Below are 57,076 nucleotides of genomic sequence, written 5' to 3' on the forward strand. Positions count from 1 at the left end.
CCCGCCCTGCTCCCGGCATCCGCGCTGCGCTGGAGCCGTTGCCCACCGCGCCTGGCCGCTTTCGGCGCCATCGCAGACACGCCATGACACCAGACGCAACCTTGCCCGATACGATCGTCACGGTGCGCGACCTCGAGAAAACGTTCGCGCTCAAGCGGCAGGCGGGAACGCCGGCGCGCACGCTTCGCGCCGTACGCCAGGTGAGTTTCGACATCGCGCGCGGCGAAACGCTGGGACTGGTGGGTGAATCGGGATCGGGCAAATCGACCACCGGCCGCATGCTGGTCGGACTCATCCCGGCGACATCGGGGCGCGTCCGTTTGTTCGATGAAGAGATCACCGGCACTAACGCGCAGCAGGCTCTGGCGCGCGTTCGCAAGCGCGTGCAGTTCGTCTTTCAAGACCCGCAGGGTTCGCTGAATCCGCGCATGCGCATCGGCGATGCGATCGCCGAGCCGATCGACGTGGCCGGCGGCCGCACACGTCACGATCGGCAGCTTCGCATTCAGGAACTGCTCGACACCGTCGGCCTGCCGCGCTCGTGTGGCGATCGGTTTCCGCACGAATTTTCCGGCGGGCAGCGGCAGCGCATCGGCATCGCTCGTGCGCTGGCGCTCAAGCCGGAGTTCATCGTCTGCGACGAGCCGGTGTCCGCCCTCGACGTCTCGCTGCAAGCGCAGGTGGTCAACCTCCTGATCGACTTGCAAGAGGCCTTCGGGCTGAGCTACCTCTTCATAGCGCACGACCTGGCTGTCGTGCGCAACATCTCGCACCGCGTCGCCGTGATGTACGCCGGCGCCATCGTCGAAGTCGCGCCGCGCGCCGCGCTCTACGCCACGCCCAAGCATCCGTACACGCAGACGCTGCTCGAAGCCATTCCGCGTCCCGATCCTCGCCATCGACTGGCAGCCAACGTACGAGGCGAATTGCCGAGTCTGTTGAGCCCGCCGACCGGGTGCACTTTTCATACGCGATGTCCGCATGCATTCGAGCGCTGCCGAAATGAAGTGCCGCAACTCAAGGCCTTGGCGCCGGGACACGAGGCCGCTTGCCACTTGAACGAACCGATGACTGCACCACCCGCAACGGCCTCGTTCATGACTGCCGCGCCCATTGCGGCTTCACTGGAAGACCGACTGCGCGACTGACCGCACGCCGGTCTGAAGACCGACATGCGACACCACCACAAGTCAGACCTCAGACCAGAATTTTTCGCCGCTGTGATATATCATATATACGCTGTGGTGCAGCAAGGAGCTACGACATGAATCAACGACATGACGGTGAGATCGATCTCGCTCTGCGCGCTCGCGCCAAACAGGTCATCCCCGGTGGCATGTACGGCCACCAGAACGCCGCTCCATTGCCGGAGGGGTACCCGCAGTTTTTCGCCCGCGCCACAGGGTGCCATGTGTGGGATGTCGATGGCCGCGAATACGTCGACCTGATGTGCAGCTGGGGCCCGGTGCTGCTCGGCCATCACCATGCGGGCGTCGACGCTGCTTACCAAAAGCAGGCCGCATTGGGGGTCAGCATGAACGGCCCTGCCCCTGCGCTGGTCGAGCTGGCCGAAACGCTGGTCGATCGCATCGCCCACGCCGACTGGGCCTTGTTCCAGAAGAACGGCACCGATGCGACCACCACTTGCGTAACGATCGCACGCGCCGGCACCGGCCGCCGCAAGATCCTCGTGGCGCAGGGCTCGTACCACGGGGCAGTGCCCTGGTGCTCGCCCTCGCTGGTGGGCGTCACGACCGAAGACCGAGCCCATGTCATCCAGTACCAGTACAACGACATCGCCAGCCTGAACGCAGCGGTGCAAGAAGCGGGAACGGATCTCGCCGCGATCCTGGTCACCGCCTTCCGCCACGACATCGGCCGCGACCAGGAGATGCCGACGATCGAGTTCGCAAAGGCCCTGCGCGCCGCAGCGACCGCCGCCGATGCCGCGTTGATCCTCGACGACGTACGTGCAGGTTTCCGGCTGCACGCGGCCGGCAGCTGGGAAGCGTTGGGCGTGCGCCCCGACCTCAGCGCATTCAGCAAGGGCATCGCCAACGGCTACCCGCTCGCGGCCGTGACCGGCAACGAGCGTTTCCGCGAAGGCGCGGGACGCATCTACGTCACCGGCTCCTTCTGGTGCGAGGCACCGCCCATGGCCGCGGCCATCGCCACGCTGCAGGAGACGAAGGCATCGAACACCATCGCGCACCTCGTCGCGATGGGCCAGCGGCTGCGCGACGGCCTTGCCAAGCTGTCCGATCAAGCCGGCATCGGCGTCCGCCAGACCGGTCCGGTGCAGATGCCGATGGTCCTGTTCGACGACGACGCCGACAATGCGAAGGGCCGCAGGTTCTGCGCTGCGACGTTGCGCGCCGGTGCGTATTTCCACCCACGACACAACATGTTCTTGTCGGCCGCGCACCAACCGGAGGACATCGACAAGGCGTTGTCGGCTGCGGCGGCCGGCTTCGAAGCCCTCGCCGGCTAGACACCGAGCCTTTCCAGCCGGGGACATGGCGACCCCGTGAAACCCTCGATGGAAATGAAAGTCGATCGACGTCAAAGTCGAGGCCGCTCACATCAACCATCGAGAGGCGCGACATTGTCGAATGCATGTTCACCGCGGTCCGACGCCGTCGCGTCGCCATCGGCCATCTGGCGGGTCGAAGACGGTGTCGCGCCCGTTTTCAACGACCCGCGCCATCTCTGAAGACCTGAAGAAATATCCAATGAACGCCGTGAATTTGCCGCTGACCGGCCTGAAGGTCGTTGAGTTCGAGGGCATCGGTCCGGGCCCCGTCGCAGGGCGCATCCTCGCGTCTTTCGGCGCCGACGTGACCGTCGTTGCCCGACCGATCGCGGGCGCAGTCCAGCGTATGGGCGGCGACGCGGAGAACCCCTTGCGCGCGAACAAGAAGGTCGTCGTGCTCGACCTCAAAAAGCCGGAGGCGGTTGCAGCAGCGCTGGACCTCGTGGCCACTGCCGACGCGTTGATCGAAGGCAACCGCCCCGGCGTGATGGAGCGCCTGGGCCTCGGACCCGATGCGTGCAAGGTGCGCAATCCGAAGCTGGTGTACGGCCGCATGACGGGCTGGGGCCAGACCGGCCCGCTGGCGCCGGTCGCGGGGCATGACCTCAACTATGTCGCGCTGAGTGGCTTGCTGTCGCTGGTGGCTCGGCCAGGTCAGCCGCCGATCGTGCCGCCCACCGTGGTCGGCGATTCGGCAGGTGCGCTCGGGCTCGCGTTTGGCATCGTGAGCGGCGTGTTCGCCGCACGCACCACCGGCCGCGGCTGCGTGGTCGATGCCGCGATCCTGGACATGGTTGCGATGCTAGGCACGCTGGTGCACTGGCTGCATGGCAACAATCAGATCGGCGGCACGCAACCCAGCGCCTTTCATGATTCGCCGCAGTACGACACTTATGAATGTGCCGACGGAAAATTCGTCACCATCGGCGCACTTGAACCGCAGTTCTATTCGCTGCTGCTCGACAAGCTGGAGATGAAAGACGTTGACCCGGCCGAGCAGTTGTCCCGCGACAAATGGCCTGCCCTCAAGGCACGCTTCGCTGCAAAGTTCAGGACCCGAACGCGCGATGCATGGAGTGAACTGCTGGAAGGCACCGATGTCTGTTTTGCGCCGGTGCTGAGCATCGAAGAGGCTGCCGCCCATCCTCATAATGTTTCGCGAAACCTGTTTCCGCGCACCGCCTCAGGCAGGGTCGATACACAGGCGGCACCACGCTTCAGCGCGCTGTAAAGCGTCGAAACAACCCGCAATCCGCGAGATCGTTTACACCAGCTTTGCACAGCCGCAGTGCACGACCCGCGCGCTCGTCGCGTTGGATCAACAGGCGTCTTTGCCTGTTGGAGATCTCGATGACTCGTTCAAGCTCGATGTGGTTCAAGGTGGTTGCCGTGGGCTCGCTCGCGGTGGCCGGTGTCATGGCTTCCTCCCTGGCCAATGCAGGGACGCAGTGGTCTGTGGGCATCAATTTGCCGGGCGTTGTCGTCGGCGAACCGGCCTATGGTCCGTCGCCGGTTTATGAGCCCAATTACTACGAACCAGCGCCCGTGTATGCACGGCCTGCGCCGGTCGCTGCTCCGATCTACTACGACGCACAGCCCATGCGCGTTCGTCCCCCTGAAACCGTCTACTACGCGCCGCCGGCACCGTTCTACAACCGCCCGCCTCCGCCGCGTTTCTATGGCCCGTCGCCAGTGGACTTCGAGCCCCGCTACCGTGATGGTTATTACCGCGAGCATCACGAGCATCGCGACTACGAGGGTTACTACCGAGGTGATCGCGGCGACCGTGGTTATCGTGGAGATTGGGATGGTTACCGTCGCTGAATATCGACAGCGTGGGCGCTGCAGCGGGCCCGATCCCCTCCGCAGCGCGCGCTTTCTGTAAGCCGAAAGAATTCACTGTTAACAGTCTAGACACACATGTGACTCGACCGTGATTTAAATCATGGACCGGATCGCATGTGCCCGCGATGATTGGTGCATGTACAGACGAATCGCACTCCTCCTCAGCCCCCTCGCGATGGCCGGTTTGGTCTACAGCTTCGGGTTCGCGGCCATTGCTGTTTGCATGGGCCTTGTGTTCGCAACCCTGCTGTTGTCGACCGGCGATAACAACCAGCCGGTCGCATTCGATTCGTCAGTCGACCTCGGTTGCCCGACGACGCTGATGGGTGGCTTCTGAGCCTCGGCTTCCAGGCATCTGCCATCGGTTCGTCGCCTGAGCGCTTCGCGCAGCGAGCGCGACTTGCAGGACCGGTGACCGACGACGCCGAGCACGATCAGCGCTGCCAGCAACACGACAACCACGATCGTCCACGCTAACGGCGATTCACAGTCGGTCGCGCAACCGTGCGGCAGGTCATGGCTCGCCGTGACGGCACGGGTCGGCGATGGAGGCGCGAAAACGCCAGAGGGATAACCCATAGGAACTCTCTTTCTGCCATCTTTTCAGTACGGCAGATTTAATACGCGATCCGCAAGGTAGCGGATGTCGCCGACCCTTCTGCTCACGTTGTCGCGTTGTCCTCGTACCACCGGTCCTTGCTCAACATCACTTTGTGATGCCCGTGCCCCGACGGCATCATGGGAAAACAGTTCTCCTGCGCCGCGACCTGCACGTCGAGAAAGAACGGCCCATCCCAGGCTAGGCACTCGGCCAGCGCATCCGATAGCTCAGCCGGATCGGACACACGGCGCGCACCCCAGCCAAAGGCTTTGGCCAGCGCCACGCAATCCGGCAACGCCTCGTTCCAGCTGTGACTCAGGCGATTGCCGTGGTTCAGCTCCTGCCACTGCCGCACCATCCCCATGTAGCCGTTGTTCGACAGCACGACCTTGACGGGCGTGCCGTGCTGAATGGCGGTCGAGAGCTCCTGGATGTTCATCAACACGGACGCATCGCCGCTCACGCACACGACCAGCGCTCCGGGGTGCGCCACTTGCGCGCCGATGGCAGCAGGCACGCCGTAGCCCATGGTGCCGGCACCGCCCGATGTCAGCCAGCGGCCAGGGCGCTCGAACTTGAGGTACTGCGCGGCCCACATCTGGTGCTGGCCGACGTCGGTCGAGACGATGGCATCGCGCCCTTCCAGCGCGGTCTGCAAAGTCGCCATCAGTTGCTGCGGAAGGATGACGCCGGGGCGTTCCGCAAAGTCGAAACAGCGCTCCGCGCGCCAGCGTTCGATGCGTCGCCACCATGGCGCGAGCCGCTCGGGCGCCAGGCTGTCGAGACTCGGCATCGAGAGCAGTGCATCGAGCACCGCGCCGCAATCCCCAACGATCGGCACGTCGACCTTCACCACCTTGTTGATGCTGCCGGGGTCGATGTCGATGTGGATCTTGCGAGCGTGCGGGCAGAACTCGTCTAGCTTGCCGGTGACGCGGTCGTCGAACCGCGCACCGACGCAAACCACCAGATCGGCCTCGTGCATCGCCAGATTGGCCTCCAACGCGCCGTGCATGCCGAGCATGCCGATGAAGTGTGCGTCGGATGCGGGGAAGGCGCCAAGTCCCATCAAGGTGAGCGTGCATGGCGCGTCGAGCTGGCGGACCAGACGGGTGAACGCCGCACACGCTTCAGGACCCGCGTTGATCAGCCCGCCGCCGCCATAGATGACGGGTCGGCGAGCCGTAGAAAGAAGATCGGCTGCTCGGTCCAGCGTGCCGTGCGGCGGCAAGGCGACGGCTGAAGCGATCGGCGCCCTGAACCGTTCGGTGGGCGCGTGGCCGAGCGGCATCAACTGCACATCTTTCGGTACATCGATCAGCACGGGCCCCGGCCGACCCGACGACGCGATCTCGAGCGCCCGCCGCACGACTTCAGGGATTTCGTGCGGCGTGCGCGGCTGGTGGTTCCACTTGGTCACCGGCCGCGACATGCCCAGCGCATCGCTCTCCTGAAACGCATTGGTGCCGATGACGGTACTTGCGACCTGCCCGCTGATGCAAAGCACCGGGATCGAATCGCTGATGGCGTCGAGCAGCCCGCTGATGGTGTTGGCAATGCCCGGCCCCGAAGTGACCAGCACCACGCCGACCTTGCCCGTCGTGCGTGCATAGCCTTCTGCTGCGTGAACAGCAGCTTGCTCATGGCGGACCAAAATATGGCGCAGGCGTGGCTCGCCGTGCAGCGCGTCGTAGAGCGGCAGCGCGGCGCCGCCGGGGTAGCCGAAGATCGTATCGACGCCGCACTCGATCAGCGTGTCGAGCAGCGCTACAGCGCCGTTGCGCACGCGGTAAGGCGCCTTGGATGGCGACGTGGATGGCGATGTGGGTTCGACGACCAATGTTTTCATTGCCCCATTGTTCGGCAATCCGGGCAGAATTTGCTTCTTTTCTACGCCGCATTGCCACGTTTATATGAAGCCTGTTCGTATCAAAGACGATCCATCCGAAAATCCTTCCGACAAGATCGATTTCGCCATTCTGCGGGTGTTGCAGCAGGACTCGCGCAAGACGCTGCAGGAAATCGGCGCCGAGGTCGGCCTGTCACCCACCAGTTGCTGGACACGCATCAAAAAATTGGAGGCGCAGGGCGTCATCAAGCGCTACACCGTCGACATCGACGCGTCGAAGATCGGCTATCACGACTCGGTCATCGTGCAGCTCACGCTGGAGAGTCACACCGACGAGACGCTCTACGAGTTCGGCAAGGTGCTGGCGACCATTCCGGAAATCCAGGAGGCTTACCTGGTCTCCGGGGATTACGACTACTACATCCGTATCCGCGTGCGCGACACCCGCGACTACGAGCGGTTGCTGCGCGAAAAGCTCTACAAGATTCCCGGCATCCGGCACAGCAAGTCGCACTTCGTGCTGCGGGTGCTCAAGGAGTCGAGCTTGCCGCTGACAGGGGAGTGAACATTTACAAAGATGTCTGCATGTCCATCAGACCGCCGCCATCTCCACCCAATCAATACCGTGTTCAGACCAGCGCCTCGCACAACATGACGCGAACGAGTCTTCTAATTCGAAGACTAGGGAAATCCCGGAGTTTGAAATAGAGAGCAACAGACTTGCCGAAAATGAGCTTTTCGAGGTGGGTCGCTGACCCTAGGATCACTTTGCCAAAGCCAAGCTAATTCAGAAGGGCAGGCTTTTTTCACTCACCGTCTGAGGCTAAAGAGCGGATGCGTTCCAAACACAATAACGGAGACTTCATGAGTTCCACCCTGTCGAGTGACAACGCATTGCGAGCGCCGAAAAAGGGAGTTACTGCCGCGGAGATACTCGTCGTCGTCGCCTCGTCGGCAGGGACAGTCTTCGAATTTTACGACTTCTTCCTAATCGGCCTGCTCGCCACTGAAATGGCCACAGCGTTCTTCTCGGGTCTGAGCCCCACAGCGGCCTATATTTTCACGCTGCTCGGCTTTGCCGCAGGCTTCATACTCCGGCCTTTTGGTGCCATCGTATTCGGTCGAATCGGCGATCTCGTCGGTCGCAAATACACATTCCTGGTGACCATTGTGATCATGGGTCTGGGCACTTTCGCAGTGGGCCTGCTACCGACCTATGCGACCGCGGGACTGATTGCCCCCGTTCTCTTCATCACGATGCGATTGCTGCAAGGGTTGGCTCTGGGTGGTGAATTCAGTGGTGCGGTGATCTACGTCGCAGAGCACTCGCCCAACAAAACCCGTGGTGCGTGGACCTCCTGGATCATGATGACCGCGGCACTGGGTTTGATTCTGGCCGTTGCGGTGATCGTGCCCCTTAGATTGCTCATGGGAACCCAATCGTTTATGGAATGGGGATGGCGGGTTCCGTATCTCCTGTCGATCATCTTGCTTGGCCTGTCGGTATGGATCCGGATGTCGCTCAGCGAATCACCCGAGTTCAAGAAGATGAAGGCACAGGGCAAGCTCTCGAAAGCGCCACTTTCTGAAGCCTTCGGCCAATGGAAGTATCTCCGCCTCGTCCTGGTCGCACTCCTCGGCATCGTTCCAGGCCAAGCGGTAGTTTGGTACACCGGCCAGTTCTATACGATATTCTTTCTTGGAAAAATACTGAAGGTCGATGATCTGACGGTCAATAGTCTGGTCGTCGTTGCGACGCTACTGAGCGTGCCTCTTTATTATTTCTTTGGCTGGCTGTCAGACCGAATCGGACGTAAGCCAGTCTATTTGTCGGGGCTCTTCCTCGCAGCCTTGTTTTTTATTCCTCTGTTCCAACAACTGGCACATCACTCCAACCCGGCCTTGGAACATGCCATGGCCAGCGCGCCCATCGTCGTTGTAGCCGATTCAGCTGAATGCGCGGTTCAATTCAACCCGACAGGCACTACGAAATACACGAGTTCGTGCGATATCGTTAAATCGACTCTTGCAAGGGCCGGCCTCAGTTACGAGACGAAAGACGGATCCACGGGCGCTGCTGCGGAGCTTCGAATCGGGAACGATGTCATACCCGGTTACGACGGCAAAGACGCCAATGCGGCGAACAAATCAAAAGCCTTCAACAGCGCACTGGTTTCAACGCTGTCCAAGTACGGTTACCCGACGGGAAATGCGAATCCGGCGGACATCGACAAGCCGATGGTTGTTGTCATACTTTTGTTGCTTCTGACCTTTGGCACGATGACATTCGCGCCCATGTCCGCAATGCTCGTGGAGCTTTTCCCATCGCGAATCAGATTCACCGCCATGTCGTTTCCGTACCATATGGGAGTCGCTATTTTCGGTGGCTTCCTTCCGGCTGCAGCCTTTGCAATCGTGGCGGCGACTGGCAGGATTTATTCCGGTCTGTGGTACCCCGTGGCCGTCGCTGCGTTCTCATTCGTGGTCGTCTTGCTGTTTGCCAAGGAGAAAAGCGGCTCCGACATTTACCAGGAAGGGTGAGAGTTTTTTGAACGGCGACTGACCATGCAACTTTTCTACAGCACCACATCTCCTTTCGCGCGCATTGCGCGAATAGCGCTTGCCGAAAAAGGATGCCGCGAACTGAGCCACCGATTGACCGATCCCTGGAAGGACTCCCCTGAACTCCTCCTTGCAAACCCGAGTGCGCGCGTGCCGACAGTCGTGCTCGACAGCGGCTTGCCACTGACGGAGAGCCTGCTGATCGTTCTGTGGCTCGAAGCCAAGTACCCGAATCCCTCGTTGCTGGGAGACGACCCGGGGACGGTCATCTCTATGGCGGGCATTGCGATGGGAGCGATCGAAGCGGCTGCCGCAGTGATCATCGGAAGGAAGATGACCGACGCGGCTTTCGACGAATCTCCCGTGGGGTTGCGCCGGCGCAGATCGATCATCCTGGCGATGGCGCGGCTGGAGGCCAACCCACCCGACAGCCACGTTCCGATTCCCAGCCTCGCCTTGATCACGACCGTGGTCGCTTTGGATTACCTTCGATTTCGCTTCGCCGGGTCGCCCTGGCTTCCCCCGTTGCCAAAGCTCGACGCACTTGCGCTCGCCGCTCGTTCTCGCAGCGCCTTCGCGGAGACGCTCCCGCACGACATGCCGGGCTCTTGAGGCAGAGGGTTTTTATCGACTCTGCGAATTCGACGGGGGGACTTGCGCAGATTCAGCTTCACCGGCGCGACTGCGCTCACTAATATTTCGTCACCCGAGGAAAGCTGCAGCCCTATTGAGAGGGGCCCTCCGCAGCCAAGTCGCATCAAGGAGATGGAATTGGAATCGAACTCTCACGCGTCATCGACGCCAGGCCCTCACGACCTGCTGGACGGTCGCACCATCATCATTACCGGCGCCGCTACCGGCATCGGCCAGGCCTTTGCGGTGGCGTGCGCAGCGCAGGGTGCAAACGTGGTGGTGGCCGACCTGAACGCCGCCGATGAAACCGTCGCTGCCGTCGAACAGGCCGGTGGCCGCGCATTGGCGGTGCGTGTCGACGTTGCGGACGATGCATCGGTGAAGGCCATGGCCGCGGCAGCGCTGGAGCGCTTCGGCCGCATCGATGGCCTGGTCAACAACGCCGCGTACTTTCGCGAAGTCAAGCTCACGCCATTCGAGGAGCTGGATCCCGCGCAATGGGACCGTATCTTCGCGGTCAATGTCAAGGGTGTGTGGCAATGCTGCAAGGCCGTCATGCCGGCGATGCGCGAGCACGGCAGCGGCAGCATCATCAACATCTCCTCCGTGGTCGCGGTGGCCGGGCAGCCCGGCTATCTGCACTATGTCGCGACCAAGGGAGCCGTGCTGTCGATGACCAAAGGGCTCGCGAAAGAAGTGGGTCCGTACGGTGTGCGAGTCAACGTCATCGCACCCGGTTTCGTGATCACCGACGCCACGCGTAACCGCCCTGTCGAGTGGCAGCAATCGTTCCTGAAAGCGCGCGCGATCTCGCGCGAGCAGCGGCCCGACGATCTGGTCGGGACCGCGCTCTACCTGCTGTCCGACCTCGCTGGTTTTGTCTCCGGACAGACCATCGTGGTCGACGGCGGGCACATCATGTATTGATCGATTCGTGCCGCCGGCACAGAAAAAAAGGAAACGAGACATGCCTGAGACCATCCTTCACCACTATTCGCTGTCCACCTTTTCCGAAAAAGTGCGCGTTGCACTCGGGTTGAAAGGCTTGGCCTGGCGATCGGTGGACATCCCCGCAGCCCCGCCGCGACCGCTGCTCGCACCGCTGACCGGCGGCTACCGCCGCGTGCCGGTGCTGCAGGTCGGTGCCGACATCTATTGCGACACCAACCTCATCTTGCCGACGCTCGAGCGGCTGTTCCCACCGCCGCAAGCGCCGAGCTTCTATCCCTCGGGCAGCGAAGGCATTGCGCGCGGCCTGTCGTTCGCCTGGGATAGGGCGATGTGGATTCCAACCATCGGCGTGCTTGCGCACTTCATCGGCGACAACTTCCCGCCCGAGTTCGTCAAGGATCGGAAGGAAGGCTATCTCGGCATCGACATCAGCAAGAGCGCGATGGCACCCGAGTTACCGATGCACCTGCAGCAGTTGCACGCCCAAAACGCGTGGCTCAAAACGGCATTGGCAGATGGCCGGCGCTTTCTGTTCGGCGATGCGCCGAGCGCGCTGGACCTGACCTGCTACCAGACGCTGTGCCTGCTGCGCAAGAACTGTCCACCCGAGGTCGACGCGCTGGCCGGTCTGGTACCGCTGTTGCCCTGGTACGACCGCGTGACCGCCTTGGGCCACGGCAAACCGGAGGCGATGACCGAGCAAGCCGCTTTCGACGCAGCTTGCGAAGCACAACCCGTGGCGCCCACGCATCTGCAAGCCGACGGAGATCCCGACGGACTGCGCGCCGGGACTTCGGTGACGATCACCCCCGACGACAACGCCCGCGTGCCGGTGAGCGGCACGCTGGTCGCAGCGAGTGACAGCGAGATCGTGATTCATAGCCGCGACAGCCGCGCCGGCGACCTGCATATCCATTTTCCGCGGCTTGGCTTTGCCGTAGTGGCGGCCTGATCCCGCTTCAAAACCAAAGTGACGACCATGAACCTGGAATCCAACAAACAACTCTGCCGCGATTACTTCAAGGCCTTTCTCGTCAACGACACCGCATGGATGAAGGAGCACATCCATGCCGATTTTGTCCGTCATGACCCGGGCCTGCCCTTCGAGGTTCGCGGACCCGAGGGTGTGTCCAAGCTGCACGATGCGCTATTGCCCGCGTTCCCGGACATGCAGTTGCCGCTGCAGGACTTCGTCGCCGAGGGCGAGAAAGTGTTGGTCCGTTTGCGGGTGCAAGGCACTCACACTGGCGCCTTTGGAGATTTGGCCGCGACCGGGCGAAAGATCGACATCGGCGTGCTCGATTTGTTCCAGTTCCACGACGGTGTGTTGATCGAACACTGGGCGCTGCTCGACAACCTGGGCATGCTCAAGCAGCTGGGCGTGATGCCCGCCTGATCTGCACTGAGAGGTCACGTACTGGCGGCCGGAACGCCTCGCGTGAGCGCCGCGTCGAAGCGAGCCGCCACGTCAGCATCGACGGCACCGCTCTCACGCGCGATCCGCACCGTCACGCCGCACAGCACCCGGTAGAACGCCGCCATGTCGTCGCCCAGGTCGGTCAGCGCGGCCACATGCTTTTCGACCGAGACGACATCGCTGCGTGACACCGGACCGGGCATGCCACGCGCAATGCCGACCGATTCGATGGCGGCAAGAGTGCCGTGCGCCATCGGCAGCATCGCACGCATCGCATCGGCCTCCTCCGCGCCCCAGGATTTCCAGACGCGGGCGCTCTCATAGAAAAGCGCATTAATGAATTGCGTGGTGAAGCCGGCCGCTGCGTGATAGCGCCCGCGCATGCCGGGCGGCAGACGATTCACATGGCAATGCAGACGCTCTACCAGCTGGACCAGCAGGCGGTCCAGTTCGTCGTCGCGGGCCTCGATGGTGATGGTCGATCCAGGCAGGGACGCCACCGCCGCGTCCGGGTCGGCGAAAGTCTGCATCGGATGAAAGCCGCCGATGGCTGCACCCTGCACCTGGACCGAGGCCAGTGCGTCGACTTCTGTCGCACCGCTGCAGTGGATGACACCCGTGCCCGCGCGAAACCGCAGTGGCGCCACAGCTTGCGCGATGATCGAATCGGGAGTGGTAATAAAAACCAGGTCGCAACGATCGACGACGGCTTGCGCCGCCATCACCTCGCACGCTTCGATCCGGTTCGCGAGATCCACCGCCTCCTGTTCGATGCTGCTCGCGACGCCACGTACCGCGAGGCCGGCAGTCGCTAGGCTCCACGCCAGTGCCTTGCCCAACCGGCCCGCGCCGATGAAGCCGATCGACACCGTTTCAATACTGCGTATCGGCATCAGACCCGCCCGGTCCAGGTCTGGTGTCGCCGGAGCGCGTCGAGGTTGGGCTCGGCACCGAGCCCTGGTCCGGTCGGCACCGGAACGCGTCCGTCTTCCACGGGCAGCAGATCTCCGACGACAGCCTCACGGCCGACGTTTGGATGGCAATCGAATTCGAGCAGGCCTTCGCCACCGGCCGCAGCCAGCAACTGCAGCGACGCCAACAGCGAAACGCCACCGCCGAAAAAATGCGGGCAATAGCGTTTTCCGGCTTCCACGGTACGCCGAGCAACATCCCAATTGCTGGTGATACCACCCCACTTGGTGACGTCGGGCTGAATGACCTGCAGCACCTGGGCACCGATCGCTTCGGAAAACTGGTGGTCATGAAAGTTCTCACCGCCAGCCAACGGCGTCGACGAGAACTGCGCAAGCTGTTCCCATTGCGATGCCGGCGCATCGACGCGCATGGGCTCTTCGAACCAGCTCAGCCGCAGAGGATCGATCGCACGGCAGAACGCCTTGGCAGATTCCAGGTCGTGCGATTGATTGGAGTCGCAGGTGATCACCGCATCGGTCCCCAGCACTTCGCGCATGGCGGTGAGGTTGCGCACATCCAGTTCGAGACCGAAGCCCGTCTTGAGCTTGAATGCGCGATGGCCTTCGGCCTGGCGTGCTGCTGCAAAGCGCTCGGGCTCATCGGGGTTGATGCCGGTGGCATAGACGCGCACCGACTCGGGCCTGCGCTCCGACAACATCCGGTGCAAGGGCTGCCCGCACTTGCGCGCCGCGAGGTCCCACATTGCGATGTCCAGGCCCGCCACGACCTGCGCGATCGGACCGACCTCCAGCGTTTGCAGAACCAGCACTTCGAGCGATGCGGTCAACTGGCGAAAGAAGGCCGCCGGTGATTCGAAGCTTTGGCCGACCAGTCGTTCGCCAAAGTCGATCGCCAGCCGCGCGCGATGCTCGGCGCCGACGGCCGGCCAGTTAGCCCAGATCTCGCCCCACCCCTGCACACCCTCGTCATCGGTGATGCGCACCAGCACGAAAGGCCGGTCACGGAATGTGCCGAAGGCTACCTTGATCGGCATCTGAACGGGGACGCGAAAACTGAAGGCCTCGATCGATGCGATGCGGATGGGTGTGCTTGTCATTTCAGTGTCTTCCTAAGTGAGGGGCAGTCGATTTTTCGGTCGAGCAAGAATCGCGGCTCAGGCAAGCCGGCTACGCCGACGTCCAGCGCCAGCAGAGCCCCGGCCAGCGGCTCGGCAGCGAGTTGCTCGGGCGTCATCTTCTGGCTGGTGGTGGTGACGTAGAGCGTGCGCAGGTCCGGCCCGCCGAAGGCACAGCACGTCGGGCGCTGTACCGGCATGGCGATGGTGCGGTCGATGCGACCGTCAGGCGCATAGCGCACGAGCCTGGCACCGTTGAATTCGGCGTTCCAGAGGAAGCCCTCCTCGTCGACGGTGGAGCCGTCGGGAAAAGCCGGCTCGGCAGTCGTCGCAAGCACGCGCTCGGTGCCGGTGCGACCGGTCTCGGGGTCGTAGTCGTAGGCGTAGAGCGAGTAGCGCAACGAATCCGCGAAGTACATGGTGCAACCATCGGGACTGAAGGCCAGGCTGTTGGGGATGCAGATGCCGTCGCGCATCGGAGCGAGCTCACCGCGCCCCTCGAGCCGGTACAAAACCCCTTCAGGTGCGCGCGTCAGGTTGTGCATGGTGCCGACCCAGAAGCGGCCTTGCCGGTCACAGCGTCCGTCGTTGAAGCGGTGTCCGGGCACCGATTGACGCGGACGCGCCAGCGCTTCGAGGCTGCCGCTCACCACGTCGAACAACGCGATGAACTGCGACAGCGCCACCAGCAGGCGCCCCTCGTCGGTCAGGGCGATGCAACCGACCAGTTCGGGCATCTCCCAAGTGTCGACCTGACCGGTGGAAGGCAGCAAGCGCCGGATCGCCGGGCGCCGAATATCGACCCAGTAGAGGCATTGGCCGCGATCGTCCCAGAGAGGGCTCTCGCCCAGGATGTCGGTCTGGCTGCCGACTCGTCGCACGGCGCCGGCAGCGCTCGAGTGTTCGTGATGCATGGGGCGAATGCTAGGAGCGACTCCAGTGCAACGCCATCTGCTTTGCGGCAACCATGGCTTCGAATCATGGCAAGCCCGGATTAGGGGAAGCCCCAGGCTTCGTTTTGTGCGTAGAGCGTGTTGCCCAACTTCCAATTCCGGCACAAGACGGCGCCCCCTAGCATCCCATCCATTCCAACGGAGACGACCGATAGAAAGCGCGCCCCCATGAGCATTGCTACACCCATTCCCGGCGCGGCCTCGGCCGGCACCCACCTCTACAACGGCCTTGCGCCCGCGTCGCTCTTTTCACTTAAAGACAAGGTAGCGCTCATCACCGGCGGTGCTGGCGGTATCGCGCTCGGCCTGGCCAGCGGCTTCGCTGCAGCCGGCGCACGGCTGATCCTGGCCGACGCCAGCGACACAGTGCACGAGCGTGTGCGTGAATTCCGCGAGGCCGGTTGCGATGCACACGGCCTGGTGTTCGACGTGACCCGCCCGCAGGCGGTGACCCAGGCTTTCGAGCAGGCGATCGCGCTGTGCGGTCGCATCGACATCGCGGTCAACAATGCCGGCGTGATCGTGCGCACGCACTTCCTGGACCTGACGCCCGAGGAGTGGCAGAAGGTCATCGATACCGATCTCACCGCTTGCTTTCTGGTGGCGCAACAAGCCGCGCGCCTGATGGTGAAACAGGGCTCGGGACGCATCATCAACATGGGCTCGATCATGAATCAGGTGGCACGACCCAACCTGGTCCCCTACGTCGCGGCAAAGGCAGGCGTCTCGGGTTTCACGCGTGCGCTGGCAGCCGATTTGGCCGGGACCGGCATCACGGTCAACGCGCTGGCACCCGGCTACACCATCACGCCCTTCAGCCAGGCCAACGACAAGGAATTCAATGCCTTCGTGAGCGACTGGACGCCCACCAAGCGCTGGGGCCGCCCCGAGGACATCTGCGGCGCAGCGCTGCTGCTGGCATCGGACGCCGGCGCTTACATCAACGGTCACACGCTCTACATCGACGGTGGGTTCCTGGCCGTCACGCGTTGAAGCCGGGCCTCGTATGAAGACCTCCGTGAACCCACAGAAAATGCCTGCCGCAACGCCCCTGCCGCTTATGCCTTTCGGCGCACCGTCGGGCGGCGTGTTGCGCCTGCTGGGTCGACAGCGCTGGTTTGTCGTGATGCGCGCCTTCGCAGTGTTCGTGCTGCTGTGGTGGATCGCGGCGGCATGGAACGGCAATCCGCTGCAACTGCCCACGCCCGGCGCAGTGCTGCAGGCGCTGATCGAGCTGGGCAGCGACGGCGAGCTCTTCGACCATGCACTCGTCAGCACCTCTCGGCTGGTGATCGCGCTCTGCGTGTCGATGGCGCTGGCCATTCCGCTCGGATTCTGGATGGGCCGCAGCCCTGCCGCGGAAGCCTACGTCGACCCGCTGGTCGAGATGCTGCGTCCGATTTCTGGCATCGCCTGGCTGCCGCTGGCGCTTTTCATCTTTGGCGTGGGCAACACACTGCCCGTGTTCATCATGGTGTATGTCGGTTTCTTCCCGATCCTGTTGAACACGGTGGCCGGTGTGCAGCAAATAGATCGCAAGCTCATTGCTGCGGCCGACACGATGGGCATCAACCGCCGCGCCCTGCTCACGAAGGTGCTGGTGCCAGCGGCGCTGCCCAGCGTGGTGGTCGGCGTGCGGCTGGCCTTCGCCGCGTCGTGGGCTGCGATCGTCGCGGCCGAGCTCATTGGCTCGCCCAGCGGACTCGGCTTCGCCATCGATTGGTACCGCCAGTTGCTCATGACGCCCAAGGTCTTCGCTTTCATCATGGTGATCGGCTTGGTGGGCTACCTCTGCGACCTGGGTCTGCGCCGGTTGCAGCGCGTGTTGACCCCCTGGACCGAAGGGACCGAACTGAAATGACCACTGCCACCCTTGTTTCCAGGGACCGCCTGGCGCGCGTGCTGCGCGCTGGCGCCCTGCCGCTGGCGCTGCTAATTGCATGGCAACTCTGGACTCTCAATTTGCCTTCCAATAGCCCGGCTCCCATGCCATTGCGAGTGGTGCGTACCGCTGTCGAACTGGTCACCCACGGCGGCTTGCTCGATGCCTTGGTGCAAAGCCTCGGCCGAGTGCTGGCAGGATTTTCAGTTGCGCTGGTGCTCGGCGTGGCGATCGGTCTTCTGATGGGATCCAACCGATCGGTCCGCGAAAACCTCGACCCGATTTTCGAAAGCTTCCGACCGATCGCCCCCATGGCCATCCTGCCGATCGCCATTCTCTGGTTCGGCACGGGGACGCCCTCTGCGCTTGCCATCGTCGCGTATGCGTCGTTCTTTCCAGTCCTGGTCAACACAGTGCACGGAGTCAACCGGATCGACCGCAAGCTGGTGCTTGCAGCGCAGACGATGGGGGTATCGCGCTTGTCCACGTTGCTCCGGGTGATCCTGCCCGGTGCGCTGCCCAGCGTGTTGCTGGGATCGCGCCTGGCGATGGGCGTTGCGTGGACCGCAATCATCGCGGCTGAACTGGCGGTCGGCGCCAAGTCGGGCGGTGGCGGCTCCGGCGGCATCGGCCAGATGATGTTCGTCTTCTATGCCTACAGCATCGACCTCAACGCGATCGTCGTTTGCATGATCGCGGTGGGCTTGGTGGCGCTACTGATCGATCGAATCTTTCGTGCCGCCGAGTCGCGACTCATTCCCTGGAAACACTGACATGAACACCCCACTTCCCGCCACCAGCAAGCTGCGGCTCGCAGGCGTCAGCAAAAGCTTTTTCGCACCGCGCACCCAGCAGACGACATTGGCCGTGGCCGACGTGACGCTGGACATCCAGACGGGTGAATTCATCTGCATCGTCGGGCCCTCGGGATGCGGCAAATCGACCGTGCTCAACATGATCGCGGGTCTGGACAAAGCGACGGCGGGCGTTATTGAAAAGGACGGCGTGCCCATCACCGGCCCAGGTGCGGACCGTGGTGTGATGTTCCAGGACTACGCGCTGATGCCCTGGCAGACGGTGCAACAGAATGTCGGGTTCGGCCTCCACCACGGCACGCCGGGCGCCGGGCTCAACGCGGCGGCGCGTGCCGAGCGCGTCCGCCACTTCATCGAGCTGGTCGGTCTGAACGGATCAGAGAAGAAGTATCCGCACCAGCTCTCGGGCGGCATGCGACAGCGCGTCGCGCTCGCCCGCTTGCTGGCCAACGGTCCCGACGTGCTTTTAATGGACGAGCCGTTGGGCGCCCTCGATGCGCAGACTCGACTGATCTTGCAGATCGAGCTGCTGCGTATCTGGGGCCAGACCGCGCCGCGCGAACAGCGCAAGACAGCGGTCTTCATTACCCACGACATCGAGGAAGCGGTATTCCTGGCAGACCGGGTTGTGGTGATGAGCAGCCATCCCGGCCGCGTACGGGCCGTGCTCGATGTTCCGTTGCCGCGCCCGCGTGACGAACACGTACGGGGCGACCCCGACTACGGCCGGCTGGTCGAGAAGATCTGGGCACTGATTCGCGAAGAGGCCTACCGCGCCATCGGCGGCGTGGACACCACCGTGCAGAACATGACCCCGGCCGCGGTCTGAGCGGCACAACAATTCAAACCCCTACGAGACACGCCATGAACGACACCAAACTTTTCGCTTCTCGTCGCCAGCTGATCCTTGGCGGCGCCGCCGTCGCCGCCGGAGCGTCGCTGGCCATGCCGGCCTTCGTGCGCGCACAAGGCTCGCGCAGGCCGCTGAAGGTATCGGTCGGGCGCATCCCCTGGGCAGCGGGCAATTCGCCGATGACGCAGTACATGATCAACAACAAGCTGCTTGAGAAGCGCGGCGCCGAGCAGGGCTACGACCTGACGGTGGACTGGCGCGAGTACCCCACGGCATTGCCGATGGTCGAGGCGATGGTCGGCAACAACCTCGACATTGGCATGTGGGGCAACACGCCGATCACCCGCGGCCTGGCCAGTGGCCTGCCGATCAGCCTGCTGGTGCTGGGTGAGGGCCACCTGCGTTTCCTGATCACCACCCGCAAGGGTTCGCCGGTTCGCAACCTGCAGGATCTCAAGGGCAAGACAGTGGGCGTGTCGCTGGGCGGCGACCCGCAAAGCGCCCTCTTCCAGATGCTGCGCATCGAGCTGGGCGCAGACGACATCAAGGAAACAGGCATCCGCTTCGTGAACATGCCGACGCACGCGCAGGCAGCCTCGGTTCCTACCGGCGTGGATGCCACCTGCACCATCTACCCGGCGTTCCTGGCCGCGCAGGCTGGCGGAACGGTGGCGATCGCCAATTCCTTCGGCTACACCGAGGACTACTACGACGGTCCGGCCGGCAAAGGAGCTGGCCTGCAGCTCGCGAGCGTAAAGAAGTCGCCGTTTTTCCCGGACGGCTACTATCTGCATCGCTCATTCTGGATCGGGCGCAACGGCTTGATCGAGCAGCACCCGCAGGCTGTCGTGGCCTTCCTTTTGGCTCAGCAGGATGCGGTCACGGCGCTGAGCGCGATGGACGCCGGCGCCGTGTCCCAGCTGGTCAAGGAGTACTGGAAGCTGGACGCCACCGACGGCGCGAAGGTGGTCAAGGACGACGTTCTCTTCTCACGCGGCTGGGCCTGGCCGACCGAGAACGATGCCCGCGCCGTGCTGGAGACCTCCAAATTCATGGCCGACAACAAGGTCATCCAGAAGCCCCTGCAGTGGGCCCAGGTCAAGGATGCCTTCGCACGCACCGCGCCGCTCATCAAACAGGCCTACGACAAGCTGGGCGCGAAGCCTGGCGAGAGCGAGTTCAGCCGCACCGATACGGCCGATCTGCGCGGCAAACCGGTGTGGCAGATCAACCAATGGGCCGAGCGGACTTGAACCGGCACGGCTATTCCATTTTTTACTCCAGGAGCATTGCAATGAAAGTTGGATTCATCGGACTGGGCGTCATGGGCGCCCCAATGGCCGAGAACATCATCAAAGGCGGTCACGAGCTGACCGTGTACGACCGCAGCCCCGACGCCATTGCGCGCCTGGTGAAGGCCGGCGCCAAGGCTGCAGCCAATCCGCGTGAAGTCGGCGCAGCCAGCGACATCGTCATCACCATGCTGCCCGAGCCACAGCATGTCGAAGAGTGCGTCACCGGCAAGGACGGCGTGGCCGAGGGTCTGCGCGAAGGCGGCATCGTCATCGAGATGAGCACCATCGACCCGGCCACCTCGCGTCGCGTGGGTGATGCATTGCGCGCGAGCGGACGCGAACTGGTCGACTCGCCGGTTGGCAAGACCAGCGAACATGCCGCCACCGGCACGCTGACGCTGATGATTGGCGGTAACCAGGCGGCCATCGACCACGCCATGCCCGTGCTCAAGTGCATGGGCACCGACACCTACTTCTGCGGCGGTCCCGGCACCGGTCACGCCATGAAGATCACCAACAATTTGCTGGCCACAACGATCATGATCGCCAACACCGAGGCGCTGGCCATCGGCATCAAGGCCGGCCTGACTCTCGAGCTGATGCAAGAAGTCATGCGCACCACGATGGCATGGAACCAGCAGTTCGCAATTGCGATGCCCAAGAAGGCGTTCCTCGGCGATGACAGTCCCGGCTTCGCGGTGCGCCTTGCCTGCAAGGATGTGCGGCTCGCCTGCGATCTGGCCGAGCAGCAAGGCTTCAGAGCGGAAGTCGGCCGCGCCGCACAGCGCACCATGGAACAGGCCATCGAACGCAAGCTCGGTGACCGCGACACCGCGGTGCTCATGAAAATCCGCGAGGAACAGCTCGGTATCGAGGTCCGCCAGAGCAGCGCGGTCAAGCAGGTCGCATCGGTCTCCGCCTGAGCACCGCACGCCAATGGTTGCCTACGTCATCAACGACATGATCGTCACCGATCCCGCGCTATTCGAGGAGTACAAGAAGCTCTCGCCTGCGACGGTGGCACTGTATGGCGGCCGCTTTCTCGCGCGCGGCGGCCATGTCGACCCACTGGAAGGAGACTGGTCGCCCAAGCGCCTGGTGATCATCGAGTTCCCCAGCGTTGACCAGGCTCGTGCGTGGTCGGACTCGCCGGAGTACGCAGCGGCGAAACAGCTGCGCCACCGCTCGGCGCTATCGAAACTGATCGTCGTCGAGGGCGCTTCCACCGGAGCGCTTGCGGAGGGACTTCAAGCCGAGCGGCTTTGGGCCAGATAGTCGAGCAGTTTGGTAATTGAACTGTTCGCCCCGCGATCGCTCTTGACGCAGATCAGCATGCGTCGCTCCGCCCATTCTTCGACAAGGGGGCGCACCGTGAGGCCGAGGCCTCCCGCCAGCACACTCGCTGCCTGATAGGGCAGCAGGCCGATGCCCAGTCCCGCCTGCACCATGCGGCAGACTGCCTCGAAACTGCGGACCTCGACGCGCAACTGGAGCGTGCGTTCTGCGATCACCGCCTGCTCAGCCAGCAAGTGCATCATCGATGAGCTGCTCTCGAGCGCGATCAGATCTTCGTCAAGCAAGTCGACAAATTTCATGTCAGCCAAACGTGCGAGCGGATGACCGGCAGGCATGACGACCGCAATGCGATCGGAGCTGTACGCGAAGGTTTCCAAACCATCGGTTCGGGTACCTTCGACGATGATCCCCACATCGCCCTCAGCAGCCAGCAGCGCCCTCACGATCTCACTACTCCAGCGTTCTTCAAGGACGAGGCGAACATCGGGGTTTTCGAGGGCGAAGCCGGCGAGGTCTTCAGGCAACGACTCGGTGATCACCGAGGTGTTTGCCAGGATTCGGAGCACGCCCCTGCGACCGACAGCGTGGTCGCTCATCTCGGACTGCATCTGGTTGATCTCTATCAACATTCGCTTGGCATAGGGCAAGAGGGCTGCACCCGCTGGCGTGAGCTCCACACCGCGGGATGAACGCTCGAGCAACGGTGTCTTGAATCGATGCTCCAGCAGCGCGATGCGACGGCTGGCTGCGGCCAGTCCGATATGGGAAGCTTCTGCAGCCTTGGTCAGACTGCGAAGCTCGGCCGCACGAACGAACAGGGCCAGAGAGTCAATATCGGGAAGCATGCGATCTCCTCGCGTCCGGTCTTATTGAAGGTGAAAGACAGGGGTCAAAACGCGCGGACGTCAGGCCAGGATTATCGCTTGAACGCATGCTCCGAAGCACTCGGAATCACGAGCCGGGCAACGGCAAATGCAGGCAAGTGACATACACAGTCTTCGGTCGACGCGACGGCCCGCCAAGGGTCGGGGTGGCGTCCTTCGTGGTGTTCGATCCATGCATGCGCGTCGAGCAAATGCAGTACACCGGCCGACAGCGATTCCGTTCGAATCCAAAGTGCTGTCTCGGAAAGGTTCGCCATCAGGACGATCGAAGCTCCGGGGCGCACGAAGGCGAAAGCAGCGCTGGAAGCGGGGTGGGTAACATGCACACGCAGTACGCTGGAGGCGCCACGGATCTCGCGTAGCACCCATCCCGCCGGAGTCAGTTGCACCGACGAAGCGTCGTCGCCAAAGAACAGACCTTCCCCGGGGCCGAAGCCCCACACGCTCACCGCCTGCAGGGCGCACTGCGCCAGAGTCCCGATGTGCCCGATCATCCAGGCCGCCCCGTAAAGTGCGCCGCTGCGTGGGTCTCGACGGGCCAATGCGATACGTCGTGTGCCATCCGACGCAGGCTGATCTCCAAGTGGGCTGCGTGGTGCCGCGATGCCGCTCGGCCCGACCCTCACGGCGACTTCAGGATGACGCGTGCGCGCTGTGTCGATGAGCGAGGGCAGGCTTTGCAGACCATCCATCGGAGACTGATCGTCTGCTCCGTGCACGATCGCGCTGACGGTAAAGCTCAGGAAGTTCACTGGCCCAAGATTTTCAACTCGATTGAATTGAGCAAAGAAATACGGGGTGCCGCCGCCAATCGCAGCGCCCGGAAACGCATCGCGCAGAACCGCGACCATTGAATGTGTCGCCGGAAACCCAGCAACGGCTTCGGCATGGATTCCGCGTTCCTGCAGCAAGCGACCGAGCGACATGATCCGCGCAGCACTCGAAACCGTTACCACTCGGATGTCGAGTCGCAAGGGTCTGCCGCTTGCGACGACACATTTTTCAAGCACGTCGAAATCGACCACATCATGGGGACTGTCGAGCACGAGGTGAATCTGTATCGGCGACAGTGCTTTGACTTTGGCAAGTAGTTGACCATCCTCGACTAATTGCTCGGGCGCCAGACCGATGCCAATTGCAGGGCAGCGATCCAGCGCAGTGCCCACAGCGAATGCCGGACCTTCGACAGCCTGTGCGGGGAACGGAACACGGCCAACTTCGAGTTCCACCCGCTGCGTCAACGGGACTCCAGCGCGCAAGCAATAGGGGCGAGGCATGGAATTGGAGCGGCCGTAGACCTTGAACGACGCGTCCGCATTGTTGCGCTGGTCCTCGAATTCGAAGCTCTCTCCGAACAGTCGGCAGCTTGCCCATGCACCGTCTGCAAACTCATGCCGTAAGGATTTCACCAGCATGAACGGAGGCCAGGGCGGCACCAGTCGTGGAAACGTCGAAAAGCTGGTGCGTCCATCGTCGTGGCCAATCTCTACAGCGCGCCCCATCGCCGACATCGGATGCATCACGCATAGGCCGGTACGCTGCGTCGCGATGTCCTCCTGCGCGACAGCGGTGCCTTCATAGCGAACTCGACCCGAGACATCTCCTTCAATGCGGATGTGCAGGTCGATCCTGGGCGCGACGGCGAAGTGGGCTTGTATGTCGACCGAAAAATCGCTGACGCCAATGCGCGTTTTGCAGACATCCACGATGGATTCGGGCGTACCCCATCCGGCGCTCCGATACACAAACGCAACGCCATGCCAGACCTCGTGCCCACCGGCACGCAGAGCTAGCAGTTTTGTTCCCTGCAATCGCAGTGAGAGTGGCCCGGCCTGCAGCGCAATAGCGTCCGCGGGAATCTCTTTCGTCCCGAACAGCGCAACGCGTGTGCAAACATCCATCGCAACGGTCAAAGTCGACCGCCTAGATCGTTCGTCCGCCGTCGACCGGCAATTCCACGCCTGTGATGAATGCAGAAGCGTCGCTCGCGAGCCAGAGCGCCGCGTTGGCCACATCTTCGGGAGTCGACATCCGACCCAGTGGAATGCTCGCGACAATTCTTGCGCGGTTTTCAGGCGTGTCCGGCATACCAAGGAACTGCTCGATGAGGCCGGTCGCACCCATCACCGGGCAAATTGCGTTGACTCGAATGTTGTCGGGTCCAAGCTCGGCTGCCATGGACTTCGAGAGCAGATTTACGGCGCCCTTCGACGCGTTGTACCAAGTCAATCCTGGCCGCGGTCGCAAACCAGCAGTTGAGCCGATGTTGATGATCGAGCCACTGCGACGCTGGCGCATCAGCGGCACCACTGCGCGCGTCATATGAAAAATGGATTTGACGTTGACGTTGAAAACGCGATCAAAAGTTGCTTCGTCGACTTCCAGCATCGGCTGGTTGCGATGCGTAGTTCCGGCATTGTTGACGACGATGTCCGGCACGCCGAACGCCCTCGTGCACGCGTCAACAGCTGCATTGATATCATCTGCAATTGACACGTCGCACCGGACAGCCAGCGCACACGGGCCGATCGACTCTGCAACGTGCCTTGCTCGGTCGCCGTCAAGATCGGCAATGAGTACGCGGGCGCCCTCCGCCGCGAAGAGGCGGGCAATGCCTTCACCAAAGCCGCCCGCGGCACCTGTGATGAGCGCGATCTTGTTTTGAATCTGTGCCACGGTGTAGTCCCTTCTGAAAACTTTACGGCCAGAGGATCTGCGTTTCGACCGAAATGATCGGATCAATGTCGCCCGCAAAATTAGGCAAGTCAGCCAGCAGCGTCACACCCTCGGGACTCGCGAACGCAGCAACCATGGCCTCCTCCGAATCAAACCAGAGCTCAGAGAATCCGTCGTAGCCAAACTTGGGAAAACGTTCGCGATCCACCAGATTGACCGAGTAACGGCGCAGCCCGGGCAATATCTTGCAGAGTGCAGCGTGCTTGTTCATCCAATGATTGACGAACTCGTCGTGCGAGAGGCTTTCCTTCTTGCGAAGAATGCCGAGGCGTTTGGTGAAAGTTTTTTGCATTTAGGTGGTCCTTGGTTTTAGATAAAAAAGACGCTCCGCCGGTCAGACGCAAGCCTGGCATGCTGGAGCAGTTGGACGCCATGACCCCCTGATCAAGTCCTGTCGAACCAGACGGTCTGTGCGTTCATGAATTCGTGAACGCCATAGTGGGACAGCTCACGCCCGTAGCCGCTTTTCTTGACGCCGCCGATCGGCACGCGCGGGTCCGACGCTGAAAAGCCGTTCACGAAAATTCCACCGGTGTCGACCCGACGGGCGAGTTGCCGGGCCAGGTCCTTGTTTTGGGTCCAGAGAGCGCCGCTCAGACCGAACTCGCTATTGTTGGCCAGGTCGATCGCATCGTCGACGCTCTCGGCTACGGTCAGCGCCGCGACCGGCCCAAAGGTCTCCTGATCGAATGCGACCATGCCGGGTCTCACGCCCGCAAGCACGGTGGGCTCGTAGTAATTCCCTTTGCCCGCCATCTTGCTGGCACCCAGCAGCACCTCGGCGCCAGCCTCGACGGTGCGCTGGACTTGCGTGTCGAGCTCGTCGCGCAAGTCGTACCGCGCCATCGGGCCAATGTAGGTTGTCTCGTCTGCCGGATCGCCGATCTGCAAGGCCGACACCGCTTGGACGAATCGTTCGGTAAACGCCGCCGCAATCGGCGCTTCAAGAATGATGCGCTTGGCTGCGATACAAATTTGTCCGGTGTTCTGAAAGCGGCCGACGACAGCGGCTTTGACCGCCGACTCGAGGTCGGCGTCGGCCAACACGATGAAAGGGTCCGAGCCACCGAGCTCCAGCACGGTTTTCTTAAGGGCGGCACCGGCTTGGGCAGCAATGGCCGAGCCGGCCCGGACGCTGCCGGTGACGGCGACCGCGGCGATCCGCGGGTCGACAATGGCCTTGGCCACGAGCTCCGGCGTGATGTTGAGCACGCTGAAAGCGCCTGGCGGCACGCCAGCCTCCAGCCACGCGGCTTCGACGAGATAGGCGCACCCCATGACATTGGGCGCGTGCTTGAGCACGTACGCGTTGCCGCCGAGCAGGATCGGCACAGCGCCTCGAAGAACCTGCCAGTACGGAAAGTTCCAGGGCATGACCGCAAGTACCGGCCCCAGCGGCAGGTAGGACACATAGGCCTGCTCACCGATGGCGGTGGACTGGTCGCCCAGAATCGCGGCGCCATTCTGGGCATACCAGTCGCACAGCACGGCGCATTTCTCGACTTCCGCACGCGCCTGCACGATCGGCTTGCCCATTTCGCGGGTGGCCATCCGGGCCAGCGCTTCGATGTCGCGACGCAGGACCGCGGCCATGCGCGCCAGCATGTCGAGCCGGGTCTGTACCGTCGTGCCAGACCAGGCCTTGAACCCTTGCATGGACAGACCAACGGATCGGTTGAGGTGCTCGATCGACTCGTAGGGATAGCGGCCGATCACGTCGCCGTTGGACGGATTGGTCGACAGTGCAGCGTCTATCGAATGGAATGAGGAATTCATAAATATTCAGGCGGTCAGCGGCTAATGGGTGGGAAGTTCAGATCGCCACGGCGGCGCGCAGTGCCGCAATGTCGTCCGGGCTGCGGCCGATCGAGCGGAGGATGGCGTCTGTGTGTTCGCCGACTGCAGGCACCGCATCCATCCGATAGGCGAAGGCACTCTGCCTTCCAGGCGGCAGCAGCGCCGGAATCGGGCCGGCAGGCGAGCCCACGCTGCGCCAGCGATCGCGCGCTTTAAGTTGCGGGTGTTCCCAGAGTTGCGACATGTCGTTCATTCGTGCATTGGCGATCTGCGCAGCATCGAGGCGCTCCAACACTTGTTCTGTACTCAGCGAATTAAAGGTCGCGTGGATGATGTCGCGCAGCACCTCCCGGTTCGAATTGCGTTTGGCGTTCGCATCGAAGCGTGGATCATCAGCCAGGGACGACGTCAACAGAACCTTCTCGCAAAAGAGGCGCCACTCACGCTCGTTCTGCAGTCCCAGCATCACCGTGCCGCCGTCGCCCGCCGGAAACGGCCCGTACGGGTAGATGGTGGCGTGCGCTGCCGCGCTGCGTGGCGGCGGTGGCGCGCCATCGTAGGCGTAGTACATCGGGAATCCCATCCACTCGGCTAGGGACTCGAGCATCGACACGTCGATGTGCGAACCCCGGCCCGTCTTGCCGCGCTGGATCAGCGCGGCGAGGATGCCGGTGTAGGCATACATACCGGCTGCAATGTCGGCAATCGAATTGCCGGACTTGCAGGGCTCGTCCGTTGTACCGGTCACCGACAGGAAACCGGCCTCACTTTGAATCAGCAGGTCGTACGCCTTCTTGTCGCGGTAGGGTCCGTCCTCCCCATAGCCAGAGATATCGCACACGATGAGCTTCGGATGCAGCGCCTGCAGCGTTCGGGCATCCAGACCCATGCGCGCCGCCGCGCCCGGCGCGAGGTTCTGCACCAACACGTCAGCGCCGCTTAGCAGTTCCCTCAACACGGCCAGCGCAGACGGCTGCTTGAGGTCCAGCGTCAGACTCTCCTTGGAGCGGTTGACCCAGACGAAATGCGAGGCCTCGCCATCGACACGCTGGTCGTAGGCCCGTGCAAAGTCGCCGGCGCCCGGACGCTCGACCTTGACGACCCGCGCGCCGAGGTCTGCCAGTTGGCGTGTGCAGAACGGCGCGGCAATGGCGTGTTCCAGAGAGATCACCGTAATGCCGTCGAGTGGTCGTGTCATCGTGCAGTCCTTTCCAGACTAATTTTGCGAAGACAGTGCCGGTCCGGCCATCGGGATTTGATCAAGCGGGACTTGTCCAGATTCGACATTAGGGAAATTACTGAGCCAATGCGTCGAAGCCCCCCTTCGACAATGTCGAATTCCAAATGCGCGCAGGCCATGAAAAGATCGGCGGCATGACGACTCCGCCCGCGGATCGCGCCGCGTCGCGTTCCTATCTCTTCGTGCCCGGTGACCGGCCAGACCGTTTCGACAAGGCCTGGACCAGTGCAGCCGACGCCGTGATCCTTGACCTGGAAGATGCAGTCGACGCCACCCGCAAGATGCAGGCTCGCGCGGCCGTGCTGGCGTGGCTGTCGCCCGAGCACCCCGTTCTGGTCCGCATCAACAGTGTCGACACCTCCTGGTACGAAGACGACCTCTGCTTGCTGCAACACCCCGGTGTCCTGGGGCTGATGGTGCCGAAGGCAGAGCAACTCGACGCCGCGCTGGTGCACGCTTGCACGCTGCATGAAAAATGTCTGCTTCCTATCGTCGAGAGCGCGCGCGCCTTTCAGCATCTCGCTGAGTTGGCAAGTACTCCGAGGGTGGAAAGACTGGCCTTCGGCACCATCGATTTCCAGGTCGACACGGGCATATCCGGCGATGACGACGCCCTGCACTACTTCCGGTCCCGACTGGTCCTGGAATCACGGCTCGCCGGCCTCCAGCCGCCGCTCGATGGCGTCACCGCAGACATCGGCAACATGGACGTCCTGCGAGCCGACGCGGAACGTTCAAGGCGCTTTGGCTTTGCCGGCAAGCTCTGCATTCATCCGCTGCAGGTGGCGATCGTGAACGAGGCCTTCTCGCCCAGCGCCGCCGAAATTGCCTGGGCGGTGCAGGTGATGGAAGCGATAGCGCGATCGGCCGGCGCCGCTGTCGCAGTGGAAGGCAAGATGGTCGACCGCCCTGTGATCATGAAAGCGCAACGCGTTTTGCAAAACCGGCAGACCACGAGCCGTCGAGACAGCAGCAGCTAGCCGGACGAGGTCAGCACCTCGAGCATGCAACTCAGCGAGGCGCTTCGCGGCCTGCCCTTCTTGACGCAGGCCAGCATTTGCCGCACGGCCCACGCGTCGCTCAACGGCCGTACGCTGAGTCCCATGCTCTGCCCGATCACACTGGCGGCGTCAAAGGGAAGCAGACCCACGCCAAGGCTGGACTGCACGACACGGCACACGACCTCGAAGCTCCGCACCTGCACGCTCAGTCGCAGTCCCTTCTCCGCGCTGATTGCGTGTTCTGACAGCAGTCGCATCATCGACGAGTCGCTTTCGAGCGCGACCAGGTCGTAGTCCAGCACGTCGCTGAACGACGCTGTATCCGCAGCAGCCAGCGGATGGCCCTGCGGCACGACGATGGCGAGTCGGTCCGACCGGTACTTGAAGACTTCGAGTCCATCCGTCGGGGCGCCTTCCATGATGATGCCGACATCCGCTTCGCCGGCCAGCAGCGCCAGAACGATCAGGGCGCTCCAGCGCTCCTCGACGATAAGCCTCACGTCAGGGTTGGCCCGGGTGAAGCGCGCCAAGTCATCCGGTACGTATTGCGCCATGGCCGAAGTGTTGGCCAGAATTCGCAGCTGCCCGCGACGGCCGGCACCGTGGTCGTCCATGTCGGCCTGCATCTGGTTGAGCCGCAGCAGGATCGCCTTGGCATGGACCAGCAGTGTTTCGCCGGCCGGGGTGAGTTCGACACCCTTGGGCGAACGTGCAAGAAGCGTGGTCTTGAGGCGGTGCTCCAGCAAGACGATTCTGCGGCTGGCGGCCGCCAGGCCCATGTGCGAGGAACCGGCTGCGCGCGTCAGGCTGCGCAGTTCGGCCGCCTTGACGAAAAGCGCGAGTGAATCAATGTCGGGCAACATGCAAGGCGACTCCGTGTGGGGGCGGCAGTATGACATCGCCAGGTTGCATCTTTGCGGTTGCACGAAGGGTTTCCCCGGACTCTGAATATTCGATAAGGCCGGTTGTCGAGATTCAGCTTCTTGCGGCCAGCCTCCGAAACCTACAGTGCGCGGACAACCGTGGGACCCAACATGCACCTACTTCTCAACACCACGTCGCCGTATGCGCGCATCGCTCGCATTGCGCTGGCGGAAAAGGAAATTGGCGACTTGTCTGCCGATATCGTCGACCCATGGGCGGATGCGCCTCAGTTGCTCGAGGTCAACACCGCAGCCAGAGTGCCCGCGCTCATCACCAGTGAAGGCAGGTCGTTGACCGAGTCCCTTCTCATTGTCATGTGGCTTGAACACCGACAACCAGAACCGTCGTTACTGGGTCACGACATCACAGCAGTGTTGTCGCGCGCCGGCATTGCGATGGGCGTCATCGACGCTGCAGTACACACCCTGATCGGTCGCAAGATTACCGATGCGGACTTCGACAACGCCCCTGTGGGACTGCGGCGGCGGCGTTCGATTGTCGATGGATTGCAACGCCTGGAAGCAGACCCGCCCGAATACACGAATGGTGTGCCAGATCTTTCCGTGATCACCAGCGTGACGGCACTCGAATATGTCCAGTTCAGATTTGGGACAGCCACCTGGACTCCTGAGCTTCCAAGACTCGACGCTCTGGCCGGGCGAGTTCGACAAAGGCAGTCGTTCGAAATGAGTTACCCGCGTCCATAGTGGCGTGTTGCAAACCACTACCCCCTAACGACTGCGCCGCTGCTCAGCATTCATCAGCGCCGACAGCATCGCATCGCGTACCGCCGCCATCGGCCGGCTGTCGTCGTCGGCCTGGCGCGTGACGAGGGACAGTTGCAGCACCGGCGCGTTGCGCCCGAGCCGGACGATCCGCACCGGGTACATGTTCAACAGGCCGGGGGCGGCGATCTGAACGACAGAGATGCCGAGGCCGGCGCTGACCATGGCGACGATGGCGGGCGTGCTGTCGATTTCGAGATGGCCGCGCTCCTCTCGCACATGGGTGTTCACGAAGCGGGCGGCCAGCGTGCCTGTCACCGCATCGAGCTCCCCAGCCTTGACCGCTGCCGTCAGGGCTGAACTGCGACCGCGCGACGGTCGCAGCTCCAGTCCCGGATAGCGTTCCAGCAAGGTCTGCATGGTGTTCGACAAGACGACCGGCTGCATCGATTCGATGACACCCAGCTGCACCACGCCTTGGAGCGTCGCAGTCGGACACTTTTCGCAGCGACTCCAGTTGCTGCAGCGCATCGCGCATCACGCATCACAGTAGCGACTTCTTGCGCCAGCTTCATCGGACGCGCCTGCAGACCCGAGCGATCGAACAGCGGTTGGCCGAGGTCGCACTGGGCCAGAGGGGACGCGGACTGAACTGCGCCGGGGAATCAGGGCTGCTGCAAGCGCCCCAACAACTCCATGGTCGGATACCCGTCCGCCGGCAGCCCGATGCTCCGCTGGTAGCGCCGCAAGCTATCCCGCGTGGCCGGTCCCATCATCCCGTCGGGCGTGCCGCTGGCAAAGGCGCGCTGGTTCAACGCGGTCTGCATCGCGACCAACTGGCTGCGCGAGAGCGACTGCAGATCGCGCGGCCATGTCGCCTGCACGCCCGCACCGCCTGCGAGGCGCTGCGACAGCAGGCCAACTGCGAGCGCGTAGCTGGTCGAGTTGTTGTAGCGAAGGATGGCGCGAAAGTTGGGCCCCACCAGGAACGCCGGACCGCGCGCACCGGCAGGCAGCAAGACCATGCTGTCGTCGATGGCCGGCAAGGGCTGGCCGTCCATCGACCGCACACCTTCCGCGGCCCATTGCGTACTCGACTGGCGGACCGACGTGTCGGCGCGCCCGTAGTCGAAGCCTGTCGGCAGCTGTACTTCGACGCCCCATGGGTTGCCGGCTTGCCAGCCCGAACGCGACAGGAAGTTGGCGGTCGACGACATCACGTCCGCCATGCTGCCCCAGATGTCGCGGCGGCCATCACCGTCGGCATCCACCGCATAGGCCAGGAAGTTGGAGGGCAAGAACTGCGTTTGACCCATGGCGCCAGCCCACGAGCCGATCATGTGATCGCGGTCGATGTCGCCGTTGTCGAGGATCTTCAGCGCCGCCATCAATTCACGGCGCGCCCAGTCTTCGCGGCGACCTTCGAAGCCGAGCGTCGCCAGCGCATCGATGGTCGGGGTGCTGCCGTAGTTGCTGCCGAAATTACTTTCCATGCCCCAGATCGCGACCACGATGGCGGGCGGCACGCCATAGCGAGCGGCCGCTGCATCGGCTTCGCGACGAAGCTGCGTCAGCTTGTCCAGCCCTGTCGCAATGCGTTGTGCCGTCACGGTGTTGTCGAGGTAGTCCCACACCGCGCGCGTGAATTCGGGCTGTGCGCCATCGAGCTCGACGACGCGCGGCAAGTAGTGCACGTTGTCGAAGGCAAGGCGCAGCGTGGCATCGCTGATGCCGGCGGAACGGGCGCTGGCGCGGAAGTCAGCAATCCAACGTGCGAAGCCTTGTTCGAGCGTGGTGTCGTCCGGCGAAGGCTTTGGTGTCGGCGTCAGTGCAATCGTTGCCGGTGCTGGAGAAGACGACGGCGCCGGAGGAGCAGAGGCGCAGCCTGCGAAGACACCGATGACCGATGCCATCGCGGCGAAGCGCACGGCGCGCATTGTCTGAAAACTGAATGAATGCATCCCTCGATTCTGTCCCCTCAGCGGACCTCATCCCCGTCCGCGCCAGCGCCCAGATAGGCCCGCCGGATTTCGGGTCGACCCGCCAACTCCGTCGGCGTTCCGCTGGCCACGATGCGTCCTTCTTCCAGTACGGCGCCGCGATCGGCCACCGCCAGCGCCATACCGACGTTCTGTTCGACCAGCAGCACGGCCATGCCCTCGGCGTGGATGGTTCGGATGGCCTCGAACATGTCGTGCACCACGCTTGGCGCCAACCCGAGCGACGGCTCGTCGAGCAGCAGCAACCGGGGCCGCGCCATCAGCGCGCGGCCGATCGCCACCATCTGCTGCTGTCCGCCCGACAGCGAACCCGCGGGCTGCGCGAGCCGCGACACCAGCATCGGAAACAACGCGCAGACGCGCTCCATCGTCTGCGCCCGATACGGCTTCGCATGCGCTGCATAGCTGCCGAGTTCGAGGTTCTCGCGCACGGTCATCTGCCCGAACAGACGACGGCTCTCCGGCACCAGCGCGATGCCTTCCGAGCAGAAGCGATGCGACGGCATGCGCGACAGATCCTTTCCATCCAGAAAGTACGAACCGGCGGACAACCGGTTGAGCCCGGCGATGGTGTTGATGAGCGTGCTCTTGCCGGCGCTGTTGGGGCCGACCACGCAAAGCAGCTCACCGGCCGCGACCGAGAGCAACACATACCACAGCGCGGTCGCCGCACCGTAGGCGACCCGGATCGAATTCATCTCAAGCAGCATGAAGCACCCCCCGTGGCGCGTCGGGTTTGTCATCGCGCGTTGCGCCGCCGGCGTCGATGCCTTTGCCCAGGTACGCCACCACGACATCGGGTTGCGCCATGACATCGGCGAACGCGCCACTCGCCAGCACCGCGCCGCGATCGAACACGACGATGCGGTCGCAAAGCGCAGCCACCGCACGCATCACATGCTCGACGAAGACGATCGTCGTGCCCTCGGCGCGAATGCGTTCGATGAGTGCCACAGCACCGTCGATCTCGGATGGCGTGAGGCCAGACAACACCTCGTCGAGCATCAGTAACTGAGGCCGTGCCGCCAATGCCCGTGCGAACTCCAGGAACTTGCGCTGGTGCAGGTTGAGCTCGTCGGGCAAGGCACCGGCGCGCTCCGACAAGCCGGTGAACGCAAGCCATTGCCAGGCTTGCGCTTCGGCGGCGTGTCGGCCCAATCCTTCGGCACCGAACATGGAGGTGAGCGCGACGTTTTCGAGCACGGTCAGGTTCGAGAACGGTCGCGGTATCTGGTACGTGCGTGCGATGCCGCTGCGTGCCACGCGATGCGCTGCGATGCCGGTGACCTCACGATTGTCGAACTTCACCTGCCCCGCAGTGGCGAGGTAATGCCCGCTCACCACGTTGATGAAGGTCGATTTACCGGAACCGTTCGGCCCCAGCAAACCAAGGATCTCTCCGCGCCGGACGTCGACATCGACGCCGCGCAGTGCCTGCACGCCGTTGAACGATTTGGCGAGGCCGCGCGTGCTGAGCAACAAGTCGCTTGCCGTATCCGTCGACGCTATGTTCACAGCGAAGCTCGACCGCGGTTTTGCGGTGGCGATGACCGCCGGCCGCAACGGCGCCTTGCGCTTCGTCCAGCGACCCAGCACGCCGTGCGGCATGAACAGGATCACCAGGATCAGCACCAGCCCCAGCACCACCTTGCCGGCAATCGCGTTGTCGGCCGAGGTAAAGCCGAAGAGCAACGCGGTGATCGCCACCGCGCCGACCGCAGGGCCGGCCCAATGCCGCGATCCACCGAGCACCGCCATCAACACGACCGTGAGCGGCAGCGTGATGCCGAAGGTGTCGGCGGTGGTCACGTAGGAAACGAACAGCGCATGGATGCCGCCGACCAGCCCAGCAAGCCCGCTCGACAGCGCCAACGCCAGCAGCTTGTAGCGATAGGTCGGCACGCCCATGACCTCGGCCACGTCTTCGTCGTCGCGGATCGCGAAGAGGCCGGTGCCGAAACGCGAGTAGAAAACCACGATGCTCGCAAGCACCGCCAAGGCCGCCGCGAGCAACGACAGCAGGTAGAAACTGCCCGACGCTGTGGGCGCAAGCACGGGCACCGCCACTCCGTTGAGATAGACGCCCGGCCCGCCGTCGATGGGCGTGTTGACGATGACGGTCGCAACGACGAAGGTGGCGGCCAGCGTCAGCAACGCGAAGACTTCACCCCGCACCGACTTCACTCGAAACGCCACCGCGCCAAGCACGCTGCCGAACAGCGCCGCCACCAGCGCCGCGGCAGGAAGTGTCCAGAGAAACGGAATATCGAGGCGTGTCGCCAGCACCGCTGTCGTGTACATGCCAATGCCGAAGAAGGCGCCATGGCCGAAAGAGAAATACCCCGAGTAGCCCGACAACAGGTTCCACGACGTCGCCAGTGCGATCCAGTGGAAGACCATGTACAGCACCGATTCCCACGAGCGCGGCAGCCCGACGAAAGGCAGTGCGGCAAGACATGCGACCACGGCCAGCAGAACCAACAACGAGCGCTTCATCTCACGCCCTCCCCGGCCGCGTCAGCAACATGACGAGCAGCAGCGAGAACGACACCAGGGGCGCCCATGCCGGCGCGGCGATGGCCATGGTCAGCGCTTCGACGACACCGATGGCGCAGCCTGCGATCAACGGCCCCCACGGTCGGCCGAGGCCACCGAGCATCACTACCGCGAACACCACGCCGACCCACGTGAAGATCTGCGACGGCGCTAGCGTGTACGTCAGCGCGATGCAGACGCCGGCGATCGAGGCCAGCGCAGCGTTCAGTCCCGCGAGTCCGAGCGCCAGCGCTTTTTCGTTGATGCCGAAGGCGACGGCGATGGGCGCATCTTCAGCCGCCGCGCGAATCGGCTTGCCGATGTCGCTGCGCCGGAACACCAGCCACACCGCCGCCGCCATGGCGACGCTGATCCCGAGCGTGATCATCTCCGGCAATGGAAAGTAGATGCCGCCGACGCGCAATTTCATGTCGCCATAGGGCGTTTCGAGCCGACGGTAGTCGGCAGTCCAGATCCACTGCAGCAGCGCTTCGAGAATGATGGTGAGTCCGAAGGTCACGAGCAGCGAGTTGAACGGGCTCACTTTGAAGCGCGCCATCACCCATTGGATGGCGGCGCCTATGACGAAGAACACCGGCGGCATGATGAGCAGCGCAAACAGCGAATCGACACCGTGCTCGTTCAGCGCGTAAGTCAGGTACGCACTCGCAAAAGCGAGGCCGAAATGTGCCAGGTTTATTTGCCGCAACAAACCCCAAGACAGGCTCAGCCCCAGGCCGAGCAGTCCGTAGATCGCGCCCGTGAACAAGCCGCTGACGATGGCTTGCGTCAGCAGCGTGAAACTCGGCATCGCCATGTCAGGCGTTGCGCAGCTTGATACCCGCCGCCGCCCAGTCGGCCGGCCACACGGTGACCCAGCGGCCGTCCTGCACCTGCTTCAGCTTCGACAGATCGGCGCCGAAGTTGCCGCGCTCGTTGAAACGCAACTTGCCTTCGATGGTGTCGATCTGGTTGCCCTTGATCCAGGTCGCGATGGCCTTGTCGTCGAGCGACTTGGTCGCGACCACGCCGGCTTCGATGATCTGCCACGCCGCATAGGACGACGCGGCCTGCGTCTCGGCACCTGTGTCGGGCAGATTGGCCTTGGTCGCGCGCTCGCGAAAGCTCCTGGCAAACGCCGCGGCCACCGGATTGTTGGTGAACGGCGCCTGGTCTTCGAAGATGGTGACGGTGAGCGCGCCGTTGCCTTCGGCGGCTTTCATCATCGGACCGGGGGCTGGGTAGAGATAGAAATGGCTTGGCGGGTGGTAGTCGATCTTCTTCATCGCGTCGAGCATCTGGTTGCCTTCGAGCCCGAGCGCGCCGTTCCAGACGAAGTCGGGATTGGCCTCCTTGACGCGGCCTGCAATCGGCCCGAAATCGCGATTGCCGAAGTCCCATTCGAGGAAAAGTACCTCTTGCAAGCCGCGCTTCTTGGCGACCTCGCGCGCGCCGTACGACACGAACTGCACCGACGGAAACTTGCTCGTCAAAATCGCGATGGTCTTCGGAGGCTTGGGCGATGCAGCGAGCGCGTCGAGCACCAGGTTAGGGACCGTCGTCTGCGGGTCCGGCCCCATCGCCCACGCAGGAAATTGCTGCTCGTACTTGGCCAGGCTCGGCACACCGAAGGTGTGGTGCACCAGCGTCTTGTTATAGCGCTGCGCCACGCCCATCGCAGAGAGAATCGAACCCGTGGCGTAAGGCCCGATCAACAGGTCGACCTTGTCGGCGGTGACCAGTTGCTCGTACAGCGTGCGTGCCAGATCCGGCTTGGACTGGTCGTCTTTCAGCACCCATTCCACAGGCCGGCCGAGCAATCCGCCACGGCGATTCAGCTCCTCGATGTACATCTCGCCAACGAGCTTGTGGATCATGGCGGTGGCCGACAGCGGACCGGTGAGTGCCAGCGTGCCACCGATCTTGATCGGCGCACCGGTGGGTGCTTGCGCGTGCGCCGGGCCAGTGATGCCAGCAAGGCCAGGAACACCCAGAGCCGCGAGGGCTGAGAGGAATGTGCGGCGGTCGAATTGCATTGTCTTGTCTCCTGTCTTTGTATTTGGGTCCGCGCCCGTCGGCGCTAGTCTCACTGCCAATTGGAGTGGCGCGTCTATGCCTGCTCGTCGACCACCGCATTCGACAGCAGCCCGACGCCTTCGATTTCGACCTCGCACACATCACCCGCCCGCATCCACAGCGGCGGCTTGCGCGCCAGTCCCACACCGGAAGGCGTGCCGGAAATGATGTCGTCGCCCGGCTCCAGCGCGAAGGGTTCGGAGCACACCGAAACCAACGTGGCCACGTCGAAAATCATGTCGCGCGTGTTGGCGTCCTGCACCACCTTGCCGTTGAGCCGGGTCTGGAGCTTCAGGCCACGTGCGCCTTCGGGCAATTCGTCGGCGGTGACGAAGTCCGGGCCCATCGATCCCGAACGATCGAAGTTCTTGCCCATCATCCATTGCGCCGACTTGAACTGGTAGTCACGCAGTGAGCCGTCGTTGAAGATCGAATAGCCGGCCACATGCTGCAGTGCATCTGCCTTGTCGATGTAGCGGCCGCCCTTGCCGATGACCACGAGGAGTTCGCCTTCGTAGTCGAACTGTTCCGACACGTGCGGCCGAACAATCGGTGTGCCGTGACCTACCCAAGAGCTGGGAAAGCGATGGAACAAAACCGGATAGGTCGGAGGATCGAACTTGCTTTCGGCCGCATGGTCGACGTAATTCAGGCCGACCGCGATGGCTTTCGCCGGTGCACGAAACGGCGCGAGCAAGCGGAGGCTGGCGGCAGGCAGCTTGCGGGTTGCACGGCCCAGTGCGGCACGCGCGGCCGCCATACCGGCGTCGCCCAGCGCAAGCAGTTCTTCAAGCGTGGCGGGCAAGCCATCGGCGGTGAGATCGACGACATCATTGCCAACGCGAACACCCACATGGGCAGTGGCGGCTGGTGTGCCGGCATCGGAAAGGAACGAAACGAAACGCATGGAATTTTCTTTCAGCTATTCAGGAGGGTGTGATCTCGTCCGCAGTCACTTCGGGTGCGTGCTGCGGTGTTGTTTCATAGTTCTTCACGAAGTCTTCTGGCACGCGGGGACCCCAGACATAGAACGAGTCTTCGAGCGGATGGTCGGCGCTCGGCCAGTCGAATCCGTAGGGCACGAAGTCGATGTCGAACGAGTATTCGCAGTAGCTGCCCCACGGGTCGCGCACGTAATAGAAGTAGTTGGAGCCGAGCACGTGGCGGCCCACGCCCCAGCCGCGCTCGTGACCGGCGATGAGCATTTGCTCCATGCCCATGCCGACCTGATCGACACTGGCAACGTCCCAGCTGAGGTGGTGCAAGCCGGGTCCGTCGCTCTTGGCGAGCGCGAGCAAATGGTGGTCGCTGCCATGGACGCCGTGCATGAAGACGATCACGTCGCTCGACCGATCGGTCACGCGCAGGCCCAGCGCCTGCTCGTAAAAAGCCACTGCACCTGCGACGTCGCCGGAGAAAAACAGCGCGTGCGACAGGCGCCGCGGCCGCACCTGGGGAACGCGGGCGCGGTTGGGCGCTGCGCCACGACCCTCCGGCACGACCGGGTCGCGCGATGCAACGCTCTTCTGGGTCGGCGAGCTTTTCGGCGCGGGCCTGATCTGCACCGGAAAGCCTTCGGGATGCTGCAACCACAAGCTCTGTGCCGCGTCTTGCGAGTCACCAGAAAGTCCGGCAATGCGCGAGAGCGGATGCGGCTCACAGGTCGTGAGTCGATGCATTTCGGCGTTCTGCGCGATCGTCTCGAAGTCCTGCCCGAAACATCCGAAGCTCAGGTACTGCAGCTTCTTCGGCTGACCGCGCACCTCGTGCAACACAGCCCAGCAATGCGGGTTGCCGTCGGTGAAGAGTGCCAGTTCTCCGTCCGCCATTTCCGTGCGAAGGCCGAAGGCGGCATAGAAGCGCTCGGCAGCCGCGAGGTCGGGCACGGTGAACACGATGCGATCGAGTGAGTGGACTGCGGCCATGGTGGTCTCGTTGGAGTTCTCGGTTGTCTCAGTACATTTGTTGGCTTATCATATATTTTCAGTCACTCAATACACAAGCGATACACGCGCCCGCATTGCAGGGGTTTTCCCGCAATGAGGCGCGCCCAGTAGCCTCCTCTTCGACGCTCATGAGACTCGCCGCCAGCACCGCCCCGAACGGCAAGCAACCGTTGATGAACAACCGTTTGGTGTACGAGCGCATGCACGCCGACATCCTTTCGGGTCGGCTGCTGCCGGGTGCCAAGCTGAACATCGCCGGGTTGGCGCTTGAACTCGCGGTGAGTGCCGGCGCGGTGCGCGAAGCACTGGCCATGCTCGAAGCCGATGCGCTGGTGGTGTCGGAGCCGCAACGTGGCTACCGCGTGACGGCGGTGTCGGAAGAAGACCTCACACAGCTGGTGCGGGCACGTGTAGAGATAGAGAAGCTGTGCATTGCCGATGCAATAAAGCACGGCGACCTGAACTGGGAAAGCACGCTCGTCGCAGCCTTTCATCAATTGACGCGTCTGCATGAGCGGGACCAGAACGACCGCCAGCATCTGTCGGCCGAATGGACGCTTGCCCACGCCAACTTCCATCACACGATGATCGCCGGCTGTCCCAATGTCTGGCTGCGCCGCATGCATACCGTGCTCTATCAACAGAGCGAGCGTTATCGGCAGTTGTCGGCGCCGCTGGCGGTGGTTGCGCGCGACGTACAGGGCGAGCACAAGGCGCTGTTCAACGCCGTGCTGCGTCGCGATGTGCCTGGTGCGCAAAAGCTCATCTCGCGGCACCTTCAGAAGACGGCGACGCTCTTGCTGCAGTCACCGTTGTTGGCGCTGCCCGCCGCTTCGACGCCCAGCAAGTAGGGTGTCCGTCAGGGCCGCGTGCCCACCTCGACCTCTTCTCGCGTCCACGCCCTGCACTGCTCGCTCAGGCTGAGCCCGAGTCCTGGTCGCGTCGGCACCAGCATGCGGCCGTTGGCGATTTCGAGCCGCTCGTTGAAGAGCGGTTCGAGCCAGTCGAAGTGCTCGACCCAGGGTTCGGTTGCGTACACCGCGCCGAGGTGCACATGCAGTTCCATCGCGAAGTGCGGGCCGAGCATCAGGCCCGCCTGCTCTGCCTGTGCCGCAATCTTCAGAAACGGCGTGATGCCGCCGACGCGCGGTGCGTCGGGCATCAGGTAGTCGGCCGCGCGATGGCGGATCAGCTCGCCGTGCTCGGCCGCGCTGGTCAGCATTTCGCCGGTGGCGATGGGCGTGTCGAAGGTGGCGGCGAGCGCGGCGTGGCCTTCGTTGTCGTACGCATCGAGTGGCTCTTCGATCCATATCAGGTTGAACTGCTCGAAGATCCGGCACATGCGCTGCGCCGTCGGCCGGTCCCATTGCTGGTTGGCGTCGACCATCAGCGCCACGTCGTCGCCCAAGTGCTTGCGGACGGCTTCGACGCGGCGGATGTCGAGCTTGCCGTCGGGCTGGCCGACCTTCAGCTTGATGCCGCCGATGCCGCGCTCGATCGATGCCGATGCATTGACGACCAGCTGATCGATGGGCGTATGCAGGAAGCCGCCCGAGGTGTTGTAGCAGCGCACCGAGTCACGCTGCGAGCCGAGCAGCTTGGCAAGCGACAGGCCGGCGCGGCGCGCCTTCAGGTCGTACAGCGCGACATCGAAGGCACCGATGGACTGCACCGCCATGCCGCTGCGCCCCACCGATGCGCCGGCCCAGCTCAGCTTGGTCCACAGCTTCGAGATGTCGCTCGGGTCTTCTCCCAGCAGCGCGGGTGCAATCTCTTTGGCGTGCGCGAATTGGCCTGGCCCACCGGCGCGTTTCGCATAGCTGAAGCCGAGGCCCTTGTGCCCGTCCTTCGTCTCGATCTCGGCGAAGAGCATCGCGATTTCGGTCATCGGCTTCTGCCGGCCGGTCAGCACCTTGGCATCGCTGATCGGGTTGGCGAGCGGCAGGTAGCAAGAAGAGACGCGGATCCAGGCGATGCTGTCGCCGGCAACCTGGCTAGACAGTGCGGGTGATGTAGCTCGGTTCATCGAAGCCTGCTCACTCGATCGTGATTTTTCCGGCTTCGATGACCTTCTTCCACCGCGCGTATTCCTTCTTTTGAAACTCTGCGAACTGTGCCGGCGTGTTGGCGACCATCTCGAAGCCGATGGAGGTGAACTGCTCCTTGACCTTCGGGTCGTTGAGCGCCTCGACGAACGCGGCATGGGCCTTGTCGCGCACAGCGACGGGCAAGCCCTTCGGCGCCACGATGGCCTGCCATGAAGCAACCTCGACGCCCTTCACGCCTGCCTCTTCGAGCGTCGGCACGTCGGGGAAGATCGGCGAGCGCTTGGGGCTGGTGATGGCCAGCGCGCGCATCTTGCCGCCCTTGATGTACTGCGCCACCGAGTTGACGTTCTGGAACGAGGCATCGACCTGCCCGCCCATCAGGTCGGTGTGTGCGGGTGCGCCGCCCTTGTACGGCACGTGAATGCCGGTGGTGCCGGTCTGCTGCCAGAACAGTTCGGCCGTCAGGTGGTCGCTGGAACCGTTGCCGGCCGAAGCGAAAGTCATCTTGCCGGGGTTGGCCTTCTCGTAGGCAATGACGTCTGCCACGCTCTTGTGCGGCGAGCTCGCCGGGACCACCAGGATGTTTGGCGAAGCGACCGCCACCGTGATCAGGTCGAAGTCTTTCAACGGGTCGTACTGCAGGCCCTTCATGAGGTGCGGCACGATCACCAGCGGACCCAGCGACGTGACCAGAAAGGTGTAGCCATCCGGTGCGGCGCGCTTGACGAAGGTGGCGCCGATGGTGCCCGTGGCGCCTGCCTTGTTGTCGACCAGGAACGACTGCTTGAACTTGTCGCCCATCCGCGGTGCGACAGCGCGAGCGACCTGGTCGGTCGAGCCGCCCGGCGGGAACGGAACGACGAGCGTCACCGACTTCTCGGGCCAGTTCTGGGCGTGGGCGGCAAAGGCCATCAGGCCGATGGAGGTGGCGATCAGCAGTTTCTTCATGGAAGTTTCCTTGGTCATGTCGTCTACGGTGTGGTGCTTAAAAAAATCGGGTGAAAATGACAACGGTGTCATTTCGGAGTTCGCTTGCGTGCACGATCAAAATTCGAACGCCTTCCACCTAAAGCCGGCCAGGCTGCGTGAAGTCGCCGAGGCGGCCGGCGTTTCGCTCATCACTGCGTCGCGAGCCCTCAGCAATCCGTCGCTCGTGTCGGAAGCGACGATCGCCCGTGTGCAGCAGGCGGTCGCGCTCACCGGCTACATCCCCAACCTGCTGGCAGGCGGGCTCAAATCGAAGCGGAGTCTGATGGTGGCCGGTCTGGTGCCGGCGATTTCCGTGGCGCAGTTTTTGCCCACGGTGGAGGCGTTGACCAGCGCGCTGGACGCCGCCGGTTACCAGCTCATCCTTGGCCAGAGCGGCTACGACCATGCCCGCGAAGAAGCGTTGCTCAACACGATGATGAGCCGCCGACCCGATGGCATCGTGGTGACGGGGCTGGTCCACTCGCCAGCCGCTCGGGAACGTCTCAGCCGGTCCGGCATCCCGTTGGTCGAGACATGGGACCTGAACGATCGGCCGGCCGACATGCTGGTCGGGTTCTCGCACCAGAAAGTAGGCGGAGCCGTCGCTGAATACCTGCGGTCGAAAGGATGGAAGAAGCTCGGCATTGCAACCGGCGACGACCACCGCGCAATGCTTCGGCGCGAAGGCTTCGTCACGACCTTGGGCCACGATGTTCCAACGGCCATCGTCCCGGCACCGAGCAGCATCGCATTGGGACGGCGCGCGCTCACCGAGCTTCTGACACAAGAGCCCCGATTGCAGGCTGTCTGCTGCAGTTCGGACACGCTGGCGCAAGGCGTGCAAATCGAAGCGCAGTCGCGTGGCCTGCGCATTCCGCACGACCTCGCGATCTGCGGCTTTGGTGGCGCCGAGTTCGCAGCGCACATGCAACCGTCGCTGACCACGGTGCAGATCGACGGCGCCGAGATCGGCCGACTGGCAGCCGGACTCATCCTTCAGCGATGCCGCGGCGAGAAGGTCGAGCATCCGATCATCGATGTCGGCTTTCAGATCGTCGAACGGCACTCGACCGTTGCGCCACCCATCGCGCATCGGTAGTCGACCCCCAGCGGGCTTAGCCTGCTGCGACTTCATGCGCGGCCATCTGCTCCAGCGCCTTCACGAGTGCCGAGTGGTCCAGTTGGTCCCAGCCATGCGCTGCGCACGACGCCATCAACTGTGCGGCCGATGCGGTCTGCGGAAGGGCCACGCCCATCGACTTGGCGCCGGCCAGCGCCAGGCTCAGATCCTTTTGATGCAATGCGATGCGAAAGCCCGGGTTGAAGGTGCGCTTGATCATCCGCTCGCCGTGCACCTCTAGGATGCGGCTGGCCGCGAAGCCGCCCATCAGCGCCTGCCGCACCTTGGCCGGATCGGCGCCGGCCTTGCTGGCGAACAGCAGCGCCTCGCCCACGGCAGCGATATTCAGCGCCACGATGATCTGGTTGGCCACCTTGGTCGTCTGACCATCACCGTTGCCGCCGACCAGCGTGATGTTCTTCCCCATCGCTTCGAGCAATGGCTTGACCTTGTCGAAGGTGGCCTCGGAGCCGCCGCACATGATCGTGAGGCTGGCCGCCTTGGCGCCGACTTCACCGCCCGACACCGGCGCATCGAGGTACTCGCAGCCGAGGTCGTTGATCTTTTTGGCGAACACCTTGGTCTCGATCGGCGAGATGCTGCTCATGTCCATCACGGTCTTGCCGGCTGACAAGCCTTCGGCCACACCATCCTTGCCGAACAGCACCGTCTCGACATCGGGCGTGTCGGGCAGCATCAGCACGATGACATCGGCGGCCCGCGCGACGTCGGCGTTGGTCTTGCAGGCCTTGGCTTTCGACAATGACTCGGGCACCTTGCTGCGGGTGCGCACGAAGAGTTCGTGGCCGGCGTTCAGTAGGTTGAGTGCCATGGGAGCGCCCATGATGCCGAGGCCGATGAATCCGATTTTCATTTGAGGTGTCCTTCGTTGTTCGCTTGATTCGAGTCGATCAATATTGCGGAGCGAGCGGTGTCGTTTCGCCCTCGCGGTACTTGTCGCAAAGCGCCTGCGTGCCGCCGCGCAGCACGCCCAGGTCGCTGCCCACCGCCACGAAGGTTGCGCCCCACTCCAGGTAGCGCCGTGCATCGGCCTCGACGGGCGCCAGGATGCCGCTCGGCTTGCCGGCGGCGCGGGCACTGTCGAAGACTCGCTTGATTGCGGCCTGCACATCGGGATGGCTCGGGTTGTGCAGATGACCGTAGCCGGCGGCGAGGTCTTGCGGGCCGACGAAGATGCCGTCGATGCCCTCCACCGCGGCAATCTCCGCAGTCGCCTCGACACCCGCCCGGCTTTCGATCTGCACCATCACCGCGATGTGGTCGTTGGCTTGATGGATGTAGTGCGGGAGTCCACCGTAGCGATTGCCGCGCTGCGACACCGATACGCCGCGCACGCCTTGCGGCGGATATCGCGTGGCGGCCACAGCGTGCCGCGCTTCGTCGGCGCTCTGCACGAACGGGATGAGCAAGTTGTAGACACCGGCGTCGAGCAGTCGCTTGATCTCGACCGTGTTGTTCCACGAGGGCCGCACCACCGGCGCGCTGGTGCTGTCTTTCAACGCCATCAGCTGCGGGATGAGGCTGATGGAATCGTTCGGCGCGTGCTCCGCATCCAGCAGGATCCAGTCGAAGCCGGCGATGCCCAACACCTCGGTGGTGATTGGGCTGGCGAGCGAACACCAACAGCCGATGAGGCGCTTGCCAGCGACCAGCTCAGCGCGGAAAGTGTTGGGCAGACCGCAATACGGAACGGCCGCCGGGCTGGTGGAAGAAGCGTTCATCGGGGTGCCTCCGCAAGGACTTCTGCCTTTGTCGAACAAATGCGTGAATGGGTGCCGAGTCAGTCTCGAGCCCATCAACAGCGCAGGTCATCGTACAACGCGTTTACTAAGATGACCTAAGGGAAAACACCCGAAATACCAATGAAAGACTGCAAATCGACTCGTTGACGACATTGATTGATAACGATACCATTGCCCGAGCCCTGCGGGGTCATCGTATAACTTAGAAAACCCATGAGCACACCTCGCGCGCCCCTCTACATCACGATGGACGACCGCGACAACGTCGCCATCGTCGTCAACGATGGCGGCCTGCCTGTAGGCACCGTCTTCCCGTCCGGCCTTACCCTCGTCGACAAGGTGCCGCAAGCGCACAAGGTCGCGCTGGTCGACATTCCCACGGGCGGCGAAGTGCGGCGCTACAACGTGGTCATCGGCTATGCGCTGAAGGACTTGAAGGCCGGCACCTGGGTGCACGAACGCCTTCTCAAGATGCCGGCCGCGCGCGAGTTGGTCGGCCTGCCCATCGCCACCGTCAAGCCCGAACCGCAACCGCCGCTGGAGGGCTACACCTTCGAGGGCTTTCGCAATCTCGACGGCTCGGTCGGCACCCGCAACATCCTGGCCATCACGCAGACCGTGCAGTGCGTGGCCGGTGTCACCGACTTCGCAGTGACACGCATCAAGGCCGAACTGCTGCCCAAGTACCCGAACGTCGACGACGTGGTGGCGCTCGAACACACCTACGGCTGCGGCGTCGCCATCGACGCGCCCGACGCGATCATCCCTATCCGCACGCTGCGCAACATCAGCCTCAACCCGAACTTCGGCGGCGAGGTGATGCTGGTCAGCCTGGGCTGCGAAAAGCTGCAGCCCGAGCGCCTGATGCCACCCGGCACCATCCCGCTGATCGACGAGCGCAACGTGGCCGATGTCGGCGACAACGCCAGCCCCAAGCTCGACGTCGTGTGCCTTCAAGACGATGCGCATGTCGGTTTCATGTCGATGGTCGAGTCGATCATGCGGCAGGCCGAAGAACACCTTGAACGCCTGAACGATCGCCGCCGCGAGACCGTGCCGGCGAGCGCACTGGTGGTCGGCGTGCAATGCGGCGGCAGCGATGCGTTCTCTGGCGTCACCGCCAATCCGGCCGTCGGTTTTTGCACCGACCTGCTGGTGCGTGCCGGTGCCACCGTCATGTTCTCCGAAGTGACCGAGGTGCGCGACGGCATCGACCAACTCACCTCGCGCGCAAGCACGCCGGAAGTGGCCGAAGCCATGATCCGCGAGATGGCCTGGTACGACGCCTACCTGGACAAAGGCCGTGTCGACCGCAGCGCCAACACCACGCCGGGCAACAAGCAAGGCGGCCTGTCGAACATCGTCGAGAAGGCAATGGGCTCGATCGTGAAGTCGGGCACCTCGCCGATTTCAGGCGTCCTCGCACCGGGCGAAAGCGCGCGGCAAAAGGGCATCACCAGCGGCCTGATCTACGCGGCCACTCCGGCCAGCGACTTCATCTGCGGCACGCTTCAACTCGCCGCCGGCATGAACCTGCACGTGTTCACCACCGGCCGCGGCACGCCTTACGGTCTGGCCGAGGTGCCCGTTATCAAAGTGGCCACGCGCGAAGACCTGGCACGTCGCTGGCACGACCTCATGGACATCAATGCCGGCACCATCGCCACGGGCGAAAAGACCATCGCCGATGTCGGCTGGGAGATGTTCCAGCTGATGCTCGACGTCGCCAGCGGCCGCAAGAAAACATGGGCCGAGCACTGGAAGCTGCACAACGCGCTGGTCCTGTTCAATCCGGCGCCGGTGACTTGACCCGTTCCACTGAACGGACGCCCTTCTCTCCGCTAATTTCAACGAATTCACTCCCGCCAACGCATGAACCCGCAAGAACTTAAAACCATCATGGGCTCCGGCCTGCTCTCGTTCCCGCTGACCGATTTCGACAGCCATGGCGACTTCGACAAGAAGGGCTATGAGAAGCGCCTCGAATGGCTGGCGCCGTACGGTGCAACCGCGCTCTTCGCGGCCGGTGGAACCGGTGAGTTCTTCTCGCTGACCGGGGACGAATACCCCGGCATCATCAAGACAGCGGTCGACACCTGCCGCGGCGTGGTGCCGATCATTGCTGGCGCCGGTGGTCCGACGCGCTTTGCGATCCAGTGCGCACAAGCCGCTGAAAAGGCCGGCGCGCACGGCATCCTTTTGATGCCGCATTACCTCACCGAAGCAGGTCAGGAAGGCCTGGCCGCACACGTCGACGCGGTGTGCAAGAGCGTCGACTTCGGCGTGGTGGTCTACAACCGCGGCGGCGCCACGCGCTTCAAGCCCGACACGCTCGCAGGCCTGGCGGAGCGCAACCCTAACCTCGTCGGCTTCAAGGACGGCGTGGGCGACATCGAGGCGATGGTCGCTGTGTACCAGCGCATGGGCGACCGCTTCGCCTACCTCGGCGGCTTGCCGACGGCGGAGGTCTATGCCGCTGCGTACAAAGCGATGGGTACGCCCGTCTATTCGTCGGCAGTCTTCAACTTCATCCCGAAGACGGCGATGCAGTTCTACGCAGCCGTGCGCGACGACGACATGGCGACTCAGCATCGATTGCTCAAAGACTTCTTCATGCCGTACCTGGAGATCCGCAACCGCATGCAGGGCTATGCCGTGAGCATCGTCAAGGCAGGCGCGACCATCGTCGGCCACAGCGCCGGCCCGGTTCGCCCCCCACTCACCGACCTGAAGCCCGACGAAGTCGAGATGCTGAAGGTTCTTATCGACAAGCTCGGCCCGCAAGGCCTCTGAAAGCCAACACATGCAACAACACGACAACCTCATCGGCGGCGAGTGGACCAAGGGCAGCAGCTACAGCCCGAACCTGAACCCGTCGAACCTCGGCGACACCATCGCCGAGTACACGCAGGGCGACGCTGCGCATGTCGAAGCCGCTGTGGCAGCCGCTACCGCCGCCTTCCCGGCCTGGGCCACCGGCAGCATCCAGGCCCGCTCCGATGCGCTCGACAAGATCGGCACCGAGATCCTTGCGCGCAAGGAAGAACTCGGCACGCTGCTCGCTCGCGAAGAAGGAAAGACCAAGCCCGAAGGCATCGGCGAGGCCACGCGGGCCGGCCAGATCTTCAAGTTCTTCGCGGGCGAATGCCTGCGGCTGTCGGGCGAACTGCTGCCTTCGGTGCGACCGAACATCGGCGTGGAGATCACGCGCGAACCGGTCGGCGTCGTCGGCCTCATCACGCCTTGGAACTTCCCAATCGCGATCCCGGCCTGGAAGATCGCGCCTGCCCTGGCCTTTGGCAATTGCGTGGTGTTGAAGCCCGCCGACCTGGTGCCGGGCAGCGCCTGGGCACTGGCCGAGATCATCAGCCGCTCGGGCATTCCGGCCGGTGTCTTCAACCTGGTGATGGGCCGCGGTAGCGTCATCGGCAACGCACTGGTGAATCACCCCGGCGTGCACGCGATCAGCTTCACCGGCTCGGTCGGCGTGGGTCGTGCGATCGGCATCCAGTGCGTGACGAACCAAAAGAAGGTGCAGCTCGAAATGGGCGGCAAGAACCCGCAAGTCGTGCTCGACGACGCCGACCTGGCGCAAGCCGTCGAGCTCAGCGTGCAAAGCGCCTTCTACGCGACCGGCCAGCGCTGCACGGCGTCGAGCCGCCTCATCGTGACCGAAGGCATCTACCCGAAGTTCATCGACGCGATGAAAGAACGCATGGCGAAGATCAAGGTGGGCGATGCGCTCACCGCAGGTACCGATGTCGGCCCGGTGTCCAGCCAGAGCCAGCTCGACCAGGACTTGGAGTACGTGCAGATCGGCAAGGACGAAGGCGCCACGCTGGCCGCCGGCGGCGAACGCCTCAAGCTCGCGACCGAGGGCTTCTACATGTCGCCGGCGCTCTTCAGCGAATCGGTGGCGTCGATGCGTATCAACAAGGAAGAGATCTTCGGACCGGTGGCAAGTGTCATCAAGGTCAAGAACTACGACGAAGCGCTCTTCACCGCCAACGACACGGAGTTCGGTTTGTCGGCGGGCATTGCAACCACCAGCCTCAAGTACGCGACGCACTTCAAGCGGCACAGCCAGGCCGGCATGGTGATGGTCAACCTGCCGACTGCGGGGGTCGACTACCACGTGCCCTTCGGCGGCCGCAAGGGTTCGAGCTACGGGCCGCGCGAGCAAGGCAAGTACGCGCAGGAGTTCTTCACCACGGTGAAGACGGCGTACACATTGGCGTAATGAATGAGGCTCTGAATATGGAGACAAGCGATGCCTGAATCTTCCACCCCGCGCATCACCGAACTGCGCGTCATTCCGGTGGCGGGGCGCGACAGCATGCTGCTCAACCTGAGCGGCGCGCACGGTCCCTTCTTCACCCGCAACATCCTCATCCTCACCGACAGCGCCGGCCGCACCGGCGTAGGCGAGGTGCCGGGCGGCGAAAAGATCCGCCAGACCCTCGAAGACGCGCGCCCGCTGGTCGTCGGTCAGCCGCTCGGTTCGCAACAGCGCCTGCTGCAAGAAGTGCAGACGAAGTTCGCAGATCGCGACAGCGGCGGTCGCGGCCTGCAGACCTTCGACCTGCGCACCACCATTCATGCGGTAACGGCCATCGAATCTGCCCTGCTCGACCTGCTCGGCCAGCACCTCGATGTGCCGGTCGCAGCGTTGCTCGGCGAAGGCCAGCAACGCGACTCGGTCGAGATGCTGGGCTATCTTTTCTACGTCGGCGACAAGGCGAAGACCGACCTGCCCTACGTCACGGACGCTGATGCCGACAACGACTGGTTTCGCCTTCGGCACGAGAAAGCCATGACGCCCGCAGCCATCGTCGCGCTGGCCGAAGCGGCGCGCGCCAAATACGGCTTCAACGACTTCAAACTCAAAGGCGGCGTGCTGCGTGGCGACGAAGAAGTCGACGCCATCGTCGCGCTGCACGAGCGCTTTCCCGAGGCGCGCGTCACGCTCGATCCGAACGGCGGCTGGCTGCTGAAAGATGCGATCCGCCTGGGTCATCGCATGCGCGGGTTGGTCGCTTATGCAGAGGACCCCTGTGGAGCCGAAGACGGTTTTTCAGGCCGCGAGGTGATGGCCGAATTCCGCCGCGCCACCGGCCTGCCGACCGCGACCAACATGATCGCCACCGACTGGCGTCAGCTGACGCATGCGCTCTCACTGCAGTCGGTCGACATCCCGCTGGCGGACCCGCACTTCTGGACCATGGCGGGTTCGGTGCGCGTCGCGCAGACCTGCCGCGACTGGGGCCTGACCTGGGGCAGTCACTCGAACAATCACTTCGACGTGTCGTTGGCGATGTTCACGCACGTCGGTGCGGCGGCGCCTGGCAAGGTGACCGCCATCGACACGCACTGGATCTGGCAAGACGGTCAGCGACTAACGAAGGAGCCGCTGCAGATCGTCGGCGGCCACGTACAGGTGCCGAAGAAACCGGGACTGGGCGTCGAACTGGACATGGCCGAAGTCGAGAAGGCGTACCAGCTGTACAAGCAGCACGGGCTCGGCTCACGTGACGATGCGACGGCAATGCAGGCGCTGATTCCTGGCTGGAAGTTCGATCCGAAGCGGCCCGCTTTCGATCGCTAGAGCCGACGCGCAAAGATAGATGCTTCGGAAACTTCGAAGGGTTGGTGGCAATTATTCGAATTTTCCTGAAGTGACAAAGAATTTAGAGTGGTCAAACAAGTTCAACAGAACCCGAACAGAACCGAACACCACCCACTCTGGAGACTGTCACCATGCGCCTCACCACCAAAGGTCGCTTCGCCGTCGCCGCCATGCTCGACATGGCCGAAAACGCGTCTGACCGCCCTATCAATCTCAGCATCCTGAGCCAGCGGCAAAACGTCTCGTTGTCCTATCTCGAGGCGTTGTTCGCGCGCTTGCGTCGACACGAACTCGTGGCTTCGACACGTGGTCCCGGCGGCGGCTACGCGTTGGCGCGCGACGCGTCGAAGATCACAGTGGCCGACATCCTCTTCGCCGTCGACGGTCCCGTGCCTCCCGCGCGAGACACCGAGCGGCGGGCGGCGCCGAGCCCCGATCGAGTGACGACGATGGAACTCTGGGCCTCCTTGGGGCGGCAGGTCGTCGACTACCTCGACTCTGTCACTTTGCAATCACTGGTGCGGCCCGAGGCGGCACAGCGCAGTTCGATGCGCGAGATGGTGGCCGTCAGCCTGCCAGCCAATCGGCAACGCGCCAAGCCGAGAATGCCCAAGGGACCGAACTCGGTGTTCGCGCTGGGGCAGTTGGCTACCCGGAGCTGAAAGCCGGGCCGGAATTCGAGGCCGTGATGCGCTCACAGCCGCTGGATGTTTGGGGCGCGACCTTGTCAGTCCGCGAATCGAATGTCGACCGAGCCCAGCACGCCGAAGTCGGCCAGCACGTGATCGCCGGGCGCGACCTCGAGTGGCGCGATGCAGGCGCCGGTGGTCACGATCTGTCCGGCCCGCAGCGCAATGTGCAGCGATGAAAGCTCATTGACCAGCCAAACCAGCGCTTCGCGCGGATCGCCGAGCACCGCCGCACCGCTGCCGCTTCGTTCGTATCGACGCGATGTCCCATCGACCGTCGCATGGACCGCGTGCGCAGCCAGGTCCATGTCACGCCAGGTATTGGGCGCGACAGGCCCTTCGACAAATTCGTGCGCGCAGGCATTGTCGGCAATCAACTGCGCCTCTCCGGCCGTAACGAAGTCGGCGTAGCGCGAATCTGGCACCTCGATGGAAGGATGTAGCGAGCCGACGGCGTCCATCACCTCGGCAAACGAATACGGTGCACTGCGCGACGGCAGGTTGTGTCTCATGCGGAAGGCGAACTCGGCCTCCGCGACCGCCATGCGGTTGCCGTTCAGCGAGAGCGTTGCGCCCACATCTGCCACGCGCTCGCGCAGGAGGCGACCTGCGAGCGGACCCGTCACCCCGATATGTTTCTGGCCTGCCACGCTGGTGGCGGCGATCTTCCAGCCGTAGAGCGTCGTGTGGCTGCGCGCCTCGATGTGCTGCTGCACGGCATAGCCATCGGCGCGACGCGTGGGTCGGCAGTCGTCGGGCAACCGGTCCAGGACCGCGTGGTCGTTCCAGGCGTTCCACAGCAGGTCGCTCGCGCGTTTCGATTCGATTTTTTCAGTCATGGGGTCTCCGATCGACTACGCATCCGGATCGCCCGAATAGTTTTCAGGTACATCGCCGTTCAACACGAAATGCGCGCCCGCTGGAATCGATGCCCACCCGGCACAGCAGGCATCGAGCGCCACCTGCTCCGACCGGTCGAAGACGTCGGCCCACTCGCGCTCCCGCGGCGTCATCTCCAGCGAGTGGCCGAGCGTGGCGGCCTTCTCCTGTGCTTCGCGGATGAAGTAAGCGCGGGCCGCATCCCACGGTGACACGCGATGCGCGTCGAAGAAGGCGAAAGCGGCCGCAGCGCCGCACGCCTTTTCTGCGTCGGTCGCGCCTTTGACGTACAAGTCGATGGTGGTGGGCTTTCCGCGTTCGATCTGCATCGCCGCATTTTCCCGAAGATCGATCACGCCGACAACGCTGCAGACCCGACGATCACGCCCTTGCCGCCGCCACCGCCGCGCAAAGTCAGTCGCGTGCCCGACGCACCGTCCCGTATGCGCAAACAAACCTAACCTGCGGTGATCTCCTGCGGTGATTCCTGCTGTGATTCCTCTACTTCACAGGCCGGTTACGACCGGCGCCCGCGCATCGCCCAGTGGGTTGGTGCGCGCTACATGCGTTTGCCGAGGGACTTGCTTAGGGGCCTGAACGCCGGGCGTCCAGGCGACCTGCGCAAAAGGCGCTCCGTCCACTGCAGTCAACGCAACATGCGTCTGTGCAAAGCCATGCCAGACGCTGGCTTGCAACACGTCGACCTCCGAGCGCACACCCATGCCGATCAGCGCCGAGATTGAAAAGTCTTCCCAGCTTGCATAGTGGGCCCGTGCAGCCACGCTGAGCCGACGCAACGATTGCAGAGCAGCGTCGCGCGACATGTAGTGCGCGGCATGACCGAGTCGCACGAGATAAGCCAGACGCTGGATGTCCCAAGCCGTCATGTTGAGCTGGCGAGCACCGATACGGCCGGGCTCGATCAACGCCGCATTGACCGATAGAAACTTGCAGACATCGAAGAGCCTGATGTAAGTGGCCGTATTGCACGCAAAACCGGTGTTCCAGGCGCTGAATGCTTCGCGCTCGATTGCATGTGTGTCGCCGAGCTGGAAGAAAGCCTGCTGCAATCCCACCGAGAAAGACTCGGGTCCTTCAATTTGCCAATAACGAAATAAAGCCTGTTGAATTTTTTCTGACGATAACGAACTGGCCAGTTGATTGAAATTATCTTTTTCGATCAATGCAATATTTCCGCTCAACAGACAGGAGAAGATTTCAACCTGAGATGTATCGCTTGCCGGCTTCAAATTTATTTTTTGTATAGCTCCCGAAAAGCGACGACCGTAAACAACCCATGCAAAGTAGCAAAGAATGGCTGTCCATGCGGTTAGTAGTAAAAAAAGAGATTCCATTGTCATTTCCCTGCAGATGCGTTTGTTTTCGAACGTGACGCACTGTAGTTGCGAGACAGGAACTTTTCGCGTAATAAAAATCACGCTCATGCCGGCAATTCGATCAATCAGCGAGAAGGCGTTGCTCAATTACCTGAAATTAACAAATGCAGGGAAATTAATCGCAAAAAAAGCCTGCTACCCAACGGGTAGCAGGCTTTCACAGTGCGAAGTCTCGCTATTTAACCGACGCGCACCGGCACAAAGATCTTGTCGCTGCCGCGCTGTATCAGCAATGCAACCGATTTGTCAGCCTTGGCCGCAATATCGCGCACTTGCTCGACGGTCTTCGCCGGCGTGCCGTTGATGGCCAGCAGCACATCGCCGGCCTGTACGCCCGCCATCGCTGAGGGACCAGCGCTGTCTTCGATCAGCAAGCCGCCCTCGACGGCTGCCTCGCGCTGCTCCTGCGGCCGCAACGGACGCAGCGCGAGACCCAGCTTGCCCTTTCCTGCCGCGTCGTCCGCCTTGGCGACCTTGGTCGACTTCTCGCTGGCGTCGCCCAACTTGGCGGTCAACGTCTGCCGCTCGCCCTGGCGCCACACTTCCAGCGTTACCTTGGTGCCCGGTGCTTGCTGGCCGATGATGGCCGGCAGATCGCCCGACGAAATGATCGGCTCGCCATCGACCTTGCGGATGACGTCACCCGTGCGCAGGCCCGCCAGGTCGCCGGCGCTGCCCTTCTCGATGTTCGCGACCAGCGCGCCTTCGGGCTTGTCCAGCTTGAAGGAGTCGGCAAAGGCCTGGTTCACTTCCTGGATCGCGATGCCCAGCTTGCCGTGCGTCGCCTTGCCGGTCGCGACGATCTGGTTCTTGATCTGCACCGCGACGTCGATCGGGATCGCGAAGGACACGCCCTGATAGCCGCCACTGCGGGTGTAGATCTGCGAGTTGATGCCGACGACCTCACCGCGTGAGTTCAACAGCGGGCCACCGGAGTTGCCGGGGTTGATGGCAACGTCGGTCTGGATGAAGGGCACGTAGCTGTCGTCGGGCAAGGTGCGGCCCTTGGCGCTCACCACGCCGGCCGTCACCGTGTTCTCGAAACCGAACGGCGAACCGATCGCCAGCACCCATTCGCCGACCTTCAGGTCCTTGGTGTTGCCGAGCGCCAGCGTAGGCAGGTTTTTGGCCTCGATCTTGAGCACTGCAATGTCGGTTTTGGCATCAACGCCGAGCACCTTGGCGCGGAATTCGCGTCGATCGGTCAGCTTGACGGTGACCTCCTTCGCATCCTTCACGACGTGTGCGTTGGTAAGGATGGTGCCGTCGGCGCTGATGATGAAGCCAGAGCCCTGGCCGCGCATCGGCGTCTCATGCTCACCGCCGCCCTGGCCCGGATGGCCACGCTGACCGTGCGGCATCTGGCCCTGGAAACGCTTGAAGAACTCGTACATCGGATCGTTGGGGTCGATGCCCTGGAGACCCGCAGCGCCGTCTTCGTCGGCAGTCTTGGTGACGCCCGTCACACTGATGTTGACCACGGCCGGGCCATCACGCGTGGTGATGGTCGAGAAGTCCGGCAAGGTGATCTGCGGTGCGACCGAAGCCGCCGGTGCGGTGATGACGGTCGGCGTGCCGGAGCCCAGCGCGTTGGCGCTGGTGTAAGCGCCCGTGGCTGCCGCGCCAAGCACACCGGCCGCGGCGAGTGCGAGCACGATGGCGCGCGGGGAAGTGAGACGGGATGCGTTCATTTCGGAAGCCTTTCAAAGCGGTAAGGAACATGCAATGAAAGGAATGTCGCAGCGCTGACTTAAGCGCTGCTTAAACGCGAGGCAGCTCAGGTCTTGCCGGCCGTGTCGGTCTTGCCGGTCCTGTCTTCCCACCGGATCAGGACGCGCAGACCGCCGAGGCTCGGCGATGCGCCCAGCGACACCGTGGCGTCATGAAGGTCGGCAATCGATTTGACGATGGCCAGGCCCAGTCCGCTGCCGGGTGCCTGTGGTTCACCAGAACGATAGAAACGGTCGAGCACGCGCCCTCGTTCGCTCTCCGGCAGGCCGGGGCCGCTGTCGTCGACGCTCAGCTCGACACCCGCATCGCGCTGCGCAATGCCGATGTCGACCCGGCCGCCTTCGGGCGTGTACTTGACGGCGTTGTCGAGCAGGTTACGCAGCATCATGCGCAGCGCCTCCGGCTGGCCTTGCACAACCACTGCCGCCACATTCGCATCGGCATGCGCGACGCCGATGTCTATGCGCCGGGCCTGTGCGTTGGCAATGGCGTCGGACACAGCCAGCCGCGCGACTTCGTTGAGGTCGACTTGCTCGGGCTTGGCGCCCGCCGCCATGCTGGCCTCGTGGCGCGCCAATGCCAGCATCTGTTCGACCAGTCGCGTCGCGCGATCGATGCCCGCTGCCAATCTTCCGATAGCGATGTTGCGTGTCGCCTCGTCAGGTGCACGCTGCAAGCTCTGCACCTGCAACTTGAGCGCGGTCAGCGGCGACCTCAACTCGTGCGCCGCGTCGGCCACGAAGTGCTTCTGTGCGTCGAATGCATGGCGCACCCGATCGAAAAGCAGATTGAGTTCGTGCACCAGCGGCCGCACTTCCTCGGGCAAGCCTTCTTCGCTCACCGGCGACAGCTCGTTGGCCTCGCGCGCGGCAACCTGACGACGCACACGCGCCACCGGCGCGAGAGACCGGCTCACCACCCACCACACGACCAGCATCAACAGCGGTGCCATCAGCGCGATCGGCCCAATCGTGCGTAACGCCAGCGCGCCCGCCATGCGCTTGCGCACCCGGAGGTCCTGCGCCACCTGAATGACGAGACCGTGGGTCTGCACCGAAAACACGCGGTAAGTCGTGCCGCGCGCTCGCACGTCGGCAAAGCCGAGCACCGCGAGTTGCGGCAACGCGGCCTCTTCCGCTGATTCGAAAATTCGCACGCCCTCGGTGGTCCAGACCTGCACCACGAACTCGAAGTTCTGTTCGCCGGCGCCGATGCCGCCCACTGCCGCACTCGGTGGTAAACCGGCGCGAAGCGACAGCGCCATCTGCTGCATGTGATAGTCGAAAATTTCGTCGGCTTCGTTCAGCACCGTACGGTACGCCACCAGCGCCTGCACGCCGGCTGCCAAGACAATGGCCGCGAGCAAAAACCACAAGAGGCGCGCGCGCAGCGAGCCGGTCATCGCGCCCGTCATGTTCTCGGCGCCCTCATGCCTTCGGCACCATGTAGCCAACG

General features: G+C 63.3%; 55 protein-coding genes and 1 pseudogene (1 of these 56 cut by a window edge). 27 read left to right on the top strand and 29 right to left on the bottom strand.

Going from position 1 to position 57,076, the window contains the following annotated elements; all coding sequences use genetic code 11:
* Positions 1-83: 83 nt before the first annotated feature.
* From QN397_RS07670 to QN397_RS07690, 5 genes are all read left to right on the top strand, one after another.
* A complete protein-coding gene (locus QN397_RS07670) occupies positions 84-1,148 on the top strand; it encodes an ABC transporter ATP-binding protein (RefSeq protein WP_416352318.1) in 1,065 nt (354 codons plus the stop codon).
* A 116-nt stretch (positions 1,149-1,264) separates the two neighbouring features.
* Positions 1,265-2,491, top strand: coding sequence for an aminotransferase class III-fold pyridoxal phosphate-dependent enzyme (locus QN397_RS07675; RefSeq protein ID WP_323500561.1), 1,227 nt, complete (start codon positions 1,265-1,267; stop codon positions 2,489-2,491).
* A 241-nt stretch (positions 2,492-2,732) separates the two neighbouring features.
* Positions 2,733-3,764, top strand: coding sequence for a CaiB/BaiF CoA-transferase family protein (locus tag QN397_RS07680; protein WP_323500562.1), 1,032 nt, complete (start codon positions 2,733-2,735; stop codon positions 3,762-3,764).
* Positions 3,765-3,883: 119 nt separating this feature from the next.
* A complete protein-coding gene (locus tag QN397_RS07685; protein WP_323500563.1) occupies positions 3,884-4,357 on the top strand; it encodes a hypothetical protein in 474 nt (157 codons plus the stop codon).
* Positions 4,358-4,514: 157 nt separating this feature from the next.
* Entirely contained in the window at positions 4,515-4,715 is a 201-nt protein-coding gene (locus QN397_RS07690; protein ID WP_323500564.1) for a hypothetical protein, read from the top strand.
* Positions 4,716-5,040: 325 nt separating this feature from the next.
* Here QN397_RS07690 and ilvB read toward each other — a convergent pair whose 3' ends face one another.
* Positions 5,041-6,828 (bottom strand): biosynthetic-type acetolactate synthase large subunit, encoded by a 1,788-nt coding sequence (ilvB, locus tag QN397_RS07695; protein ID WP_323500565.1) that lies wholly within the window; start codon positions 6,826-6,828, stop codon positions 5,041-5,043.
* Positions 6,829-6,892: 64 nt separating this feature from the next.
* Between ilvB and QN397_RS07700 the strand changes: the two genes are divergently transcribed.
* The 6 genes from QN397_RS07700 (at position 6,893) to QN397_RS07725 (ending at position 12,370) form a co-directional block, all read left to right on the top strand.
* Positions 6,893-7,393, top strand: a complete 501-nt coding sequence (locus QN397_RS07700) for an Lrp/AsnC family transcriptional regulator (RefSeq protein ID WP_323500566.1) — start codon at positions 6,893-6,895, stop codon at positions 7,391-7,393.
* Between the two features lie 299 nt (positions 7,394-7,692).
* Positions 7,693-9,369 carry an MFS transporter gene (locus QN397_RS07705; protein ID WP_323500567.1) on the top strand — a complete coding sequence of 559 codons (1,677 nt, stop codon included), beginning with the start codon at positions 7,693-7,695 and terminating at the stop codon, positions 9,367-9,369.
* 24 nt (positions 9,370-9,393) lie between these two features.
* A complete protein-coding gene (locus tag QN397_RS07710) occupies positions 9,394-10,002 on the top strand; it encodes a glutathione S-transferase (RefSeq protein ID WP_323497702.1) in 609 nt (202 codons plus the stop codon).
* Between the two features lie 159 nt (positions 10,003-10,161).
* Positions 10,162-10,950 carry a 3-oxoacyl-ACP reductase family protein gene (locus QN397_RS07715; RefSeq protein WP_323497703.1) on the top strand — a complete coding sequence of 263 codons (789 nt, stop codon included), beginning with the start codon at positions 10,162-10,164 and terminating at the stop codon, positions 10,948-10,950.
* 40 nt (positions 10,951-10,990) lie between these two features.
* Positions 10,991-11,926 carry a glutathione S-transferase family protein gene (locus tag QN397_RS07720; RefSeq protein ID WP_323500568.1) on the top strand — a complete coding sequence of 312 codons (936 nt, stop codon included), beginning with the start codon at positions 10,991-10,993 and terminating at the stop codon, positions 11,924-11,926.
* 27 nt (positions 11,927-11,953) lie between these two features.
* Complete coding sequence (locus QN397_RS07725; RefSeq protein WP_323497705.1) at positions 11,954-12,370, top strand: ester cyclase; 417 nt, start codon at positions 11,954-11,956, stop codon at positions 12,368-12,370.
* Positions 12,371-12,384: 14 nt separating this feature from the next.
* On the opposite strand, the gene QN397_RS07730 is transcribed toward QN397_RS07725, so the two are convergent.
* Genes QN397_RS07730 through QN397_RS07740 form a run of 3 tightly spaced genes read right to left on the bottom strand, consistent with a single transcriptional unit; the run spans position 12,385 to position 15,355 of the window.
* The gene (locus QN397_RS07730; RefSeq protein WP_323500569.1) at positions 12,385-13,284 is read right to left on the bottom strand and encodes a Rossmann-like and DUF2520 domain-containing protein; all 900 of its coding nucleotides are present in this window, start codon (positions 13,282-13,284) and stop codon (positions 12,385-12,387) included.
* Positions 13,284-14,423, bottom strand: coding sequence for a mandelate racemase/muconate lactonizing enzyme family protein (locus tag QN397_RS07735; RefSeq protein WP_323497707.1), 1,140 nt, complete (start codon positions 14,421-14,423; stop codon positions 13,284-13,286). The genes QN397_RS07730 and QN397_RS07735 overlap by 1 nt, the downstream gene beginning before the upstream one ends.
* The gene (locus QN397_RS07740; protein ID WP_323497708.1) at positions 14,420-15,355 is read right to left on the bottom strand and encodes an SMP-30/gluconolactonase/LRE family protein; all 936 of its coding nucleotides are present in this window, start codon (positions 15,353-15,355) and stop codon (positions 14,420-14,422) included. Before QN397_RS07740 ends, QN397_RS07735 begins: the two co-directional genes overlap by 4 nt.
* A 207-nt stretch (positions 15,356-15,562) precedes the next feature.
* On the opposite strand from QN397_RS07740, the gene QN397_RS07745 reads away from it, so the two are divergent.
* The 7 genes from QN397_RS07745 to QN397_RS07775 are packed head-to-tail and all read left to right on the top strand — an operon-like array spanning position 15,563 to position 21,514.
* Positions 15,563-16,387 (top strand): SDR family NAD(P)-dependent oxidoreductase, encoded by an 825-nt coding sequence (locus tag QN397_RS07745; RefSeq protein ID WP_323497709.1) that lies wholly within the window; start codon positions 15,563-15,565, stop codon positions 16,385-16,387.
* Positions 16,388-16,412: 25 nt separating this feature from the next.
* Positions 16,413-17,255 carry an ABC transporter permease gene (locus QN397_RS07750; protein ID WP_323500570.1) on the top strand — a complete coding sequence of 281 codons (843 nt, stop codon included), beginning with the start codon at positions 16,413-16,415 and terminating at the stop codon, positions 17,253-17,255.
* Positions 17,252-18,049, top strand: a complete 798-nt coding sequence (locus QN397_RS07755) for an ABC transporter permease (protein ID WP_323500571.1) — start codon at positions 17,252-17,254, stop codon at positions 18,047-18,049. Before QN397_RS07750 ends, QN397_RS07755 begins: the two co-directional genes overlap by 4 nt.
* Position 18,050: 1 nt before the next feature.
* Positions 18,051-18,920, top strand: a complete 870-nt coding sequence (locus QN397_RS07760; RefSeq protein ID WP_323497712.1) for an ABC transporter ATP-binding protein — start codon at positions 18,051-18,053, stop codon at positions 18,918-18,920.
* Between the two features lie 35 nt (positions 18,921-18,955).
* Complete coding sequence (locus QN397_RS07765; RefSeq protein ID WP_323497713.1) at positions 18,956-20,197, top strand: ABC transporter substrate-binding protein; 1,242 nt, start codon at positions 18,956-18,958, stop codon at positions 20,195-20,197.
* 41 nt (positions 20,198-20,238) lie between these two features.
* Positions 20,239-21,162: an NAD(P)-dependent oxidoreductase gene (locus QN397_RS07770; RefSeq protein ID WP_323497714.1), complete on the top strand. Its 924-nt coding sequence runs from the start codon at positions 20,239-20,241 to the stop codon at positions 21,160-21,162.
* 13 nt (positions 21,163-21,175) lie between these two features.
* Positions 21,176-21,514: a DUF1330 domain-containing protein gene (locus QN397_RS07775; protein WP_323500572.1), complete on the top strand. Its 339-nt coding sequence runs from the start codon at positions 21,176-21,178 to the stop codon at positions 21,512-21,514.
* Here QN397_RS07775 and QN397_RS07780 read toward each other — a convergent pair.
* From QN397_RS07780 to QN397_RS07805, 6 genes are all read right to left on the bottom strand, one after another.
* A complete protein-coding gene (locus QN397_RS07780; RefSeq protein WP_323497717.1) occupies positions 21,487-22,380 on the bottom strand; it encodes a LysR family transcriptional regulator in 894 nt (297 codons plus the stop codon). The two genes, QN397_RS07775 and QN397_RS07780, sit on opposite strands and share 28 nt — an antisense overlap.
* A gap of 71 nt (positions 22,381-22,451) precedes the next feature.
* The gene (locus QN397_RS07785; RefSeq protein WP_323500573.1) at positions 22,452-24,332 is read right to left on the bottom strand and encodes a hypothetical protein; all 1,881 of its coding nucleotides are present in this window, start codon (positions 24,330-24,332) and stop codon (positions 22,452-22,454) included.
* 10 nt (positions 24,333-24,342) lie between these two features.
* Positions 24,343-25,095 (bottom strand): glucose 1-dehydrogenase, encoded by a 753-nt coding sequence (locus QN397_RS07790; protein ID WP_323497787.1) that lies wholly within the window; start codon positions 25,093-25,095, stop codon positions 24,343-24,345.
* A gap of 22 nt (positions 25,096-25,117) precedes the next feature.
* Complete coding sequence (locus QN397_RS07795) at positions 25,118-25,447, bottom strand: EthD family reductase (protein WP_323497719.1); 330 nt, start codon at positions 25,445-25,447, stop codon at positions 25,118-25,120.
* Between the two features lie 92 nt (positions 25,448-25,539).
* Entirely contained in the window at positions 25,540-26,931 is a 1,392-nt protein-coding gene (locus QN397_RS07800) for an NAD-dependent succinate-semialdehyde dehydrogenase (protein ID WP_323500574.1), read from the bottom strand.
* A 37-nt stretch (positions 26,932-26,968) separates the two neighbouring features.
* Positions 26,969-28,150 carry a CaiB/BaiF CoA-transferase family protein gene (locus tag QN397_RS07805; RefSeq protein WP_323497721.1) on the bottom strand — a complete coding sequence of 394 codons (1,182 nt, stop codon included), beginning with the start codon at positions 28,148-28,150 and terminating at the stop codon, positions 26,969-26,971.
* Between the two features lie 176 nt (positions 28,151-28,326).
* Here QN397_RS07805 and QN397_RS07810 point away from each other — a divergent pair, with 176 nt between their 5' ends.
* Positions 28,327-29,172: a CoA ester lyase gene (locus QN397_RS07810; RefSeq protein WP_323497722.1), complete on the top strand. Its 846-nt coding sequence runs from the start codon at positions 28,327-28,329 to the stop codon at positions 29,170-29,172.
* Here QN397_RS07810 and QN397_RS07815 read toward each other — a convergent pair.
* Positions 29,169-30,056, bottom strand: coding sequence for a LysR family transcriptional regulator (locus tag QN397_RS07815; protein ID WP_323500575.1), 888 nt, complete (start codon positions 30,054-30,056; stop codon positions 29,169-29,171). The two genes, QN397_RS07810 and QN397_RS07815, sit on opposite strands and share 4 nt — an antisense overlap.
* Positions 30,057-30,227: 171 nt before the next feature.
* Here QN397_RS07815 and QN397_RS07820 point away from each other — a divergent pair, with 171 nt between their 5' ends.
* The gene (locus tag QN397_RS07820; protein ID WP_323497724.1) at positions 30,228-30,824 is read left to right on the top strand and encodes a glutathione S-transferase N-terminal domain-containing protein; all 597 of its coding nucleotides are present in this window, start codon (positions 30,228-30,230) and stop codon (positions 30,822-30,824) included.
* A gap of 24 nt (positions 30,825-30,848) precedes the next feature.
* Here QN397_RS07820 and QN397_RS07825 read toward each other — a convergent pair whose 3' ends face one another.
* The 8 genes from QN397_RS07825 to QN397_RS07860 form a co-directional block, all read right to left on the bottom strand.
* Positions 30,849-31,373 carry a LysR substrate-binding domain-containing protein gene (locus QN397_RS07825; RefSeq protein WP_416352316.1) on the bottom strand — a complete coding sequence of 175 codons (525 nt, stop codon included), beginning with the start codon at positions 31,371-31,373 and terminating at the stop codon, positions 30,849-30,851.
* A 134-nt stretch (positions 31,374-31,507) separates the two neighbouring features.
* The gene (locus QN397_RS07830; RefSeq protein ID WP_416352317.1) at positions 31,508-32,803 is read right to left on the bottom strand and encodes a lytic murein transglycosylase; all 1,296 of its coding nucleotides are present in this window, start codon (positions 32,801-32,803) and stop codon (positions 31,508-31,510) included.
* Between the two features lie 17 nt (positions 32,804-32,820).
* On the bottom strand, positions 32,821-33,540 hold the full coding sequence (locus QN397_RS07835; protein WP_323500577.1) for an ABC transporter ATP-binding protein: 720 nt from the start codon (positions 33,538-33,540) through the stop codon (positions 32,821-32,823).
* 1 nt (position 33,541) lies between these two features.
* Positions 33,542-35,338, bottom strand: a complete 1,797-nt coding sequence (locus QN397_RS07840) for a branched-chain amino acid ABC transporter ATP-binding protein/permease (protein WP_323500578.1) — start codon at positions 35,336-35,338, stop codon at positions 33,542-33,544.
* 1 nt (position 35,339) lies between these two features.
* Positions 35,340-36,194, bottom strand: coding sequence for a branched-chain amino acid ABC transporter permease (locus QN397_RS07845; RefSeq protein WP_323500579.1), 855 nt, complete (start codon positions 36,192-36,194; stop codon positions 35,340-35,342).
* Position 36,195: 1 nt separating this feature from the next.
* Entirely contained in the window at positions 36,196-37,413 is a 1,218-nt protein-coding gene (locus QN397_RS07850) for an amino acid ABC transporter substrate-binding protein (RefSeq protein ID WP_323500580.1), read from the bottom strand.
* Between the two features lie 74 nt (positions 37,414-37,487).
* Positions 37,488-38,360: a fumarylacetoacetate hydrolase family protein gene (locus tag QN397_RS07855; RefSeq protein WP_323500581.1), complete on the bottom strand. Its 873-nt coding sequence runs from the start codon at positions 38,358-38,360 to the stop codon at positions 37,488-37,490.
* A 19-nt stretch (positions 38,361-38,379) separates the two neighbouring features.
* Positions 38,380-39,378 (bottom strand): VOC family protein, encoded by a 999-nt coding sequence (locus QN397_RS07860; protein ID WP_323500582.1) that lies wholly within the window; start codon positions 39,376-39,378, stop codon positions 38,380-38,382.
* A gap of 149 nt (positions 39,379-39,527) precedes the next feature.
* Here QN397_RS07860 and QN397_RS07865 point away from each other — a divergent pair, with 149 nt between their 5' ends.
* Positions 39,528-40,250: a GntR family transcriptional regulator gene (locus QN397_RS07865; protein ID WP_323500583.1), complete on the top strand. Its 723-nt coding sequence runs from the start codon at positions 39,528-39,530 to the stop codon at positions 40,248-40,250.
* 8 nt (positions 40,251-40,258) lie between these two features.
* Here the strand turns inward: QN397_RS07865 and QN397_RS07870 are convergent, their stop codons facing one another.
* A complete protein-coding gene (locus QN397_RS07870) occupies positions 40,259-41,425 on the bottom strand; it encodes an L-talarate/galactarate dehydratase (protein WP_323500584.1) in 1,167 nt (388 codons plus the stop codon).
* A gap of 10 nt (positions 41,426-41,435) precedes the next feature.
* Positions 41,436-42,395, bottom strand: coding sequence for a Bug family tripartite tricarboxylate transporter substrate binding protein (locus tag QN397_RS07875; RefSeq protein WP_323500585.1), 960 nt, complete (start codon positions 42,393-42,395; stop codon positions 41,436-41,438).
* Positions 42,396-42,483: 88 nt separating this feature from the next.
* On the opposite strand from QN397_RS07875, the gene QN397_RS07880 reads away from it, so the two are divergent.
* On the top strand, positions 42,484-43,515 hold the full coding sequence (locus QN397_RS07880) for a LacI family DNA-binding transcriptional regulator (RefSeq protein ID WP_323500586.1): 1,032 nt from the start codon (positions 42,484-42,486) through the stop codon (positions 43,513-43,515).
* A gap of 16 nt (positions 43,516-43,531) precedes the next feature.
* Here QN397_RS07880 and QN397_RS07885 read toward each other — a convergent pair whose 3' ends face one another.
* On the bottom strand, positions 43,532-44,584 hold the full coding sequence (locus QN397_RS07885) for a 2-hydroxy-3-oxopropionate reductase (protein ID WP_323500587.1): 1,053 nt from the start codon (positions 44,582-44,584) through the stop codon (positions 43,532-43,534).
* Positions 44,487-45,278, bottom strand: a pseudogene (garL, locus tag QN397_RS07890) (2-dehydro-3-deoxyglucarate aldolase); the annotation flags it as partial. The pseudogene garL and the gene QN397_RS07885, both read right to left, overlap by 98 nt.
* A gap of 234 nt (positions 45,279-45,512) precedes the next feature.
* Between garL and garD the strand changes: the two are divergent.
* From garD to QN397_RS07915, 5 genes are all read left to right on the top strand, one after another.
* Complete coding sequence (gene garD, locus QN397_RS07895; protein ID WP_323500588.1) at positions 45,513-47,108, top strand: galactarate dehydratase; 1,596 nt, start codon at positions 45,513-45,515, stop codon at positions 47,106-47,108.
* A 63-nt stretch (positions 47,109-47,171) separates the two neighbouring features.
* The gene (gene kdgD, locus QN397_RS07900; RefSeq protein WP_323500589.1) at positions 47,172-48,092 is read left to right on the top strand and encodes a 5-dehydro-4-deoxyglucarate dehydratase; all 921 of its coding nucleotides are present in this window, start codon (positions 47,172-47,174) and stop codon (positions 48,090-48,092) included.
* Positions 48,093-48,102: 10 nt separating this feature from the next.
* Complete coding sequence (locus QN397_RS07905; protein WP_323500590.1) at positions 48,103-49,539, top strand: aldehyde dehydrogenase family protein; 1,437 nt, start codon at positions 48,103-48,105, stop codon at positions 49,537-49,539.
* A 30-nt stretch (positions 49,540-49,569) separates the two neighbouring features.
* Positions 49,570-50,904, top strand: coding sequence for a glucarate dehydratase (gene gudD, locus QN397_RS07910; RefSeq protein WP_323500591.1), 1,335 nt, complete (start codon positions 49,570-49,572; stop codon positions 50,902-50,904).
* A 152-nt stretch (positions 50,905-51,056) separates the two neighbouring features.
* The gene (locus tag QN397_RS07915; protein ID WP_323497739.1) at positions 51,057-51,587 is read left to right on the top strand and encodes an Rrf2 family transcriptional regulator; all 531 of its coding nucleotides are present in this window, start codon (positions 51,057-51,059) and stop codon (positions 51,585-51,587) included.
* Positions 51,588-51,652: 65 nt separating this feature from the next.
* Here the strand turns inward: QN397_RS07915 and QN397_RS07920 are convergent, their stop codons facing one another.
* The 6 genes from QN397_RS07920 to QN397_RS07945 all read right to left on the bottom strand — a co-directional run.
* Entirely contained in the window at positions 51,653-52,453 is an 801-nt protein-coding gene (locus QN397_RS07920) for a 2-keto-4-pentenoate hydratase (RefSeq protein WP_323500592.1), read from the bottom strand.
* A gap of 15 nt (positions 52,454-52,468) precedes the next feature.
* A complete protein-coding gene (locus QN397_RS07925; RefSeq protein ID WP_323500593.1) occupies positions 52,469-52,822 on the bottom strand; it encodes a hypothetical protein in 354 nt (117 codons plus the stop codon).
* A gap of 177 nt (positions 52,823-52,999) precedes the next feature.
* Positions 53,000-53,977, bottom strand: coding sequence for a DUF1266 domain-containing protein (locus tag QN397_RS07930; RefSeq protein WP_323500594.1), 978 nt, complete (start codon positions 53,975-53,977; stop codon positions 53,000-53,002).
* Between the two features lie 92 nt (positions 53,978-54,069).
* A complete protein-coding gene (locus tag QN397_RS07935; RefSeq protein ID WP_323497743.1) occupies positions 54,070-55,581 on the bottom strand; it encodes a DegQ family serine endoprotease in 1,512 nt (503 codons plus the stop codon).
* 86 nt (positions 55,582-55,667) lie between these two features.
* Entirely contained in the window at positions 55,668-57,035 is a 1,368-nt protein-coding gene (locus tag QN397_RS07940) for an ATP-binding protein (protein ID WP_323497744.1), read from the bottom strand.
* A 13-nt stretch (positions 57,036-57,048) separates the two neighbouring features.
* On the bottom strand, positions 57,049-57,076 hold the final stretch of the coding sequence (locus QN397_RS07945; protein ID WP_323497745.1) for a response regulator. Its footprint extends 632 nt past the window's final position; the window shows 28 of its 660 coding nt (coding positions 633-660); its start codon lies beyond the right edge, outside the window — the gene reads right to left on this strand; its stop codon occupies positions 57,049-57,051.

It is taken from the genome of Variovorax sp. RTB1, from assembly GCF_035018765.1.
Classification (GTDB): Bacteria; Pseudomonadota; Gammaproteobacteria; order Burkholderiales; family Burkholderiaceae_C; genus Variovorax.

Bases quoted from the DNA above. Each gene is read 5' to 3' on its own strand.
- garD (WP_323500588.1), top strand. From the start codon at position 45,513: ATGAGCACACCTCGCGCGCCCCTCTACATCACGATGGACGACCGCGAC.
- QN397_RS07690 (WP_323500564.1), top strand. From the start codon at position 4,515: ATGTACAGACGAATCGCACTCCTCCTCAGCCCCCTCGCGATGGCCGGT.
- QN397_RS07810 (WP_323497722.1), top strand. From the start codon at position 28,327: ATGACGACTCCGCCCGCGGATCGCGCCGCGTCGCGTTCCTATCTCTTC.
- QN397_RS07875 (WP_323500585.1), bottom strand. From the start codon at position 42,395: ATGAAGAAACTGCTGATCGCCACCTCCATCGGCCTGATGGCCTTTGCC.
- QN397_RS07710 (WP_323497702.1), top strand. From the start codon at position 9,394: ATGCAACTTTTCTACAGCACCACATCTCCTTTCGCGCGCATTGCGCGA.
- QN397_RS07815 (WP_323500575.1), bottom strand. From the start codon at position 30,056: ATGTTGCCCGACATTGATTCACTCGCGCTTTTCGTCAAGGCGGCCGAA.
- QN397_RS07865 (WP_323500583.1), top strand. From the start codon at position 39,528: ATGAGACTCGCCGCCAGCACCGCCCCGAACGGCAAGCAACCGTTGATG.
- QN397_RS07850 (WP_323500580.1), bottom strand. From the start codon at position 37,413: ATGCAATTCGACCGCCGCACATTCCTCTCAGCCCTCGCGGCTCTGGGT.
- QN397_RS07935 (WP_323497743.1), bottom strand. From the start codon at position 55,581: ATGAACGCATCCCGTCTCACTTCCCCGCGCGCCATCGTGCTCGCACTC.
- QN397_RS07845 (WP_323500579.1), bottom strand. From the start codon at position 36,194: ATGGCGATGCCGAGTTTCACGCTGCTGACGCAAGCCATCGTCAGCGGC.
- QN397_RS07765 (WP_323497713.1), top strand. From the start codon at position 18,956: ATGAACGACACCAAACTTTTCGCTTCTCGTCGCCAGCTGATCCTTGGC.
- QN397_RS07735 (WP_323497707.1), bottom strand. From the start codon at position 14,423: ATGACAAGCACACCCATCCGCATCGCATCGATCGAGGCCTTCAGTTTT.
- QN397_RS07830 (WP_416352317.1), bottom strand. From the start codon at position 32,803: ATGCATTCATTCAGTTTTCAGACAATGCGCGCCGTGCGCTTCGCCGCG.
- QN397_RS07860 (WP_323500582.1), bottom strand. From the start codon at position 39,378: ATGGCCGCAGTCCACTCACTCGATCGCATCGTGTTCACCGTGCCCGAC.
- kdgD (WP_323500589.1), top strand. From the start codon at position 47,172: ATGAACCCGCAAGAACTTAAAACCATCATGGGCTCCGGCCTGCTCTCG.
- QN397_RS07755 (WP_323500571.1), top strand. From the start codon at position 17,252: ATGACCACTGCCACCCTTGTTTCCAGGGACCGCCTGGCGCGCGTGCTG.
- QN397_RS07675 (WP_323500561.1), top strand. From the start codon at position 1,265: ATGAATCAACGACATGACGGTGAGATCGATCTCGCTCTGCGCGCTCGC.
- QN397_RS07770 (WP_323497714.1), top strand. From the start codon at position 20,239: ATGAAAGTTGGATTCATCGGACTGGGCGTCATGGGCGCCCCAATGGCC.
- QN397_RS07685 (WP_323500563.1), top strand. From the start codon at position 3,884: ATGACTCGTTCAAGCTCGATGTGGTTCAAGGTGGTTGCCGTGGGCTCG.
- QN397_RS07670 (WP_416352318.1), top strand. From the start codon at position 84: ATGACACCAGACGCAACCTTGCCCGATACGATCGTCACGGTGCGCGAC.
- QN397_RS07745 (WP_323497709.1), top strand. From the start codon at position 15,563: ATGAGCATTGCTACACCCATTCCCGGCGCGGCCTCGGCCGGCACCCAC.
- QN397_RS07885 (WP_323500587.1), bottom strand. From the start codon at position 44,584: ATGCACGGCGCTACCTGGAGTGGGGCGCAACCTTCGTGGCGGTGGGCA.
- QN397_RS07920 (WP_323500592.1), bottom strand. From the start codon at position 52,453: ATGACTGAAAAAATCGAATCGAAACGCGCGAGCGACCTGCTGTGGAAC.
- QN397_RS07780 (WP_323497717.1), bottom strand. From the start codon at position 22,380: ATGCTTCCCGATATTGACTCTCTGGCCCTGTTCGTTCGTGCGGCCGAG.
- QN397_RS07840 (WP_323500578.1), bottom strand. From the start codon at position 35,338: ATGAAGCGCTCGTTGTTGGTTCTGCTGGCCGTGGTCGCATGTCTTGCC.
- ilvB (WP_323500565.1), bottom strand. From the start codon at position 6,828: ATGAAAACATTGGTCGTCGAACCCACATCGCCATCCACGTCGCCATCC.
- QN397_RS07835 (WP_323500577.1), bottom strand. From the start codon at position 33,540: ATGAATTCGATCCGGGTCGCCTACGGTGCGGCGACCGCGCTGTGGTAT.
- QN397_RS07870 (WP_323500584.1), bottom strand. From the start codon at position 41,425: ATGAACCGAGCTACATCACCCGCACTGTCTAGCCAGGTTGCCGGCGAC.
- QN397_RS07905 (WP_323500590.1), top strand. From the start codon at position 48,103: ATGCAACAACACGACAACCTCATCGGCGGCGAGTGGACCAAGGGCAGC.
- QN397_RS07760 (WP_323497712.1), top strand. From the start codon at position 18,051: ATGAACACCCCACTTCCCGCCACCAGCAAGCTGCGGCTCGCAGGCGTC.
- QN397_RS07700 (WP_323500566.1), top strand. From the start codon at position 6,893: ATGAAGCCTGTTCGTATCAAAGACGATCCATCCGAAAATCCTTCCGAC.
- QN397_RS07680 (WP_323500562.1), top strand. From the start codon at position 2,733: ATGAACGCCGTGAATTTGCCGCTGACCGGCCTGAAGGTCGTTGAGTTC.
- QN397_RS07825 (WP_416352316.1), bottom strand. From the start codon at position 31,373: ATGCGCTGCAGCAACTGGAGTCGCTGCGAAAAGTGTCCGACTGCGACG.
- QN397_RS07805 (WP_323497721.1), bottom strand. From the start codon at position 28,150: ATGACACGACCACTCGACGGCATTACGGTGATCTCTCTGGAACACGCC.
- QN397_RS07940 (WP_323497744.1), bottom strand. From the start codon at position 57,035: ATGACGGGCGCGATGACCGGCTCGCTGCGCGCGCGCCTCTTGTGGTTT.
- QN397_RS07740 (WP_323497708.1), bottom strand. From the start codon at position 15,355: ATGCATCACGAACACTCGAGCGCTGCCGGCGCCGTGCGACGAGTCGGC.
- QN397_RS07915 (WP_323497739.1), top strand. From the start codon at position 51,057: ATGCGCCTCACCACCAAAGGTCGCTTCGCCGTCGCCGCCATGCTCGAC.
- QN397_RS07730 (WP_323500569.1), bottom strand. From the start codon at position 13,284: ATGCCGATACGCAGTATTGAAACGGTGTCGATCGGCTTCATCGGCGCG.
- QN397_RS07820 (WP_323497724.1), top strand. From the start codon at position 30,228: ATGCACCTACTTCTCAACACCACGTCGCCGTATGCGCGCATCGCTCGC.
- QN397_RS07720 (WP_323500568.1), top strand. From the start codon at position 10,991: ATGCCTGAGACCATCCTTCACCACTATTCGCTGTCCACCTTTTCCGAA.
- gudD (WP_323500591.1), top strand. From the start codon at position 49,570: ATGCCTGAATCTTCCACCCCGCGCATCACCGAACTGCGCGTCATTCCG.
- QN397_RS07925 (WP_323500593.1), bottom strand. From the start codon at position 52,822: ATGCAGATCGAACGCGGAAAGCCCACCACCATCGACTTGTACGTCAAA.
- QN397_RS07775 (WP_323500572.1), top strand. From the start codon at position 21,176: ATGGTTGCCTACGTCATCAACGACATGATCGTCACCGATCCCGCGCTA.
- QN397_RS07705 (WP_323500567.1), top strand. From the start codon at position 7,693: ATGAGTTCCACCCTGTCGAGTGACAACGCATTGCGAGCGCCGAAAAAG.
- QN397_RS07855 (WP_323500581.1), bottom strand. From the start codon at position 38,360: ATGCGTTTCGTTTCGTTCCTTTCCGATGCCGGCACACCAGCCGCCACT.
- QN397_RS07795 (WP_323497719.1), bottom strand. From the start codon at position 25,447: ATGCAAAAAACTTTCACCAAACGCCTCGGCATTCTTCGCAAGAAGGAA.
- QN397_RS07800 (WP_323500574.1), bottom strand. From the start codon at position 26,931: ATGAATTCCTCATTCCATTCGATAGACGCTGCACTGTCGACCAATCCG.
- QN397_RS07725 (WP_323497705.1), top strand. From the start codon at position 11,954: ATGAACCTGGAATCCAACAAACAACTCTGCCGCGATTACTTCAAGGCC.